This window comes from Streptomyces sp. NPDC002958, assembly GCF_055563255.1.
Genome location: NZ_JBVHDS010000019.1, coordinates 56,085 through 106,967, shown reverse-complemented (window position 1 = coordinate 106,967; position 50,883 = coordinate 56,085). Strand labels below are relative to the sequence as shown.

The 50,883-nt window shown below is 69.9% G+C and carries 46 protein-coding genes (1 of these 46 cut by a window edge); 12 read left to right on the top strand and 34 right to left on the bottom strand.

Features of this window, described 5'->3' with window-relative positions; genetic code table 11:
- The 9 genes from ACZ3IC_RS26340 to ACZ3IC_RS26300 all read left to right on the top strand — a co-directional run.
- Positions 1-1,619: peptidase C14 (locus ACZ3IC_RS26340; protein WP_467419880.1), on the top strand; the 1,619-nt coding region annotated here is incomplete at its 5' end.
- A 32-nt stretch (positions 1,620-1,651) separates the two neighbouring features.
- Positions 1,652-2,908: a Gfo/Idh/MocA family protein gene (locus ACZ3IC_RS26335; protein WP_467419878.1), complete on the top strand. Its 1,257-nt coding sequence runs from the start codon at positions 1,652-1,654 to the stop codon at positions 2,906-2,908.
- A gap of 47 nt (positions 2,909-2,955) precedes the next feature.
- Positions 2,956-4,212: an extracellular solute-binding protein gene (locus ACZ3IC_RS26330; RefSeq protein WP_467419876.1), complete on the top strand. Its 1,257-nt coding sequence runs from the start codon at positions 2,956-2,958 to the stop codon at positions 4,210-4,212.
- Positions 4,213-4,295: 83 nt separating this feature from the next.
- On the top strand, positions 4,296-5,201 hold the full coding sequence (locus ACZ3IC_RS26325) for a carbohydrate ABC transporter permease (protein ID WP_467419873.1): 906 nt from the start codon (positions 4,296-4,298) through the stop codon (positions 5,199-5,201).
- Positions 5,202-5,203: 2 nt separating this feature from the next.
- On the top strand, positions 5,204-6,151 hold the full coding sequence (locus ACZ3IC_RS26320) for a carbohydrate ABC transporter permease (RefSeq protein WP_467419871.1): 948 nt from the start codon (positions 5,204-5,206) through the stop codon (positions 6,149-6,151).
- Positions 6,152-6,157: 6 nt separating this feature from the next.
- A complete protein-coding gene (locus ACZ3IC_RS26315) occupies positions 6,158-7,186 on the top strand; it encodes an NAD-dependent epimerase/dehydratase family protein (RefSeq protein WP_467419870.1) in 1,029 nt (342 codons plus the stop codon).
- 8 nt (positions 7,187-7,194) lie between these two features.
- On the top strand, positions 7,195-8,250 hold the full coding sequence (locus ACZ3IC_RS26310) for a dihydrodipicolinate synthase family protein (RefSeq protein ID WP_467419868.1): 1,056 nt from the start codon (positions 7,195-7,197) through the stop codon (positions 8,248-8,250).
- Positions 8,234-9,256, top strand: coding sequence for a hydroxyacid dehydrogenase (locus ACZ3IC_RS26305; RefSeq protein ID WP_467419866.1), 1,023 nt, complete (start codon positions 8,234-8,236; stop codon positions 9,254-9,256). The genes ACZ3IC_RS26310 and ACZ3IC_RS26305 overlap by 17 nt, the downstream gene beginning before the upstream one ends.
- 74 nt (positions 9,257-9,330) lie before the next feature.
- Positions 9,331-10,179, top strand: a complete 849-nt coding sequence (locus ACZ3IC_RS26300; protein WP_467419864.1) for a fumarylacetoacetate hydrolase family protein — start codon at positions 9,331-9,333, stop codon at positions 10,177-10,179.
- 45 nt (positions 10,180-10,224) lie between these two features.
- Here the strand turns inward: ACZ3IC_RS26300 and ACZ3IC_RS26295 are convergent, their stop codons facing one another.
- From ACZ3IC_RS26295 to ACZ3IC_RS26275, 5 genes are all read right to left on the bottom strand, one after another.
- Positions 10,225-11,931, bottom strand: a complete 1,707-nt coding sequence (locus ACZ3IC_RS26295) for a flavin monoamine oxidase family protein (protein WP_467419861.1) — start codon at positions 11,929-11,931, stop codon at positions 10,225-10,227.
- A 56-nt stretch (positions 11,932-11,987) separates the two neighbouring features.
- Positions 11,988-12,785 (bottom strand): carbon-nitrogen hydrolase family protein, encoded by a 798-nt coding sequence (locus ACZ3IC_RS26290; RefSeq protein ID WP_467419859.1) that lies wholly within the window; start codon positions 12,783-12,785, stop codon positions 11,988-11,990.
- A 456-nt stretch (positions 12,786-13,241) separates the two neighbouring features.
- The gene (locus ACZ3IC_RS26285; RefSeq protein ID WP_351083545.1) at positions 13,242-13,697 is read right to left on the bottom strand and encodes an Lrp/AsnC family transcriptional regulator; all 456 of its coding nucleotides are present in this window, start codon (positions 13,695-13,697) and stop codon (positions 13,242-13,244) included.
- A gap of 111 nt (positions 13,698-13,808) precedes the next feature.
- Complete coding sequence (locus ACZ3IC_RS26280) at positions 13,809-15,266, bottom strand: aldehyde dehydrogenase family protein (RefSeq protein ID WP_467419854.1); 1,458 nt, start codon at positions 15,264-15,266, stop codon at positions 13,809-13,811.
- 200 nt (positions 15,267-15,466) lie between these two features.
- A complete protein-coding gene (locus ACZ3IC_RS26275) occupies positions 15,467-16,933 on the bottom strand; it encodes a GuaB1 family IMP dehydrogenase-related protein (RefSeq protein ID WP_467419851.1) in 1,467 nt (488 codons plus the stop codon).
- A gap of 305 nt (positions 16,934-17,238) precedes the next feature.
- Between ACZ3IC_RS26275 and ACZ3IC_RS26270 the strand changes: the two genes are divergently transcribed.
- Positions 17,239-18,261 carry a terpene synthase family protein gene (locus ACZ3IC_RS26270; RefSeq protein WP_467419848.1) on the top strand — a complete coding sequence of 341 codons (1,023 nt, stop codon included), beginning with the start codon at positions 17,239-17,241 and terminating at the stop codon, positions 18,259-18,261.
- A gap of 126 nt (positions 18,262-18,387) precedes the next feature.
- Here the strand turns inward: ACZ3IC_RS26270 and ACZ3IC_RS26265 are convergent, their stop codons facing one another.
- From ACZ3IC_RS26265 to fmt, 4 genes are all read right to left on the bottom strand, one after another.
- On the bottom strand, positions 18,388-19,404 hold the full coding sequence (locus tag ACZ3IC_RS26265; protein WP_189276421.1) for a sugar-binding transcriptional regulator: 1,017 nt from the start codon (positions 19,402-19,404) through the stop codon (positions 18,388-18,390).
- A 152-nt stretch (positions 19,405-19,556) separates the two neighbouring features.
- On the bottom strand, positions 19,557-20,240 hold the full coding sequence (gene rpe, locus ACZ3IC_RS26260; RefSeq protein ID WP_467419846.1) for a ribulose-phosphate 3-epimerase: 684 nt from the start codon (positions 20,238-20,240) through the stop codon (positions 19,557-19,559).
- A 221-nt stretch (positions 20,241-20,461) separates the two neighbouring features.
- Positions 20,462-21,895 carry an RsmB/NOP family class I SAM-dependent RNA methyltransferase gene (locus tag ACZ3IC_RS26255; protein ID WP_467419844.1) on the bottom strand — a complete coding sequence of 478 codons (1,434 nt, stop codon included), beginning with the start codon at positions 21,893-21,895 and terminating at the stop codon, positions 20,462-20,464.
- 124 nt (positions 21,896-22,019) lie between these two features.
- Positions 22,020-22,952, bottom strand: a complete 933-nt coding sequence (fmt, locus tag ACZ3IC_RS26250; RefSeq protein ID WP_467419842.1) for a methionyl-tRNA formyltransferase — start codon at positions 22,950-22,952, stop codon at positions 22,020-22,022.
- Positions 22,953-23,181: 229 nt separating this feature from the next.
- On the opposite strand from fmt, the gene ACZ3IC_RS26245 reads away from it, so the two are divergent.
- The gene (locus ACZ3IC_RS26245; protein WP_467419840.1) at positions 23,182-23,730 is read left to right on the top strand and encodes a hypothetical protein; all 549 of its coding nucleotides are present in this window, start codon (positions 23,182-23,184) and stop codon (positions 23,728-23,730) included.
- Positions 23,731-23,815: 85 nt separating this feature from the next.
- Here ACZ3IC_RS26245 and ACZ3IC_RS26240 read toward each other — a convergent pair whose 3' ends face one another.
- The 14 genes from ACZ3IC_RS26240 to pyrR all read right to left on the bottom strand — a co-directional run bounded on the left by ACZ3IC_RS26240 (position 23,816) and on the right by pyrR (position 40,465).
- The gene (locus tag ACZ3IC_RS26240; RefSeq protein ID WP_467419837.1) at positions 23,816-25,960 is read right to left on the bottom strand and encodes a primosomal protein N'; all 2,145 of its coding nucleotides are present in this window, start codon (positions 25,958-25,960) and stop codon (positions 23,816-23,818) included.
- 125 nt (positions 25,961-26,085) lie between these two features.
- Complete coding sequence (gene metK / locus ACZ3IC_RS26235) at positions 26,086-27,294, bottom strand: methionine adenosyltransferase (RefSeq protein ID WP_467419835.1); 1,209 nt, start codon at positions 27,292-27,294, stop codon at positions 26,086-26,088.
- Between the two features lie 243 nt (positions 27,295-27,537).
- Positions 27,538-28,740: a bifunctional phosphopantothenoylcysteine decarboxylase/phosphopantothenate--cysteine ligase CoaBC gene (coaBC, locus tag ACZ3IC_RS26230; protein ID WP_467419834.1), complete on the bottom strand. Its 1,203-nt coding sequence runs from the start codon at positions 28,738-28,740 to the stop codon at positions 27,538-27,540.
- Positions 28,741-28,872: 132 nt separating this feature from the next.
- On the bottom strand, positions 28,873-29,145 hold the full coding sequence (rpoZ, locus tag ACZ3IC_RS26225) for a DNA-directed RNA polymerase subunit omega (RefSeq protein ID WP_037695306.1): 273 nt from the start codon (positions 29,143-29,145) through the stop codon (positions 28,873-28,875).
- An 84-nt stretch (positions 29,146-29,229) separates the two neighbouring features.
- Complete coding sequence (gmk, locus tag ACZ3IC_RS26220) at positions 29,230-29,847, bottom strand: guanylate kinase (RefSeq protein ID WP_467419831.1); 618 nt, start codon at positions 29,845-29,847, stop codon at positions 29,230-29,232.
- A 38-nt stretch (positions 29,848-29,885) separates the two neighbouring features.
- The gene (locus ACZ3IC_RS26215) at positions 29,886-30,209 is read right to left on the bottom strand and encodes an integration host factor (RefSeq protein WP_014157387.1); all 324 of its coding nucleotides are present in this window, start codon (positions 30,207-30,209) and stop codon (positions 29,886-29,888) included.
- A 244-nt stretch (positions 30,210-30,453) separates the two neighbouring features.
- Positions 30,454-31,293 (bottom strand): orotidine-5'-phosphate decarboxylase, encoded by an 840-nt coding sequence (pyrF, locus tag ACZ3IC_RS26210; RefSeq protein ID WP_467419828.1) that lies wholly within the window; start codon positions 31,291-31,293, stop codon positions 30,454-30,456.
- Positions 31,290-32,399, bottom strand: coding sequence for a quinone-dependent dihydroorotate dehydrogenase (locus ACZ3IC_RS26205; RefSeq protein WP_467419825.1), 1,110 nt, complete (start codon positions 32,397-32,399; stop codon positions 31,290-31,292). Before ACZ3IC_RS26205 ends, pyrF begins: the two co-directional genes overlap by 4 nt.
- Before the next feature lie 80 nt (positions 32,400-32,479).
- The gene (gene carB, locus ACZ3IC_RS26200; RefSeq protein ID WP_467419823.1) at positions 32,480-35,788 is read right to left on the bottom strand and encodes a carbamoyl-phosphate synthase large subunit; all 3,309 of its coding nucleotides are present in this window, start codon (positions 35,786-35,788) and stop codon (positions 32,480-32,482) included.
- Complete coding sequence (gene carA / locus ACZ3IC_RS26195) at positions 35,781-36,923, bottom strand: glutamine-hydrolyzing carbamoyl-phosphate synthase small subunit (RefSeq protein WP_467419820.1); 1,143 nt, start codon at positions 36,921-36,923, stop codon at positions 35,781-35,783. Before carA ends, carB begins: the two co-directional genes overlap by 8 nt.
- Positions 36,920-37,501 (bottom strand): PH-like domain-containing protein, encoded by a 582-nt coding sequence (locus ACZ3IC_RS26190; protein WP_467419818.1) that lies wholly within the window; start codon positions 37,499-37,501, stop codon positions 36,920-36,922. Before ACZ3IC_RS26190 ends, carA begins: the two co-directional genes overlap by 4 nt.
- Complete coding sequence (locus ACZ3IC_RS26185) at positions 37,498-38,784, bottom strand: dihydroorotase (protein WP_467419816.1); 1,287 nt, start codon at positions 38,782-38,784, stop codon at positions 37,498-37,500. The genes ACZ3IC_RS26190 and ACZ3IC_RS26185 overlap by 4 nt, the downstream gene beginning before the upstream one ends.
- Before the next feature lie 2 nt (positions 38,785-38,786).
- The gene (locus ACZ3IC_RS26180; protein ID WP_467419813.1) at positions 38,787-39,788 is read right to left on the bottom strand and encodes an aspartate carbamoyltransferase catalytic subunit; all 1,002 of its coding nucleotides are present in this window, start codon (positions 39,786-39,788) and stop codon (positions 38,787-38,789) included.
- 92 nt (positions 39,789-39,880) lie between these two features.
- Positions 39,881-40,465 carry a bifunctional pyr operon transcriptional regulator/uracil phosphoribosyltransferase PyrR gene (gene pyrR, locus ACZ3IC_RS26175; protein ID WP_467419812.1) on the bottom strand — a complete coding sequence of 195 codons (585 nt, stop codon included), beginning with the start codon at positions 40,463-40,465 and terminating at the stop codon, positions 39,881-39,883.
- Between the two features lie 221 nt (positions 40,466-40,686).
- Here pyrR and bldD point away from each other — a divergent pair, with 221 nt between their 5' ends.
- On the top strand, positions 40,687-41,187 hold the full coding sequence (gene bldD / locus ACZ3IC_RS26170) for a transcriptional regulator BldD (protein WP_014157378.1): 501 nt from the start codon (positions 40,687-40,689) through the stop codon (positions 41,185-41,187).
- A gap of 201 nt (positions 41,188-41,388) precedes the next feature.
- On the opposite strand, the gene nusB is transcribed toward bldD, so the two are convergent.
- From nusB to ruvX, 11 genes are all read right to left on the bottom strand, one after another.
- The gene (gene nusB / locus ACZ3IC_RS26165; protein WP_467419809.1) at positions 41,389-41,820 is read right to left on the bottom strand and encodes a transcription antitermination factor NusB; all 432 of its coding nucleotides are present in this window, start codon (positions 41,818-41,820) and stop codon (positions 41,389-41,391) included.
- Positions 41,821-41,822: 2 nt separating this feature from the next.
- Entirely contained in the window at positions 41,823-42,389 is a 567-nt protein-coding gene (efp, locus tag ACZ3IC_RS26160; RefSeq protein ID WP_361443928.1) for an elongation factor P, read from the bottom strand.
- Positions 42,390-42,439: 50 nt separating this feature from the next.
- On the bottom strand, positions 42,440-43,546 hold the full coding sequence (locus tag ACZ3IC_RS26155) for an aminopeptidase P family protein (protein ID WP_467419807.1): 1,107 nt from the start codon (positions 43,544-43,546) through the stop codon (positions 42,440-42,442).
- A 92-nt stretch (positions 43,547-43,638) separates the two neighbouring features.
- A complete protein-coding gene (locus tag ACZ3IC_RS26150) occupies positions 43,639-44,445 on the bottom strand; it encodes a Pro-rich N-terminal domain-containing protein (RefSeq protein WP_467419806.1) in 807 nt (268 codons plus the stop codon).
- Positions 44,446-44,581: 136 nt separating this feature from the next.
- Complete coding sequence (aroQ, locus tag ACZ3IC_RS26145; protein ID WP_467419804.1) at positions 44,582-45,022, bottom strand: type II 3-dehydroquinate dehydratase; 441 nt, start codon at positions 45,020-45,022, stop codon at positions 44,582-44,584.
- Positions 45,019-46,113 (bottom strand): 3-dehydroquinate synthase, encoded by a 1,095-nt coding sequence (aroB, locus tag ACZ3IC_RS26140; protein WP_467419803.1) that lies wholly within the window; start codon positions 46,111-46,113, stop codon positions 45,019-45,021. Before aroB ends, aroQ begins: the two co-directional genes overlap by 4 nt.
- The gene (locus ACZ3IC_RS26135) at positions 46,110-46,661 is read right to left on the bottom strand and encodes a shikimate kinase (RefSeq protein ID WP_467419801.1); all 552 of its coding nucleotides are present in this window, start codon (positions 46,659-46,661) and stop codon (positions 46,110-46,112) included. Before ACZ3IC_RS26135 ends, aroB begins: the two co-directional genes overlap by 4 nt.
- Positions 46,658-47,842 carry a chorismate synthase gene (gene aroC, locus ACZ3IC_RS26130; protein WP_467419799.1) on the bottom strand — a complete coding sequence of 395 codons (1,185 nt, stop codon included), beginning with the start codon at positions 47,840-47,842 and terminating at the stop codon, positions 46,658-46,660. Before aroC ends, ACZ3IC_RS26135 begins: the two co-directional genes overlap by 4 nt.
- Positions 47,843-47,989: 147 nt before the next feature.
- Entirely contained in the window at positions 47,990-48,817 is an 828-nt protein-coding gene (locus ACZ3IC_RS26125; RefSeq protein ID WP_467419796.1) for a shikimate dehydrogenase, read from the bottom strand.
- Positions 48,814-50,556: an endolytic transglycosylase MltG gene (gene mltG / locus ACZ3IC_RS26120; RefSeq protein ID WP_467419795.1), complete on the bottom strand. Its 1,743-nt coding sequence runs from the start codon at positions 50,554-50,556 to the stop codon at positions 48,814-48,816. The genes ACZ3IC_RS26125 and mltG overlap by 4 nt, the downstream gene beginning before the upstream one ends.
- A gap of 95 nt (positions 50,557-50,651) precedes the next feature.
- Positions 50,652-50,883 carry the final stretch of a Holliday junction resolvase RuvX gene (ruvX, locus tag ACZ3IC_RS26115; RefSeq protein ID WP_329202825.1) on the bottom strand. Its footprint extends 242 nt past the window's final position, so only the last 232 of its 474 coding nucleotides appear in the window; the start codon falls outside the window, past its right edge; its stop codon occupies positions 50,652-50,654.

Sequence of the window (50,883 nt, the reverse complement as noted above, 5' to 3'; positions counted from 1 at the left end):
TGCGCACCGAAGGCATCGAGAAGAACACCCACGACAACCCCTTCGGCGCCGTCCTCTCCTTCCGCGGCACCGTCACCGACACCACGGTCAAGCACACCCTGAGTGCCGCGATGCCGGACCTCTCGGACCTCTTCGAGGTCGGCGACTCGGCGAAATTCTCCGTCGGCCAGTGGTGGGCCGTGGAGATCAACGCCCTGTCGGGGAAGTACGAGAAGGAGATCCAGCGCCTCGTCCAGGTCACCGAGGTCGTCGACCCGACGCACATCCGGGTCAACTACCAGATCGGCTGGGACCTGGCCGCCGGCCGCACCCTCACCTGGACCCGGATCGAGCCCGTCGACCGCGCCCACGTCCGCAACCTCGTCTTCGAGGGCTGGGGCGAGGACGAGATGACCGGCTCGCACCCGGTCGCGTACGAGTACGCGGTGCGCTGCGACGTCTCCGGGATCGAGGCCGTCGGCACCTTCTGGCCGGTGGTGATGCGCCGCTGGTGCACGTACTACCGCACCGAGCAGTGCTCGCTGACCAATCCCAAGTCCGTCACGTACGGCGGCGCGGGCTATCTCACCCAGCAGATCTACTGTCTGTACGGGCATGTCGAGGACTGTCACACCTCCAACGCCCGTCATCTCAACGACTTCACCGCCTCCGCCTACTGCTACGTCACCAACTGCCACGGCGACGGTGACGACGAAGGCCCGTTCGTGACGCACGGGCAGTTCGAGCACGACCTCGTCTACACCGGCAACTCCGGTCTGATGACCTTCGCCAACTCCGGTGCCGCCTGGGGCGGCAGGGCCAAGCGCATCACCGTACGCCGGCACGCCTGCTCCTGGTTCGTGGCCCGCGTCAAGATCACCGATCTGACGCTGGAGGACGTACTGGTCATCGGCAAGAAGTCCCTGGCCGGCTCCGGGATGCTCTGGGTCAACGCCGACGGCGTGCAGATGCGCGGCTGTACGGCCTCCGGCCCGCTGATCGTCTCCCGGGCCTCCGACCTGTCCGCCCGCCCCAATGTGGTCGCCGACTCCTCGTTCGCCTTCGCGGCGGGCGCGGAGATCACCCAGGCCAATGTCACCGTCCCGCTCACCCTGCAGCGCAGCACGCTGAAGGGCGTCGACGGCGCGGTCTTCAACGGCACCGGTCCGCTCGTCCTGGACCAGTGCACCGTGACCGGATCCAAGGACACCGCCCCGGTATCGCTCGCGCACGCCGACGTCACCGTCCTTGGCGGCGAACTCCGCGACACCGGCCTCAAGTTGACCTCGGCGAAGGACCAGCGCCTGCGCATCGACGGAACGCGTCTGAGCGGCACCAACAAGGACGGCGCCCTGCTGGCCCGTACCGGCTCCGGACGGACCGTCGACTGGCAGCTGACCGGCCTCGACTCGACCGCACCCAAGGGCACCGCCCATGTGCTGGTCACCGAGGGCCCCAACCGCTACCGGGCCACCGGCTCCACCTTCACCGGCGGCCGGCTCGAGCTGCGGCCCGCGGCGTTCGGCGGCACCTCCAGCCATCTGCTGCACACCGGCTGCGTCGAGGACGGCACCGAGCGCACCGCGCTGCCGGACGAGGGCGACCGCGTCGCCCACACCGCGGCCACGCTGCGCTTCTGACCTCCACGTCCATCAAGTACCAGGGATTCCCCGTGTCCACGCATACCCCGATCACCGGCCGGCCCGTACGGGTCGCGCTCGTCGGCGCCGGCAACCGCGGTCTGACGTACGCCGAGTGGATCAAGGCGCACCCCGAGCGCGCCGAACTCGTCGCCGTTGCCGATCCACGCCCCGCGGCGCGGGCCGCCGCCGGCGCACCCGTCGAGTTCGACGACTGGCGGCCGCTGGCCGACAGCCGCATCGCCGACGCCGTCATCGTCGCCACCCAGGACCGTTTCCATGTGGAGCCGGTACTGGCCCTGGCCGAGGCCGGATACGCGATCCTCGCCGAGAAGCCGCTCGCCCCGACCGAGGACGAGACCAGGCGGATCGTCGAGGGCGTGGAGCGGGCCGGGGTCCTCTTCGCGGTGTGCCATGTCATGCGGTACACCCCCTACACCGACCTGGTGAAGGAGGTCGTGGACTCCGGCGTGCTCGGGCAGCTGGTCTCCATCGACCATCTGGAGCCGGTGGGCTGGTGGCACTACGCCCACAGCTATGTGCGCGGGCCGTGGCGCAGCGAGAAGGACTCCTCCCCGATGCTGCTCGCCAAGTCCTGCCACGACCTGGACTGGATCGCGTATGTCATGGGCGGCCGGATCGAACAGGTCACGAGCTTCGGCGGGCTGAAGCACTTCCGGCCGAAGAACGCTCCACCCGGGTCCGCCGGCCGCTGTCTCGACTGTGCGGTCGAGTCCGGCTGCCCGTACAGCGCGTTGAAGCTGTACATGCCGACGCTGCGCGAGAAGGGCCCGGTCTGGCCGGTCACCCATGTCACCGAGGCGACCGACGAGGCAGGTCTCGTGCAGGCGCTGCGCGAGGGGCCGTACGGCGTCTGCGTGTACCGGAGCGACAACGACGTGGTCGACCACCAGGTGCTGGCGATGCAGCTGACGGACGGGGTGACCGCGACCTTCCAGATGGTGGCGTTCACCGAGCAGACGCATCGGCAGACCCGGATCTTCGGCTCGCACGGCTGGCTGATCGGTGACGGTGAGCGCGTCACCGTGCAGGACTTCCGGACCGGCGAAAGCACCGTCCACGAACTCGGCGCGTCCGGGTCGAACGCTGCCGACGGGCACGGTGGCGGGGACGCCGCGCTCGTCAAGGCGTTCGTCACCGCCGTCGCCACGGGCGACGCCGGGGCCGTCCGCTCCGGTCCTGCCACCTCGCTCGGCAGCCATCTCGCGGCGTTCGCCGCCGAACGCGCCCGGCACACCGGCACCGTCCAGCCGGTGCCGACCAAGTGACACCCCCTTTCCCCCGCCCCACCCTCACGTCCTTGGAGGACCACCTCATGTCCCGTCTCCTCACCCGCCGTTCCAGAGTGCGCGCAGTCGCCGCCCCCGTCCTGGCCACCGCGCTCGCCGCCGGTGTGCTGGCCGGCTGTTCCGGCAGCGGCAGCGACGGCAACACGGTCACCATGTGGACCTACCCGGTCATCTTCGACGAGGCCAAGAACAAGGCGTACTGGGACGGCCTGGTCAAGGCGTTCGAGAAGGAGCACTCGGGCGTCGAGGTGAAGGTGGAGACCTTCCCGTGGGCCAACCGCGACACCGCGCTGGCCACGGCGATCGCCTCCGGCAAGGGGCCGGACGCGGTCTACCTGATCCCGGACCAGTTGCCGAAGTACGCCAAGAGCATCATCCCGGCCGACGAGTACATGCCGGCCGACGCCAAGTCGGACTACACGGACTTCGCGCTGAAGTCCGTCACGGTCGACGGCAAGGCGCTCGCCACCCCGATCCTGACCAGCGCCAACCCGCTGATCTGCGACAAGCGGGTGTTCGCCGCGATCGGCGAGAAGAACTACCCGACGAGCTGGGCGGAGCTGGAGGCGCTGGCCCCGAAGCTGAAGAGGAAGGGCTACTACGCCACCAGCTACAGCGGCGACACCCAGCAGACGCTGAACATGACCTTCTACCCGCTGCTGTGGCAGGCCGGCGGCGACGTCTTCTCCGAGGACGGCAAGAACGTCACCTTCAACGACGCGGCCGGTGTCAAGGCGCTGACGTACCTGAAGAAGCTCGTCGACGGCGGCTACACGGACAAGGACCTGGTCACGACCACGCCCAAGCTGGAGCAGACCCCGACTGCCAAGGGCAAGGTGGCCTGCACCTGGCAGAACACCCCGGCGGATGTGGAGCCTTTCTGGGGCAAGGAGAACATCGTCGTCCAGCCGCCGCTGAAGGACGCCGAGTCGGTCGGTTACGGCACCGTGGGCGCCCTGTCGATGCTGAAGGGCGCCGACAAGAAGAACACCGGCGACTGGCTGAACTTCGTCGCCGAGTCGAAGAACGCGGCAGATCTGCAGAAGGCCGCGGGCTACTTCCCGGCCCGCACGTCCGGTGGCGACCTGTACCCGGACGACGCGCTGCAGACGGCGGTCGGCGCCACGCTGCCGACCATGACCGTGGGCCCGCTGCAGGACAAGGCCCGTGAGGTCCAGGGCGTGCTGGCACCGGAGATCCAGGCGGCGCTGCTGGGCAAGAAGAGCCCGCAGGACGCGCTGGACGCCGCGCAGAAGGCCGCGCAGGCGATGCTCGGCCGCTGATCGTCGCGGGCCGGGGTCCGGCCGCACCCGGACCCCGGCCCCGCACCCTCTCCCGCAATCCCCCGTACCGCAAGGAGATCCCCGTGGCAGTCGTCGCGGAACCCACCCGCCGGGGCCGTCGCAGCGGGCCGCAGGCGCGCCGCGAGGCCCGGATCGGCCTGCTCTTCGTCCTTCCGTGTTTCCTGCTCTTCCTCGCCTTCCGCTTCGGTCCGGGCGTCGCCGGTGTGCTGATGAGCTTCACCGACTACACCCTGACCGGCGGCGGCAGCTTCATCGGGCTGGACAACTTCACCCGCCTGTGGGACGACCCGCTGTTCTGGCAGGCGCTGAAGGTCACGGTCCTCTACACCGTGCTCGCCGTGCCGGGCACCCTCATCGCGTCGGTGTCCCTGGCGCTGATCACCCGCCGCGCGTTCCGCGGCGCCAAGTTCTTCCGTTCGGTGTTCTTCCTGCCGGTCGTCACCTCGCTGGTGCTGGCCGCCACCGTCTTCGTCTGGATCTTCTCGACCGGCGGCCCCTGGTCCACGCTGATGGGCTGGTTCGGGATGTCGGAGGGTTCCTGGCTCTCCGACGACGTGCTGGTGCTGCCCGCACTCGCGATCGTCGGCGTCTGGTCCCGTTTCGGCTACGGCATGCTGATCCTGCTGGCCCGGATGCAGGACATCCCGCGGGAGCTGGAGGAGGCCGCGCTCACCGACGGCGCGGGCCCCTGGCAGCGGTTCCGGTACATCGTGCTGCCGCAGCTCAAGCCCGCCCTGTTCTTCCTCGCCGTGATCGAGACGACGGCCTCGTTCCAGGTCTTCGACGCGGTCTACACGATGACCGGGGGCGGCCCCGCCAACGCCAGTTACACGCTCGTCTTCCAGCTCTACGACGCGGGCTTCAAGTACTTCGACCTGGGTTACGCCTCCGCCGTCGGCGTCGCGCTCTTCGTGCTGACCGTGGTGGTCGCGATGATCCAGCGGCTCGCGATCGGGAAGGACCAGTGACCATGACCACAGCACCCACCAAGACCGGGACCCCGCCCGCGGGCGAGGCGCCCGCGGCCCCCGACCGGGCCGCCCGCCGCACCGAACGCAAGCTGCGCAAGCTCTCCGAGCAGGACACCGTCCCGCACGGCATGCGGCCCACCTCGGCCGGCCGGATCGCGCGCGCGGCACTGCTGACGGTCGCCGCGATCGTGACGGTCTTCCCGTTCTACGCGATGGTCGTGCTCTCCCTGAAGCCTTCCGCGGCGGTCGAGTTCCCCGGCAGTCTGCTGCCGTGGCCGCTCACCGGCGAGGCGTACGACACCGTCATGAACGCCCAGGACGTGCCTCGCTGGCTGTTCAACACGCTCATCTACTCGGTCGTCTCGGTCGTCGGTGTGCTGTTGCTCGCCTCGCTCGCCGGGTACGCCTTCGCCAAGAAGCGCTTCCCGGGCCGGGAGACGATGTTCTGGTCGTTCCTGTCGATGGTGATGGTCCCGTACCACGTCACGATGATCCCGACGTTCGCGATGATCGCGAAGCTGGGCGGCGTGGACACGTACTGGGGTCTGATCGTGCCGACTCTGGCCAACGCCCAGGCGGTGTTCCTGATGCGCCAGTTCATCCAGGGGCTGCCGGACGAACTCTTCGAGGCGGCCCGGCTCGACGGCTGCAACGAGTGGCAGATCTTCTACCGGATCGTGCTGCCGCTGCTGAAGCCGATCCTCGCCACGCTCGGCGTCTTCGTCTTCCTGTGGCACTGGAACGACTTCCTGTGGCCGCTGATCATCGGCCAGTCCACCGACATGCGCACCCTCACCGTCGGCATCGCCTCGCTCCAGCAGCAGAACGTGCCGCTCAATGTGGTGCTCTCCGGCTCCGTCATCGCGTTCGTGCCCATCTTCGCCGCCTACATGGTGGGCCAGCGCTACTTCACCGAGGGCGTCACCGCGTCCGGAATCAAGGGATAGCTACGCATGTTCACCGATGAGGCCGCTCTCGAAGAGCGGCTCGCCACACCCTCCCCCGCGCTCGTCGCCGACCTCGGCCGCCTCGACGGCGATCTGCTGGTGCTCGGCGCCGGTGGCAAGATGGGCCCCAGCCTGTGCCGGCTGGCCCGTCGGGCGCTGGATGCCGCGGGCCGTACGGAGGTGACCGTGTACGCGGTCTCCCGCTGGTCCGACAGGTCCGCAGCCGACGAGCTGGAGGCCGCCGGCGTCTCCACCGTCGCCTTCGACCTGATGGACCCGGCCGCCGATCCGACCGAGCTGCCGGACGCCGGGAACGTCGTCTTCATGGTCGGCGCCAAGTTCGGCTCCGCCGGGGCGCCTTCGCACGCCTGGGCGGTGAACGCGGCGATGCCGGACCGGGTGGCGCGCCGCTGGTCGGGTTCGCGGATCGCCGCGTTCTCCACAGGCAATGTGTATCCGCTGGTGCCGGTCTCCTCCGGTGGCTGCACCGAGACCGACCCGGTCGGCCCGGTCGGCGAGTACGCCATGTCGTGCCTGGGCCGTGAGCGGATCTTCGGCCACGCGGCGCTGACCCGCGGCACCAGGGTCGCCAACATCCGCCTCAACTACGCGGTGGATCTGCGCTACGGCGTCCTCGCCGACATCGCGTATCGCGTACAGGCGGGCGAGCCCGTCGATGTGACGACCGGTCACGCCAATGTCGTGTGGCAGGGGTACGCCAACGAGGTCGCCCTGCGCTCCCTGCTGCACGCCACCGACGGCGAGGCGTTCACGCTCAACCTCACCGGCCCGGAGACCGCGTCGGTGCGCCGCATCGCCCAGTGGTTCGGCGAGGAGTTCGACCGGGAGCCGGTCTTCGCGGGCGAGGAGGCGCCCACGGCGCTGCTCTCCGACGCGAGCCGCTGCCACGCTCTCTTCGGCTACCCGGATGTCGCCCTGCGCACCCTCGTCGAGTGGCAGGCCGACTGGCTGCGCCGCGGGCTGCCGCTGTCGGGCAAGCCCACCAAGTTCCAGGTCCGTGACGGAAGGTTCTGATCCACTCCATGTCCACTCCCTCCCTCCTGTCCACCCCCGCCCTGGACGCGCTCGCCCACGGTGCCGTGATCCCCGCCCATCCGCTCGCCCTGCACGCCGACGGCTCCTTCGACGAACGCCGGCAGCGTGCGCTGACCCGCTACTACCTCGCCTCGGGCGCGGGCGGCGTCGCCGTCGCCGTACACACCACCCAGTTCGAGATCCGTGAACCGGAGGTCGGCCTGTTCCGGCCGGTCCTGGAGCTCGCCGCCGAGACGATCGACGCCGAGGCCGGCCGTCCGTTCATCAAGGTCGCCGGGGCCTGTGGATACACGGCGCAGGCCGTCGCCGAGGCCGAGACCGCCGCCGGGCTCGGCTACGACGCGGTGCTGCTCAGCCCCGCCGTGCCCGGAGCGGACGAGAAGGGTCTGCTGGAGCGGGCCCGGGCGGTGGGCGAGGTGTTGCCGGTGATCGGTTTCTATCTCCAGGAGGCCGTCGGAGGACGGTACTTGTCGCCGGGCTTCTGGTCCGCGTTCACCGATCTGCCGAACACGGTCGCCGTGAAGATCGCCCCGTTCGACCGGTACCGCACCGCCGACGTCGTACGGGCGGTGGCCGCCGCGGACCGTGCCGACGAGGTGGCGCTGTACACCGGCAACGACGACGACATCATCGGAGATCTGCTCACCCCGTACGAGACGGCGGGCGGCACACCGCGCTGGTTCGCGGGCGGCCTCCTCGGCCAGTGGGCGGTGTGGACGAGTTCCGCGGTGACGCTCCTCGACGACGTCCGCAAGGCGCGCGGCGGGGACCACGAGGCGATGGTGCGCTGCCTGGCCCGGCGCTCCGAGCTGACCGACGCCAACAGCGCGGTCTTCGATGTGCGCGGCGCGTTCCGCGGCTGCATCGCCGGGGTGCACGAAGTGCTGCACCGTCAGGGCCTGTTGGCGAACATCCGGTGCCTGGATCCGGCCGAGACGCTCTCCCCCGGGCAGGCGGAGGAGATCAGCCGGGTGGCCGCGGCCTACCCTTGGCTGACCGATGACGCCTTCGTTGCGGAGCATCTCGATGACTGGCTCTCCTGATCCTGCCGACCGCCCGCGAGTGGTTGTCGCCGTACCCCTGGGCCTGCGGGCCCAGCTCTTCACCGCCGACGTGTGGCGGGAGCTGGAACGCGCCGCAGAGCTGACGGTCCTGGACGACCACTCCGACCGGGCAGCGGTGGCCGCGGCGCTGCCCGGCGCCCGCGCGCTGATCACCTCGTGGCGGGCCCCGAAGGTGGACGCAGAACTCCTCGCATCGGCAGACCGGTTGGAACTGGTGGCGCACACCGGTTCGGCGGTCGCGCCCTATGTCACCGAGGAGGTGTTCCGGCGGGGCATCCTGGTCACCCAGGCCGGTGACGAGATGGCCCGCCCGGTCGCCGAGGTGGCGCTCGCGTTCACGCTCTCGCTGCTCCACCGCATCCAGCGCTTCGACCACGCCCTGCGCGGCGGGCTGGAGTGGGCGGCGGCGAGCGAGGCACCGCCGCGCCATGAGATCCACGGCAGCGACATCGGCGTGATCGGCGCCTCCCGCACCGGGCGGGCCTACATCGCGCTGGTTCGGGCGATGGGGGCGCGGGTGAGCGTCACCGACCCGTACCTCTGCGATGCGGACGCCGAGGCGCTCGGTGTGACGCCCGTACCGCTGGAGACGCTTCTGTCGCGGAGCAGGATCGTGGCCGTGCACGCGCCGGTCACCGAAGAGACCCACCGGATGATCGGCGCCGAACAGCTTGCGCTGATGCCGGACGGGGCGGGACTGGTGAACACCGCCAGGTCGTGGCTGGTCGACGAGGACGCGCTCCTCGCCGAACTGGCCTCGGGCCGGCTGGACGCGGCGATCGATGTCTTCGACGCCGAGCCGCTGCCCGCCGGCCACCCCTTCCGCTCCCTGCCGAATGTGCTGCTCACTCCGCACCAGGCGGCCGGCAGTGTCGAGTGCCGGCAGCGCCTCGGCATGAGCGCTGTCAACGAAGTGCTGCGGCTGCTCGCCGGACGTCCTCCGGTCCACGCCGTCACCGCCGACGCCCTCACCCGTCTGCACTAGGGCACGTTTCGAAAGTCCCGCCTACCCCTGCCTTCCCTGCCCAACCCCCGTACCTGTCAGGAGAATTCACCGTCATGCGACTGATGCGCATCGGCGAGCCGGGCCATGAGCGCCCTGTTGCCATCTGCTCCGAGGGCCGTCACCACGACCTGTCCGGCATCACGGACGACATCGACGGCGCGTTCCTCGCCGTGCTCACCGACAATCCGCACCTGGTCCCCGCCGAACCGGCGCTCCCGGAGATCGACATCACGGGTCAGCGAATCGGCGCCCCGGTGGCCCGCCCCTCCGCACTGCTCTGCATCGGCCAGAACTACGCGGCCCACGCGGCGGAGTCGGGTGACGAGCCGCCCGAGCAGCCGATCCTCTTCTACAAGTCGCCGAACACGGTCGTCGGACCGTACGACGACGTGCTGATTCCGCGCGGCTCGAAGAAGACCGACTGGGAGGTGGAGCTGGCGGTCGTCATCGGCCGTCGCGCTTCCTACCTGGACTCCCCCGCGGAAGCCGCCACACACATCGCGGGCTACGCCGTCAGCAACGATGTCTCCGAGCGCGCCTTCCAGCTGGAGGAGTCGGGCGGCCAGTGGTCCAAGGGCAAGAGCTGCGCCACGTTCAACCCGCTGGGCCCGGTGCTGGTGACGGCCGACGAGGTCGGCGACCCGCAGCAGCTGCGGCTGCGCAGCTATGTGAACGGGGAACCGCGGCAGGACTCCACCACCGCGGACATGATCTTCAGCGTGGCGCATCTGGTGCACCATCTGTCGCAGTACCTGGTACTGGAGCCCGGCGACGTCATCAACACCGGAACCCCGCAGGGTGTGGCGCTGTCCGGCCGCTTCCCCTACCTGGGGCCGGACGATGTGATGGAGGTCGAGATCTCGGGCCTGGGCCGGCAGCGCAGCGTCTGCCGGCCCGCGTAACACCGAACGGGTCTCAAAGCCTGTCGGGTGACCTCCGACAGGCTCTCAGTCCTCCGGCAGTTCGACCGGGGCGATGTCGTCGAAGACATCGCCGGGGCCGGGGTTCGTCGCATCGGTCGCGCCACCGAACCGGGTCATCACGCCCCACACGGCGTTGAGCGCGGTCTGTACGGCGCCCTCGGCCCATCCGGCCGTCCAGGAGATGTCGTCGCCCGCCAGGAACAGACCCCGCCGGTCGGCGGGCAGCCGGTCCTGCATGAAGTGGGTGAACAGCCGCCGCTGGTAACGGTAGTGGCCCGGCAGATTGGCCTTGAACGCCCCCATGAAGTAGGGCTCGTTCTCCCACGAGACCGTCACCGGGTTACCGATGATGTGCTTCCTGATGTCGACGTTCGGATAGATCTCGCCGAGCGACTTGAGCATGACGTCCATGCGCTCGTTCGGGGAGAGCGGCAGCCACTTCAGGCTGTCGTCGCACCAGGTGTACGAGAGACAGATGACGGCGGGCCTGTCGGGGCCGTTGTCCAGGAGGTACGTCCCCCGGGTCATCCGGTCGGTGAGCGTCATCGACATGGTGTCCCGCCCGGTCACTTCGTCCTTGTCCAGCCAGAACGGCCGGTCGACGGGGACGAACAGCTTGGACGACTCCATGTAGTGGGTGCGCTCCATCGCCGTCCAGTGGTCGATCGGGAAGAGCGCGTCGTCGCAGTCGATCTTCGAGAGCAGCAGCCAGGACTGCCCGGTGAAGATGGCGGCCGGGTAGGTGCGGATGTCACCGGTGGCGTCGGTGACGGTGATCCGGTTTCCGGCGGTGCGGTTCAGCCGGGTCACGGCGGGGCGCGGCTCGCCGTCGTGCAGCGAGGACAGTGACGTGCCGAGCGGCCAGTGGACGATCTTCTGCGGTTCGCGGTCCCAGAGCCGCAGCGGGAGCTGCTGGCTGCCGCCGACGATGCCCCGGTGGTGGTCGTCCGCCTCGGTGTAGACGACGCGCAGGATCTCCAGGATGGAGTTGGGGAAGTCGGTGTCCCAGCCGCCGGTGCCGAAACCGACCTGGCCGAAGATCTCACGGTGCCGGAACGACGTGAAGGCGTCGGAGTCGCAGAGGAATCCGTAGAAGGTCTGGTTGTCGAGCTTCTGGACGAGCTTCGCCCAGATCTCCCGGATGCGGGGCACATCGCGTTCGCGCATCGCGCGGTTCATGTCGGAGAAGTCCGCGCCCTCCTCCAGACACCGGTTCCAGGCGTCCATCACATCGCGGTAGACCTGCGGCAGATCGGCGATGGTCCGCGCGTAGTGCGACTCGCCCTTGAGGTCGACGACGGTCGACGGGGTGGCCGGGGAGAGTGGGTTGGGGAACGGCTTCGTCTCCAGACCGACCAGATCGATGTAGTGCTGGAGCGCGGTGGAGGACGGTGGGAAGCGCATCGCGCCCATCTCCGCGGTGAGCTCCCCGTCCTCACCTGCGGCGGAGCAGCCCTCGAAGCCGACGGTACGCAGCCGGCCGCCGATCTCGTCCGCTTCGTAGACGACGGGCTTGAGCCCCATCTTCATCAGCTCGTACGCGGCGACGATGCCGGAGAGCCCGCCACCGATGACGGCGACCTCGGTGCCGTGCTCGGTCGCCGGTATCTGCCCGATCCCCGCGGGGTGCGCCAGGAAGTCGTCGTACGCGTAGGGGAAGTCCGGCCCGAACATGGTGATCGGCTCGGCCGCGTCGGTGTGCTGGACAGCGGTGGGCACCGTGGACGTCATGGGGTACGGACTCCTTGCACGAAAAAGGGTGGAACAGTGGAACAGGGGTGGCGGGCTCAGACGAGGGAGCCGTACAGACCGGGGCGGCGGTCGTGCAGATACGGGTTGGCGGCGCGTGACGCGGTCAGGAACGCGGGGTCCACCTCACCGATGACCAGCTCCTCGCCACGTCCGGCGCGGGTGCGGACGGTGCCGTCGGGACCGGCCAGGCAGCTCAGCCCGACGAACTCGAACTCGCCTTCGGGGCCGGTCCTGTTGACGTACGCCACATACATCTGACTCTCGAAGGCGCGGACCGGTACGAGGGACTCGGCGACGAACTGGAAGGGGTGCATCTGCGCGGTGGGCACCAACAGCAGATCGGTGCCCGCGAGGGCGTGCGAGCGGACGTTCTCGGGGAACTCGACGTCGTAGCAGATCATGATCCCGATGCGTACGCCGTCCAGCTCGGCCTGGACGACGGGCTGCTCGCCCGGGGTGAACCACTCCTGTTCGAAGCAGCCGAAGAGATGGGTCTTGCGGTAGTTCGCGAGCGCAGCCCCGTCCGGCCCGATGAGCTGCGCGGCATTGAAGATCTTCTCGCCCGCACGCTCCGGGTAGCCGTAGAGGACCGCGAGCCCGTGCCGTGCGGCGATCTCGGCGACGACCCCGGCGGAGGGTCCGTCGGCCGGCTCGGCCAGCCGGGGCACATCGGTGCCGATCGCGTACCCCGTCAGGAAGAGTTCGGGGCAGACCAGCAGCCGAACCCCGGCATCCGCCGCCCGCCGCGCGGCTTCGTCGAGCACCTTGATGTTCTCGTCCACATACCCGGGTCGTCCGGAACTCTGGAGCAGGGCGGTGCGCAACGGCGGCATGGCTGAACCTCGGGCGGTGCGGGCGGGGCGGAGACGTATTGACGGTACGGTCCGCCGCTCGGGCCGGACAAGGCGCGACTGTTGCGCATACACCGTCGATCCATTGCGCGCCGACGGCCTGTCGCGGCGATTCATTGCACTCGACGTCTTCGCAGGTCAAAGGGTGACCTGGGTCTCGTGCGACACGACTGCCCCGCCCAAGGGACTTCCCGGGCCCGCCCGGTACCCATCAAGCCGATCCGGTTTTTAAAGCCTGCCCGGTATCCATCGAGCCGATCCGGCCCTTCAAGCCGGCCCGGCGCCCGTCAAGCCCGTCCGGCGCCCATCCAGCCCGGCCGGCGATTGAGAACAAAACCCTCACCTCACCAGTCCGGCACCTCCACGAAGGCCCCGCACCCCGGCGCCTCGAGCCCGTTCGGCGATTGCGAGGCGACCGCCGGACACCGCCCGACGCCCCTACCCCGGCGACCCCGACGAATACCGCCGCAGCAACGGCGACAGCACCAGCACGGACTTCGTCCGCTCCACATACGGCTCGCCCGCGATCCGCTCGAGCACCTGCTCGAAGTGACGCATGTCGGCAGCGAAGACCTGCACGATCGCGTCGGCCTCCCCCGTCACCGTGGAGGCCGACGCGATCTCCGGATACCGCGCGAGCCCCTGCTTGATCGCCTCCGGCGACGTATTGCGGCTGCAGTAGATCTCGATGAACCCCTCGGTCTCCCACCCCAGCGCCGCCGGGTCCACCCGCACCGTGAAGCCCGTGATCGCGCCCTCGGCGCGCAGCCGGTCCACGCGGCGCTTCACGGCGGGCGCGGACAGGCCGATGATCGCGCCGATGTCCGCATAGGAGCGCCGGGCGTCTTCGGCGAGGGCGTGGACAATGCGTTCGTCGAGGTCGTTCAGGCGCACTTCGGGCGGTTCACTTCTCTGCGATGGCCGGTGTCGGGGGCGGCATGGGCCGCCCCCGAAGTAGACCACGCCCCCGCCCCACCGGGCGCGCTCACCGCAGCCGGTGACGGGTCAGAACGGGAACTGCGAGCGACCGTGCTGCACCGAGATCCACTTCTGGGTGGTGAAGGCCTCGACCATCGACTCACCGTTCAGCCGGCCGAGGCCCGAGCTCTTCTCGCCGCCGAACGGCACGATGGGCTCGTCGTGGACCGTGCCGTCGTTGATGTGGATCATGCCGGTGTGGATGCGCTGCCCGACCCGCACACCGCGCTCGATGTTGCCGGTGTGCACCGCGCCGCTCAGACCGTACGGGGTGTCGTTGGCGATGCGTACCGCCTCGTCCTCACCGTCGAACGGCACGAGGAGCGCGACCGGCCCGAAGATCTCCTGGGACAGGACGGGAGAATCGGCGGCCAGACCGGTCAGCACGGACGGGCTCACCAGGTTGCCGTCGGCCCGGCCGTGCAGCAGAGCCGTCGCACCGGCCTCGACGGTCTGTTCCACGAGCGAGGAAATGGCCTCTGCCTGCGAGGAGTTGATCAGTGGGCCGATCTGGGTCTCCGGGTCGGCCGGGTCACCCACCCGCAGCGACGCGACCTTGGCGACGAACTTCTCGGTGAACTCCTTCTCCACCGCACGGTCGACCAGGATGCGGTTCGCGGCCATGCAGACCTGACCCTGGTGCACGTACCGGCTGAAAACGGCCGCGTCCACGGCATAGTCCAGATCGGCGTCGTCGAGGACGATGAGCGCGCTGTTGCCGCCGAGTTCGAGTACGGCGCGCTTGAGGTTCGCCGCGCACACCGTGGCGACGTGCCGCCCCACCCTGTCCGAGCCGGTGAAGGAGATGACCTGCGGAATGGGGTGCTCCAGCAGTGCGTCACCGATCTCGGCGATGTCGGTGACCACGACGTTCAGGAGCCCGGCCGGCAGTCCCGCCTCCTCGAACACCTTTGCCACCAGCGTGCCGCCGCAGACCGGGGTGTTCTGGTGCGGCTTGAGCACCACGGCGTTGCCGAGCGCCAGGGCGGGGGCGACCGACTTCAGCGACAGCAGGAACGGGAAGTTGAAGGGGCTGATCACACCCACGACGCCGACGGGCACCCGGTAGACGCGGTTCTCCTTGCCCTCGGTCGGCGAGGGCAGTATCTGCCCGGAGGGCCGCAGCGCGAGCTGGATCGACTCCCGCAGGAACTCCTTGGCGAGATGCAGCTCGAAGGCCGCCTTCAGCCGGGTACCACCCAGTTCCGCGACGATCGCGTCGCTGATCTCGGGCTCGCGTTCCTCGACGACGCGCAGCGCCCGCTCCAGTACCAGCCGACGGGCGTACGGGTTCGTGTCGCCCCACGCCTGCTGGGCGACCTCGGCCAGCCGGTACGCCTGGTCCACCTCGTCGGCCGTGGCGACCGTGATCGAGGCGAGCTTCTCCCCGTTGTACGGATTGAAGTCGATGATGTCCCAGGACCCCTTGCCCGGCCTCCACTCACCGTCGATGTACTGATGGGCCAGGTCGGTGAAGAAGGACATGAGATCCCTTACCGCAGAGGAGGCAGGCAGCTGATTGCGCTTCATATTACTTACATTTCAATGGGGTTGAAGAGGATCACAGCGGTATCCGAAAACCGGAGTCGTACATCCCCGCCGCCCCCACCAGGACACCCGAAAACCCCGTTGCCCCTCACGGCACGAACAGCCGTGAGGGGCAACGGGGTTATGGGACTGCCAGATCAACTCCAGCTGGCATGCAGCGGCTTGCCCTCGGCGTAACCGGCGGCGCTCTGCACCCCGACGACCGCCTTCTCGGCGAACTCCTCCAGGGAGGCCGCACCGGCGTAGGTGCAGGAGGAACGGACGCCCGCGATGATCGAGTCGATCAGGTCCTCGACGCCGGGCCTGGCCGGGTCGAGGAACATCCGCGAGGTGGAGATGCCCTCCTCGAAGAGCGCCTTGCGGGCCCGGTCGTACGCCGACTCGTCCGACGTGCGGTTCTTCACGGCACGGGCGGACGCCATGCCGAAGGACTCCTTGTAGAAGCGGCCGTCGGCGGACTGCTGGAGGTCGCCGGGCGACTCGTACGTACCGGCGAACCAGGAGCCGATCATCACGTTGGACGCGCCCGCGGCAAGTGCCATCGCGACATCGCGCGGGTGCCGGACACCACCGTCGGCCCAGACGTGCTTGCCGTACTTCTTCGCCTCGGCGGCACACTCCAGAACGGCGGAGAACTGCGGCCGGCCCACGCCCGTCATCATCCGGGTGGTGCACATGGCACCGGGGCCGACACCGACCTTGATGATGTCCGCGCCCGCCTCGACGAGGTCGCGCACGCCCTCGGCGGCGACGACGTTGCCCGCGACGATCGGCACCTGCGGGTCGAGTGCCCGGACGGCCCGGACCGCGTTGATCATGGATTCCTGGTGGCCGTGGGCGGTGTCCACGACGAGTGTGTCGACGCCCGCGTCGAGGAGTTGCTTGGCCTTGCCCGCGACATCGCCGTTGATCCCGACGGCGGCGGCGATCCGCAGCTTGCCGGCGGCATCGGTGGCGGGCGTGTACAGAGTGGCGCGCAGCGCGGCCTTACGGGTGAGGATGCCGACGAGCCGTCCGTCCGCGTCGACCGCGGGGGCGAGCTTGCGGTGGGCGCCGTCGAGCTTGTTGAACGCGTCGCACGGGTCGATCTCTGCGTCGAGCAGCACCAGGTCCTTGGACATGACCTCGGAGAGCTGGGTGAAGCGGTCGACACCGGTCAGGTCGTGGTCGGTGACAACACCGATGGGCCGCTGCTCCTCGTCGACGACGACGCCCGCGCCGTGCGCGCGCTTCGGCAGCAGGGACAGGGCATCGGCAACCGTCTGGCCCGGCGCCAGCACGATCGGCGTATCGAGTACCAGGTGGCGCGTCTTCACCCAGGAGATGACATCGGTGACGACATCGATCGGGATGTCCTGAGGGATGACGACGAGCCCGCCGCGGCGGGCAATCGTTTCAGCCATCCGGCGGCCCGCGATGGCCGTCATGTTCGCGACGACGAGCGGGATGGTGGTGCCGCTGCCGTCGGGCGAGGAGAGATCGACACCCTGGCGGGATCCGACCGCCGAACGGCCCGGAACCATGAAGACATCGTCGTACGTGAGGTCGTACGGGACCGAGGGGGACTCTGTGTAGCAACCGGTGCCGGGCTCAAGAAAACGCATAGGGCTCATGTTTTCATACGAAATGGAGCAGGTCGCCTCCACGAAGACACAGCAAACCGCCCCCGCGTTCGTATGTTCCTCCAAGGGAACGGGGCGGGAGTCCCGGGCAAGTGGAACCTGCCTTGCATATGGACCCTACCCACACGGGATTCAATCATTCGCGATCATCTTCCCTGGACCTGGCGACGAGGGGTCCGGTAGCTTCAAATCCGCAGGTCCCGTGGGTCACGACTAGGCCCGGAGGAACAGGCGGGAGGGTCACAACTTCCGTCACCCGTACGACCGGAGAGGATTACGGCCCACCCGTGGACAGCGAACTGCCGGACATCTACTGCCCGTTCCCCCAGCGGACGAATCCGCACGTAGGGCACACCAGAGCCCACCTCGACACCTGGACCCGCAACACCGGTCTGGTACACCGTAATTCAGCCAGGGAGCGCTTCGAGCAGGCGGACTTCGGAGCCTTCGTCGGCATGGTCTATCCGACCGCCGACGGCAAGAATCTCGACCTCGTCGCCGACTGGTTCGTGTGGCTGTTTCTCGTCGACGACCAGCTCGACGACGGCCAGCTCGGCCGCAGCCCGGAGCGGGTGCGGGATGTGGTCGCCGTGATGCGCTCCGTGATCGAGGGCAACGGTACGGGCGCCCTTCCGGACGAGGACCTGCCCGCCGCCGTGGTGGCCCTGGTCGATCTGTGGGAACGGACGGCGCCGACCGCGGCCGCTCACTGGCGCACCCGGTTCGGCTGGCACCTCACCACGTATCTCACGACGACCACCACCTGGGAGGCCGGCAACCGGGCCGCAGGTGTGGTGCCGTCCGAGGAGACGTACATCGCCAAGCGTCGCCACACCGGCGCGATACACGTCTGCATGGACCTGATAGAGATCGTGGCCGGGATCGAGGCTCCCGAGTCGATCCACAACGATTCCCGGTTCATCACCGCGCTGGAAGCGTCGTGCAATGTCGTGTGCTGGGCCAACGACGTGTACTCGTACGAGAAGGAACAGAAGCTCGGCGAGATCCACAATCTCGTCCATCTCGTCCGGCACCACCGCGGCTACGACGGGCGGAAGGCGCTCGAACACGTCTGTGCTGAGATCGCCACGGAGACGGAGCGGTTCCTCGCCGCCGAGGCCGAGTTGCTGGCCGCGTACCCGCAGCTGTCCTGGATGCTCGCGCCGTACCTGGACGGGATGCGGAGCTGGATGCGCGGCAACCTGGACTGGTCGCGGCAGACCCCCCGTTACAACCCGGCCGATGTGAGCCAGTACGAGGAGCCGGAGGAGTACCTGGAGGCCGCGGTCCTGGGCATGGCCCAGGGCTGAACACCACACTCGTCGGTCAGGACCCCTTCAATCGCAGGGCGGCACATTCCAGCTCGTCCGGCGAGTGAGGACAAAACGACCACCGGGCGGCCCCGTATCGATCACGCCGCCCGCCACCGGCCCCGCTCAGGCCCCGTCCGGATCCGCCCGCTCCAGCGCCGGCCGCCGCGGCGCCGCCGACTCGGTCAGCAGATAGTCGGCCGCCGCCGTATCCGTCACCAGGCTGGTGACGAGCCCGGACCGCAGCACCGCCCCGATCGCCGCAGCCTTCCGCTGACCGCCCGCGATCGCCACGACCTCGGGGATCCGGCGCAGCCGGTCGGCCTCGACCGTGATGCACCGCTCCCCCAGGTCCCGGCCGACCCGCCGCCCCTCCGTGTCGAAGAGGTGCGCGGACATCTCGGCGGCGACGCCGAGCGAGGCGTAGTGCGCCCGCTCCTCGTCCGTGAGCATGTCGTGGACGGTGGAGATGCCCGGCTCCCAGGAGCCGATGGACACCGCGGCGACCGTCACCTTGTCGAAGTACTCGAAGGCACGGGCGATACCGGTCTGATGGCGCAGCGCGGCGGCCGTGGCCGGGTCGGGCAGCAGCATCGGCGCGTAGATCGGGTGAGCCTCGCCGCCGGCCACCTGGGCGGCCCGCCGGACCGCCTCGACCGAGCCGCGCTCGGCCGTACCCGCGTCGTACACCCCGGTGAGCTGCACGACCGTGCACGGCGGCAGCCGGTCGAGCGCCGCCGCCATGTGGATCGTGGACCGGCCCCAGGCCAGACCGAGCACATCGCCCTCGTTCACCAGTTCGCCGAGAAGATCCGCCGCGACCTCGCCCAGGTTCTCCGGGTCGGGTGCGTCGTCCTGCTCCTCCGCGGGAGATTCGACGACGACCGCGTGACGCAGCCCGTAGCGGGCCCGGAGCGCGTCGGAGCGCTCGGCGTCCAGCTCGGCGGGAACGCGGATCTCGATCCGTACGAGGTCGCGCTCAAGAGCCGTCTCCAGGACCCGGGCCACCTTGAAGCGGCTGACGCCGAACTCCTCGGCGATCTGGATCTTCGACTTTCCTTCGAGGTAGAAGCGGCGGGCCATGGCCGCCGCCTGCACCAGCTCCGCGGGCCCCATCCGCAGGGCGGACCGGCCCGCCGACATTGCAGACACCGCGCTCTCCTCACTGCTGTTCACACTCTCGGTACGCCGTTCATCCTGTCAGATCCGGCGATCCCTGATCGGTCCCCTCGGACCACGTTCATCTGCCCTTGGCCGGGCCGGCCCGCAATCGGGGGCCGGAGCCGGTTCCCGTGTCAGTGGCCGCACGCCCAGGCCGCCGAGGCGGTGGCCTCCTCGGCCTTGGCCCGCAGGGCGCGCACCGCTTCGGCCGGGTCCTTTGCCCCGTACACCGCCGAACCCGCGACGAACACGTCCGCACCGGCCGCGGCGCACCGCTCGATGGTGGACTCGGAGACGCCGCCGTCGATCTGGAGCCACATCTCGAGGCCGTGCTTGGAGATCAGCTCACGGGTGCGGCGGATCTTCGGCAGCATGATGTCCAAGAAGGCCTGGCCGCCGAAGCCCGGCTCCACCGTCATGATCAGCAGCATGTCGAGCTCGGGGAGCAGGTCCTCGTACGGCTCGATGGGCGTCGCGGGCTTGAGCGCCATGGAGGCGCGCGCACCCTTGGCCCGGATCTCCCGCGCCAGCCGTACGGGGGCTGCCGCGGCCTCCACATGGAAGGTGACCGAACCGGCGCCCGCCTCGACGTACTGCGGCGCCCACCGGTCCGGATCCTCGATCATCAGATGGCAGTCCAGCGGAGTGTCCGTGGCCCGGCTGAGCGATTCCACGATCGGCACGCCGAGGGTCAGATTGGGCACAAAGTGGTTGTCCATGACATCGACATGGAGCCAGTCGGCGCCTTCGACTGCCTTCGCCTCCTCGGCGAGACGGGCGAAGTCTGCGGACAGGATGCTGGGGTTGATCTGGGCCATGTGCCAAGCCTGCCATGTTCCGCGCCACTTCCCCGCCGCGGTGCGGGCCAAAGCCTCACGGGATCATCACAGTTCGCGCGATCCGGGCGTCCGGGCACGCGATCCGGGCGCTTCAGCCCGCGTCGGGCCCTTACGGGACGGTACAGGCCCTGCGGCTGCTTCGCCTGCCGGCGGCAGGCGAAGCAGCCGCGGAGTAGGGCCGCGCGCGGCCCCGGCCCGCCTCAGGCCGTACGCCGCAGCAGTGCCAGGTACATCGCGTCCGTGCCGTGCAGATGCGGCCACAGCTGGACGTCCGGACCGTCGCCCAGCGCGGGCACTCCCGGCATCAGCGGGCGGGCGTCGACCCACTCCGCCTCGACCGGCCGACCGCCGCGCCCCTTGAGCACGTCCTCGACGACGACCCGGGTCTCCGCGAGATGCGGCGAGCAGGTCGCGTAACCGACGATGCCGCCGACCCGTACCGCCTTCAATGCCTCGCGCAGCAGACCGCGTTGCAGCGGTGCGAAGCTCTCCAGGTCCTCCGGGCGCCGCCGCCAGCGCGCCTCCGGGCGGCGGCGCAGCGCGCCGAGGCCCGAGCACGGCACATCCATCAGGACCCTGTCGAAGGTGCCGGGCTGCCACGGCGGTCGGGTTCCATCGGCGGTGATCACCTGGTACGGGCCGGGGTTGCCGGCCAGAGCGCGCTCGACGAGGCGGGCCCGGTGCGGCTGCTTCTCGGCGGCGAGCAGGGCGGCGCCGCGTTCGGCGGCGAGCGCACCGAGCAGGGCGGCCTTGCCGCCGGGCCCCGCACAGCCGTCGAGCCACCGGGTGTCACCGCCCTCCAGCGGTGCGTCGGCGAGAGCGGCGGCCACCAGCTGGCTGCCCTCGTCCTGGACCCCGGCGCGGCCCTCCTGCACGACGGTCAGTGCACCGGGCTCACCGCCCTCCGCCATCCGTACGGCATAGGGCGACCAGCGGCCGGGGAGGCCGTTCTCGTCGCCGAGGGCAGCGAGCAGCTCTTCGGTGGTGGAGCGGCCGGGGCGGGCGACCAGAGTGACCTCGGGCCGTTCGTTGTCCGCTTCGAGCAGGTCCTCGATCCCGGCGCGGCCGCCGCCCAGCGCGTCCCAGAGGGCGGACACGATCCACCGCGGATGCGAGTGCACGACCGCGAGGTGGTCCTCGGCGTCCTCGTCGTACGAGGGAGCGACGCGCGCCACCCAGCCGTCGAGGTCGTCCGCGGAAACCTTCCGAAGGACGGCGTTGACGAACTTGGCCCGCCCCTCGCCGAGCACCACCCGGGCCAGTTCCACGCTGGCGGAAACCGCCGCATGGGTGGGGATACGGGTGCCGAGCAGTTGGTGCACGCCCATGTTGAGCACGTCCAGGACCGGCGGGTCGACCTCACGCAGCGGCCGGTCGATGCACGCCGCGACGATGGCGTCGTACGTCCCCTGACGGCGCAGCGTCCCATAGACCAGCTCGGTCGCCAGCGCCGCGTCCCGGTTGTCGAAGTCGCCCTTGGCGCGGGCCTTCTTCAGCAGCGGAGGCAGGACGAGGTTGGCGTAGGCATCGCGTTCGTCGACGGCCCTGAGCGCTTCGAAGGCGAGGAACCGGACAGGGTCCTTCTTGGGACGGCGATGCGGCTTGGCGGGACGGCGACGCTGCTGGTCGTTCACGTGAAAGGTGCTCCGCTGAAGGTGAGAGGGCGAACCCCGCCAGCCTACGTCGCCGCCCCGGCCCCGGGATCCGCGAGCGTGCGTGGCAGACGCCGCGGGGCAGGCGGGACTTTCGAAAAACGCGCTAGATCCCCAGCAGCTCGCCGTGGACGATCCGCACCCCGCGGGCCCAGTCCGCGGCCCGCATCGGCTTCTTGCCCTGCGGCTGGACCCAGAGCAGCTCGACGGCGTGCGATCCGGTGCCCACGTACACATTGTTCTTGGCTGCCGACAGCTCGCCGGGCGCGAGATCGGCACGGTCCAGCACGGGCATCGCCTGGATGAGCTTCAGCCGCTCCCCGCGGAACAGCGTCCATGCCCCGGGAGCGGGGGTGCAGCCGCGCACCACCCGGTCGACCCGCAGGGCGGGGGCGGACCACTGCACCTGGGCGTCCTCGACGGTGATCTTCGGTGCGAGGGTGACCCCCTCGGCGGGCTGCGGCACGGCGTTCAGCGTGCCGTCCTCGATGCCGTCCATGGTCGCGACGAGCAGCCCCGCACCGGCGAACGCCAGCCGGGTGAGCAGGTCACCGTTCGTGTCGGTGGGCCGTACCTCTTCGGTGAGGACTCCGTACACCGGGCCGGAGTCGAGCCCCTCCTCGATCAGGAAGGTCGACGCACCGGTCACCTCGTCCCCGGCCATGATCGCGTGCTGCACGGGGGCCGCGCCGCGCCAGGCGGGCAGCAGCGAGAAGTGGAGGTTGACCCAGCCGCGGGCGGGCACGTCGAGCGCGGTCCTGGGCAGCAGCGCCCCGTAGGCGACGACCGGACAGCAGTCCGGGGCGATCTCCCGCAGCCGCGCCAGGAAGTCCTCGTCGCGCGGCCGGACGGGCTTGAGCACCTCGATCCCTGCCTCCTCCGCGCGTTCGGCGACGGGGCTGGCGACGAGCCGGCGGCCTCGTCCGGCGGGAGCGTCGGGCCGGGTGACGACGGCGGCCACCTCGTGCCGGTCGGAGGCGATCAGGGCGTCCAGGGCGGGTACGGCTACCTCGGGGGTGCCTGCGAAGACGAGCTTCATGGGTGGCTGACTGCCTCTCAGGCCGAAACGTACGGTGACGATCAACGCACAAGTCTAGGGGCCGCGCGACCGGGGGGCGTACGCATGACTGCGCGCCCCCTGGGCAAGCGCACGCGCCCCTGCAGCGTGACCAGATCCCCGGCTGACGCGTTGGTCAAGAGAGATTGACCGAAGCGAGCCGCCACGGTGCGGCCCGATCCCTTTCAACGCCGGTTCGAGAGGCTTCTTCATGGCCGACCACGCAACCCACGACGCCCAAGCGCGGGCCAGCCTGCATCTTTTGGTGCGGGACATCGAGCGGGTCCGGCGGCAGGTGGACGCGCTGCGCACGCTCACCGCCCAACTGGGCAACGTCTACCGTCCGCGCCGCTCCGGCCCGTCCACGGGCTTCGTCGTCTACGGCAGGGCCCCGGCCCCCACCGTCAGGCTGGCCCAGGAGCTCCGCGACAGCGTCGAGACCCTGGTCACCGCGGCAGTGGACTTCGACCGCTCGCTGGGCTTCTCCTGGGACGCGGTGGGCTCCGCGCTCGGGGTCACCAAGCAGGCGGTGCACCGCCGCTACGGCGCACGGCGCAATGCCCGGCAGCCGGGAGCGGCCGAGGCCGCCGCGGAGGCCGCCGCGCCGCGCCCCCTGCCCATGGCGCCCGGCTCCGCCACTGCGCCGACACTGCCCGCTGTACCCGCCGCACGCTCCATGCCCCCGCAGCCGTCGGCGGACCGCCCGTCACTGCGCGAGGACCTGCGCCCCGGCGTCTTCCCCGGCCCACGCAACGGCTGACCACCCCGCTCACTCCCCCACTGCCCCGCCGCGCCCGACGCACGGCGGGGCAAGCCACGTCACGACGACTCCCGCCCGGCGACCATCACCCGATGTCCGGCGGATCCACCCTGATCCGGACCTGCTCACCGCTCCCCCGGGACATCCGCGCAGCCTGCGCCGCCTTCAACGCGGCCGCGAGCGCCGCCCCGTTCCCCGGCGGCACCCTGAGCAGCGCCCGCTCCCAGGACTCGCCCGGCGGTGCGTCCCAGGGTCTTCGGGGCCTGCCCGGTGCGGCGCCCGGCACCGGGACCGGGCCGAGCACCTCGGCCTCCGGCGGCAGCTCGGCGGCTGTGAGAAACGCGGCGAGCGCCTCCGGCGAGCCGGTCACCGAGGCCATCCGCGACACCGGCGGGAAGCCGAGCTCGGCCCGTTCCGCCAGCTCACGGCGGGCGTGTCCGACCGGGTCCCAGCGCACCAGGGCCTGCACCGGCCGCAGTGTCGGCTCGGCGACGATCACCACCGTGCCGCCCTCCGGCTGCCCCCGTACCAGCGAGGCCGCGGCCGTCCAGCGGCGCAGCGCCTCCTCGCCGGCCCGCAGATCGGGGCGGCCGACCATCGCCCAGCCGTCCAGCAGCAGCGCCGCCGCGTAGCCACCCTCGGCCACGGGTTCGGCGCCGGGGGTAGTGACGACCAGTGCCGGCACGTCCGGCACCGAGTCCAGGATGTGGTCGCGGCCCGATGTCCGTACCGGCACGGCCGGGAACGCCCGGCCGAGCTCCTCGGCGGTGCGGCGGGCGCCGACGATCTGGGCCCGCAGCCGGTTGGAGCCGCATGCGCCACAGTGCCAGGCGGTCTCGGCCCGCCCGCACCAGGCACAGTCGAGATCCCGCTGATCCGGTGCCTGGAGCGGTCCGGCGCAGTGCCGGCACCGAGCGGGTTCACGGCAGCGCTCGCAGGCCAGCCGCGGCGCGTATCCACGGCGCGGCACCTGGATCAGGACCGGGCCGCTGCGCAACCCGTCCCGTACCGTTTGCCAGGCCAGGCTGGGCAGCCGAGCCGCCCTCGCGGCCCCGTCCCGTGCCAGCTCCCCGTCGCCGACCGTACGCACCAGGGGCGCCGCGATCCGCAGCTGCTCCCGGTCCGCGCGCAGCGGCAGCGCCCAGCCGCTCTCCACCAGCTGGGCGGCCTCCACGGTGCAGTTCATACCGCCGAGCAGGAATGCGCACCGGCCGTGCGCGGCCCGTAGTTCAAGCACCTCGCGTACGTGCGGGAAGGGGGCGTTGTCGTCGCTGTGGCTGGAGTCCCCGTCGTCCCAGACGGCGACCAGGCCGAGGTCGGCCACGGGTGCGAACATCGCGGCCCTCGTCCCGACGACCGCCCGCACGGAGCCGCGCCGTACGGCGAGCCACTGCCGGTACCGCTTCTCCGGTCCGGAGTCGGCGGTCAGCAGCGCGTGGCGTCCCTGGCCGAGCAGTCGGGTGAGCGCGGCATCCACCCGCCCCGCGGTCCGGCCGTCCGGCACGACGACGAGTGCGCCGCGCCCGGAGGCGAGGGTCGCGGCCATGGCCCTGGCGATCTCCTCGGGCCAGTGCGGTCCGGGCAGCGCGGTCCACACGGCCCGGGGCGCACCGCCCTCGGCCAGCGCCCGCAGGAACGCGGGCCCTTGTGCGTATCGCTCCCAGGTCCCGGCCGACGGCGCGGGCGGCGGTGGCAGGGGCTCGGGCGAGGGCTTGGACTCGGCCCGTCCGTTCCTGGGCGGCACGGCGAGCTGCAGCACATCGGCGAGGCTGCCCGCGTAACGGTCGGCGACGGCCCGCGAGAGGGCGAGCAGCTCCGGTCCCAGCACCGGTTCGGGCGACACGACATAGGCGAGCGCGGCAAGGGCCCCCGTGTAGTCCGATTCGGCGAGCCGCTCGACGAGGAACCCGTCGATCAGCCCGCCCCCTTCGCGTCGCCCGCCGCGGACGTTGCGCGCCCCGGCCCCGAATCGCACCCGCACCCGCACTCCGGGCTGTGCGTCGGCGTCGAGCTCCTCGGGCACGGCGTAGTCGAAGTACTGGTCGAGATGGAGCACGCCCTTGTTGACCAGCACGCGGGCGACGGGCAGCTCCTTGGCAAGCGCGGCGCCGCGCCAGGTCCGCGGCTTGGCCCGCGGCACTTTCGCCTTCCGTACCGTCTCCCGAATGAGCGCAAGCTGCTCCGGGGCCCCGCCCCCGGGGTCCTCGGATCGCTTGTTGTCGCTGCTCACAGCCAAATTCCTACCAGACGGCACTGACAGCGGCCTCGCGGGACTTTACCGGCGGCCGTACGCACCGGGGCCCGGACACCCTGTGCGGCGTCCGGGCCCCGGCGTACAGACGGAGGGCGGCAGGCTTACAGCCCGGCCGCCGCGCGCAGCGCGTCCACGCGGTCCGTGCGCTCCCACGTGAAGTCGGGAAGCTCACGGCCGAAGTGGCCGTACGCCGCGGTTTGGGCGTAGATCGGGCGGAGCAGGTCGAGGTCGCGGATGATCGCGGCCGGGCGGAGGTCAAAGACCTCGCCGATGGCGTGCTCGATCTTGTCGGTCTCGATCGCGGCGGTGCCGAACGTCTCGACGAACAGACCGACGGGCTCGGCCTTGCCGATCGCGTAGGCGACCTGTACCTCGCAACGGGCGGCGAGGCCCGCGGCGACGACGTTCTTCGCGACCCAGCGCATGGCGTACGCGGCCGAGCGGTCGACCTTCGACGGGTCCTTGCCCGAGAAGGCACCACCGCCGTGACGGGCCATGCCGCCGTAGGTGTCGATGATGATCTTGCGACCGGTGAGACCGGCGTCGCCCATCGGGCCACCGATCTCGAACCGCCCGGTCGGGTTGACCAGCAGCCGGTAACCGTCGGTGTCCAGCTTGATGCCGTCCTCGATCAGCTGCGCGAGCACGTGCTCGACGACGAACTCGCGGATGTCGGGCGCGAGCAGCGAGTCGAGGTCGATGTCGCTGGCGTGCTGCGAGGAGACGACGACCGTGTCGAGGCGGACGGCCTTGTCGCCGTCGTACTCGATGGTGACCTGGGTCTTGCCGTCCGGGCGCAGGTAAGGGATGGTCCCGTTCTTGCGGACCTCGGAGAGCCGGCGCGAGAGACGGTGCGCCAGGTGGATCGGGAGCGGCATCAGCTCGGGCGTCTCGTCGCAGGCATAGCCGAACATCAGGCCCTGGTCGCCGGCACCCTGCTTGTCGAGCTCGTCCTCATCGCCCTCGACCCGCTGCTCGTACGCGGTGTCGACGCCCTGCGCGATGTCGGGCGACTGCGCACCGATGGACACCGAGACACCACAGGAAGCTCCGTCGAAACCCTTCTTGGAGGAGTCGTAGCCGATCTCGAGGACCTTGTTGCGTACGAGGGTCGGAATGTCGGCGTAGGCCTTGGTCGTGACCTCACCCGCAACATGCACCAGACCGGTGGTGATCAAGGTCTCGACGGCGACACGGGACCGGGGGTCCTCACGGAGCAGCGCGTCGAGGATGGTGTCACTGATCTGGTCAGCGATCTTGTCGGGGTGACCCTCGGTGACGGACTCCGAGGTGAAGAGACGGCGGGACACATCGCTCCCTGGGGTTGCAGCGGCTGCTGGCTGATCATTTGGCGGACGGCCGGGAGCTGCGCCCGGCACGGTCCGGGGGTCAGTTTATCGGTCACTACCGCTCGGCGGACCACGTGTCTCGCTCTTTGGGGGTTCTGTGACCTGTGGCACGGCCCGTCGCAGCGCGGAAATCGCCTCCCTCCAAAGCCGTTTACACCCTTATTTAAGGGGTTTTGGGCTGTTCGACGACGTAGAGCGAGAATTTCATCGCAGACGCGACGACACGAGATCCCAGACCGTGTCGGCGAGCGCCTCCTTGGGGCCGTACGGCACCGGGGTCTCCGTGCCGTCGGCCGCGAGGACCACCGCTTCGTTCTCCTCGGAGCCGAATGTCCTGCGCTCCCCCACCTCATTGACGACGAGGAGATCGCAGCCCTTCCGGCGGAGCTTCTCGCGGCCGTTGGCGAGGACGCTGTCGGTCTCGGCGGCGAAACCGACGACGATCTGGTCCGGCCGGGCGCGTTCGCCGGCGACCTCGGCGAGGATGTCGGGGTTCCGTACGAGCGTGATGGGCGCGGGCTCCTGGCCGTCCTTCTTCTTGATCTTCCCCGTTGCGTACTCGGCGGGGCGGAAATCGGCGACCGCCGCCGCCATCACGACCACATCGGCGTCCGCGGCGGCCTTCAGCACCGCCTCGCGCAGTTGTATGGCGGTCCCGGCGTGCAGGACGTCTGCGCCTGCCGGGTCGGGCAGGCCGGTGTTGGCCTCGATGAGGGTGACCCGGGCGCCGCGGGCGACCGCGGTGCGGGCCAGGGCGTAGCCCTGCTTGCCGGAGGAGCGGTTGCCGAGGTAGCGCACCGGGTCGAGCGGCTCTCGCGTGCCGCCCGCGCTGATCACCACGTGACGGCCGGCCAGGTCGGCTTCGACGGGGCCGCGGGCCAGTACCCGGCGGCAGACCTCAAAGATCTCCCCCGGGTCGGGCAGCCGGCCCTTGCCGGTGTCGACGCCGGTGAGACGGCCGACGGCGGGCTCGATGACGACGGCGCCGCGGCGGCGCAGCGTGGCGACGTTCTCCTGGGTGGCGGGGTGCTCCCACATCTCGGTGTGCATGGCGGGCGCGAAGACGACCGGACAGCGGGCGGTGAGGAGCGTGTTGGTGAGCAGGTCGTCGGCGAGACCGTGGGCGGCCTTGGCGAGCATGTCGGCGGTGGCGGGGGCGACGACGACCAGGTCGGCGTCCTGTCCGATCCTGACGTGCGGCACCTCGTGGACGTCGTTCCAGACCTCTGTCGACACCGGGTGGCCCGAGAGCGCCGACCAGGTGGCCGCCCCCACGAAGTGCAGCGACGACTCGGTCGGGACGACCCTCACATCGTGACCGGACTCGGTCAGCCGGCGCAGCAGCTCGCACGCCTTGTACGCGGCGATGCCCCCGCTGACCCCAAGAACGACCTTCGGCTTGTCCACTGCGTCTCCCCGCACTCGGATACGAACACCCCCATGCTGCCTCACCGCACCCGGTCCGATGCTGTCGGCCCGGACACACCACAGGCCCGGCGGTCACTGCCGCCGGGCCTGTGGTGAAGGTGCAATTCCTGCCTACTGCGCGGGGCCCTCGATGGCCTCGGAGGTGAGCAGGCCCGCGTTGATCTCGCGAAGCGAGATCGAGAGCGGCTTCTCGTGCACGTGGGTGTCGACGAGCGGACCGACGTACTCCAGGAGACCCTCACCGAGCTGCGAGTAGTACGCGTTGATCTGGCGCGCGCGCTTGGCGGCGTAGATCACGAGGCTGTACTTCGAGTCGGTGGCCTCAAGGAGCTCATCAATCGGCGGGTTGATGATGCCCTCGGGCGTGGTGATGGAAGAGGACACTCTCTGCCTTCCGAAGGGGGTAAAGATCAAAGAAATCTTTGACAGTGCGGAGTTCAGTTCCGTGGTGCGCGTGTGTCGGCTGCGTCAGTCGCTGCTGTCACGTTGGCCGGATGTCTCCAGCATCAAGGCTAGCAGCTCACGCGCCACATCCTCGACGGAGGTGTTGACCAGCGTCGTATCGAACTCGGACTCGGCGGCCAGTTCGATCCTGGCGGCGGCGAGCCGGCGCTCGATCACCTCGGCGGACTCGGTCCCGCGGCCGGTGAGCCGGCGGACCAGCTCCTCCCAGCTCGGCGGGGCCAGGAAGACGAGCTGGGCGTCCGGCATCGACTGTCGGACCAGCCGGGCCCCCTGGAGGTCGATCTCCAGCAGCACCGGCTCGCCCGCCTCCAGGCGGTCGAGCACGGCACGGCGGGGTGTGCCGTACCGGTTACCGGCGAACTCGGCCCACTCCAGCAGCTCGCCATTGGCGATCAGCTTGTCGAACTCGTCGCTGTCCACGAAGAAGTAGTGGACACCGTTGCGCTCGCCGGGTCGCGGCTTGCGGGTCGTCGCCGACACCGAGAGCCACACCTCGGGGTGAGCCTTGCGCATATGGGCGACGACCGTGCTCTTACCGACCCCCGAGGGGCCGGAGAGCACGGTCAGCCGCGGACGTACGTCCGGGGGTACGGGGGACGTCCCCCGGGATGTTGCAGCCATGAAGCGATTATCCAGGTTCTCAGGGGTGCCTGAGAACGTCAGGCGGCGCTGCCGCCGAACTCACGCTCAAGGGATGCGATCTGGTTGGAGCCGAGACCCCGGACCCGGCGGCTCTCGGAGATGCCGAGCCGCTCCATGATCTGCTTGGCGCGGACCTTGCCCACGCCCGGCAGGGACTCCAAAAGGGCGGAGACCTTCATCTTCCCGATGACGTCGTTCTCCTGACCCTGCTTGATGACCTCGTGGAGGGAGGCGCCGGAGTGCTTGAGTCGATTCTTGACCTCGGCCCGCTCCCGGCGAGCCGCGGCGGCCTTTTCGAGCGCGGCTGCGCGCTGTTCAGGGGTAAGGGGCGGAAGAGCCACGCCTACGTCACCTCGGATGTCGATCTGTCGGATACGGACCGGTGAGGAAGCTGGACGCTCCGCACCAGGTGAGCGACGGACAGCTTGTGCACGTCGGCTCTCGACGGAGACTAGCGGCCAAGACGGCTCGAGTCAGCGAGAACCAACGAAAAGTCCTGGTCAGCCTCAGCCGACCAGGACATTTCAGGCATAACAACCGAGTTTTTTGGTCAGGATTCGGTCAACACCCTGTTACGTGGCATAGTCACTTGTCTGCGACGGCCGCCCGAACCTCGTCCGTGAGTCGATCTGCGGCTTCGCGCAGCCTTGCCGCGTCCGGCCCCTGACTCAGTACGCCCCGGCTCACACTGGGCAGCACATTGCCCACCGCGTCACCGAAGACGCCGGGCAGATCCGCGGGCGTCGCACCCTGGGCCCCGATCCCGGGGGCGAGCAGCGGGCCGTTGATGGCGAGATTCACGCCCGCGTCCCCGAGTGTGGCACCGACCACCGCGCCGACCGAGCCGAGTGGGGTCGCCCCCTCGTTCTCGGCGGCCATGTGGTCGAGCATCAGCTGGGCCAGCGAACGGCCGTCGGCGGCGGTGGCGCGCTGAACCTCCGCTCCCTGGGGGTTGGAGGTGAGGGCGAGCACGAAGACGCCCGCGCCGGAAAGGACGGCCGCGTCGAGCGCGGGGCGCAGCGAACCGAAGCCGAGGTACGGCGAGACGGTGACCGCGTCCGAGAACAGCGGCGAGTCCTTGTCCAGATAGGTCGCCGCGTAGGCGCCCATGGTGGAGCCGATGTCGCCGCGCTTGGCGTCCATCAGGACGAGCGCACCGGCTTCGCGCGCCTCCTCGACGGCCTTCTCCAGGACGGCGATGCCGCGTGAGCCGAAGCGCTCGAAGAACGCGGACTGCGGCTTGAGCACGGCGACCCGGTCCGCCAATGCCTCGACGACCGTACGAGTGAAGTGCTCCAGACCCGCTACGTCGTCGTTCAGGCCCCAGGAGGTGAGCAGCGAGGCGTGCGGGTCGATGCCGACACAGAGCGGCCCGCGGGTGTCCATGGCGCGGCGCAAACGTGCGCCGAACGGTTCCGGGATCATGCGGTGGCCTTCCTGGTTTCGGCGCCGACGGCTTCGGCGAGGGTGGCGTACGGGGAGGCGGCCAGGCGCGCTGCCAGGCCCTTGTGGATCTCCCGGGCGTAGAACGGGCCCTCATAGATGAAGGCGCTGTAGCCCTGGACGAGCGTGGCACCGGCGAGAATGCGTTGCCAGGCGTCCTCGGCGTTCTCGACGCCCCCGACACCCACCAGGGTGATCCGGTCGCCCACCCGCGCGTACAGGCGGCTGAGGACCTCCAGGGAGCGTGCCTTGAGGGGCGCACCGGACAGCCCGCCGGTCTCCTCGACCAGGGACGGCGAGGACTTCAGGCCGAGGCCGTCCCGGGCGATGGTGGTGTTGGTGGCGATGATGCCGTCCAGGCCCAGCTCGACCGCGAGATCGGCGACCGCGTCGACGTCCTCGTCCGCGAGGTCCGGGGCGATCTTGACGAGCAGGGGGACCCGCCGGACGGTGACGGTCCGGTCGGCTGCTTCGCGTACGGCGCTCAGCAGCGGCCGGAGCGCCTCGGTGGCCTGGAGGTTGCGCAGGCCGGGCGTGTTGGGCGAGGAGACGTTCACGACGAGGTAGTCGGCGTGGCGGGCGAGACGTTCGGTGGACTTCACGTAGTCGCCGACCGCTTCGGCCTCCGGCACAACCTTCGTCTTGCCGATGTTGACGCCGACCGTGGTCCTGAAGACGGGATTACGGGCGGCCAGGCGCGCGGCCACGGCGGCCGAGCCCTCGTTGTTGAAGCCCATGCGGTTGATCAGCGCGCGGTCCGCGACGAGGCGGAAAAGGCGCTTCTTGGGGTTGCCGGGCTGCGGCTCGCCGGTGACCGTACCGATCTCGATGTGGTCGAAGCCGAGCATCGACATGCCGTCGATCGCGACGGCGTTCTTGTCGAAGCCCGCGGCGAGGCCGAAGGGGCCGTGCATCCGCAGGCCGAGGGCCTCGGTGCGCAGCTCCTTGTAGCGGGGCGCGAGCGCGGCGGCGACGAAGATGCGCAGTACGGGGATGCGCGCGGTGAGGCGGATCCAGCGGAAGGCCAGGTGGTGGGCCTGCTCCGGATCCATCCGCTTGAAGACCAGCTGGAAGAAGAATTTGTACATCGGGGTGTCCTCGGTGTCCTGGGGTCCTCGGTGTCCTCACAGAGAGGGGGACACCGTTTCCGGTGTCCCCCTCTCGGCTGCTAGTCGCGGGCCGCGGTCAGATGCTCCGCGTGTTCCTGGAGGGACCGGACGCCGACGCCTCCGTGGGTGAGTGCGTCGATGCCCTGGACGGCGGCGGCGAGCGCCTGGACCGTCGTCAGGCACGGCACGGACCGGGCCACGGCGGCGGTACGGATCTCGTAGCCGTCGAGGCGGCCACCCGTGCCGTACGGCGTGTTGACGATCAGGTCGACCTCGCCGTCGTGGATCAGCTGGACGATGGTCCTCTCGCCCTGCGGGCCCACACCCTCGGACTGCTTGCGCACGACCGTGGCGTTGATGCCGTTGCGCTTGAGGACCTCGGCGGTGCCGGAGGTGGCGAGCAGCTCGAAACCGTGGGCGACGAGTTCACGCGCCGGGAAGATCATCGAGCGCTTGTCACGGTTGGCGACCGAGATGAAGGCGCGGCCCTTGGTGGGCAGCGGGCCGTAGGCACCGGCCTGCGACTTGGCGTACGCCGTGCCGAAGACCGAGTCGATGCCCATGACCTCACCGGTGGAGCGCATCTCCGGGCCCAGGACGGTGTCGACACCGCGGCCGTGGATGTCGCGGAAGCGCGACCACGGCATGACGGCTTCCTTAACGGAGATCGGCGCGTCGAGCGGCAGGGTGCCGCCGTCGCCGTTCGCTGGCAGCAGGCCCTCCTCGCGCAGCTCGGCGATGGTCGCGCCCAGCGAGATCCGGGCGGCGGCCTTGGCGAGCGGGACCGCGGTCGCCTTCGAGGTGAAGGGGACGGTGCGCGAGGCGCGCGGGTTGGCCTCCAGGACGTACAGGATGTCGCCGGAGAGCGCGAACTGGATGTTGATCAGGCCGCGTACGCCGACGCCCTTGGCGATGCCCTCGGTGGAGGTGCGCAGCCGCTTGATGTCGTAGCCGCCGAGCGTGATCGGGGGCAGTGCGCAGGCGGAGTCGCCGGAGTGGATACCGGCCTCCTCGATGTGCTCCATGACGCCGCCGAGGTAGAGCTCGGTGCCGTCGTAGAGCGCGTCGACGTCGATCTCGATCGCGTCGTCGAGGAAGCGGTCGACCAGGACCGGTCGGGTGGGGCTGATCTCGGTGGACTCGGCGATGTACGAGGAGAGCCGCGTCTCGTCGTACACGATCTCCATGCCCCGGCCGCCGAGCACGTAACTGGGGCGTACGAGGACGGGGTAGCCGATCTCGTCGGCGATGGCCTTGGCCTCGTCGAACGTGGTGGCGGTGCCGTGCTTCGGGGCCGGGAGTCCGGCCTCGGCCAGAACGCGGCCGAAGGCGCCGCGGTCCTCGGCGGCGTGGATCGCCTCCGGGGAGGTACCGACGACCGGCACACCGTTGTCCTTGAGCGCCTGCGACAGACCCAGCGGGGTCTGGCCGCCGAGCTGGACGATGACACCGGCGACCGGTCCCGCGAGGGACTCGGCGTGCACGATCTCCAGCACGTCCTCGAGCGTCAGGGGCTCGAAGTACAGGCGGTCGGAGGTGTCGTAGTCGGTGGAGACGGTCTCCGGGTTGCAGTTGACCATCACGGTCTCGTAGCCCGCGTCGCTCAGGGCGAAGGAGGCGTGGACGCAGGAGTAGTCGAATTCGATGCCCTGGCCGATGCGGTTGGGGCCGGAGCCGAGGATGATCACCGCCGGCTTGGTGCGGGACGCGACCTCGCTCTCCTCGTCGTAACTGGAATAGAAGTACGGCGTCTTCGCGGCGAACTCGGCGGCACAGGTGTCGACCGTCTTGTAGACCGGGCGGATACCGAGGGCGTGTCGCACCTCGCGCACGACGTCCTCGCGCAGGCTGCGGATGTCGGCGATCTGGACATCGGAGAAGCCGTGACGCTTGGCCTCTGCCAGCAGCTCGGGGCCGAGCTCGTCCGCGGCGGCCAGCTCGTCGGCGATCTCCTTGATCAGGAAGAGCTGGTCGACGAACCAGGGGTCGATCTTCGTGGCGTCGAAGACTTCTTCCTGGGTGGCGCCGGCCCGGATCGCCTGCATGACGGTGTTGATCCGGCCGTCGGTCGGGCGGACCGCCTCGGCCAGCAGCTCGGCCTTGTCGCCGGTCTCCCCGGTGAAGGAGAACTGCGAGCCCTTCTTCTCCAGGGAGCGCAGTGCCTTCTGGAGCGCCTCGGTGAAGTTCCGGCCGATCGCCATGGCCTCGCCCACCGACTTCATGGTGGTGGTGAGGGTGGAGTCGGCGGAAGGGAACTTCTCGAAGGCGAACCGCGGGGCCTTGACGACGACATAGTCCAGGGTCGGCTCGAAGGAAGCCGGGGTCTTCTCGGTGATGTCGTTCGGGATCTCGTCGAGCGTGTAGCCGACGGCCAGCTTGGCGGCGATCTTGGCGATCGGGAAGCCGGTGGCCTTCGAGGCGAGCGCCGAGGAGCGGGAGACGCGCGGGTTCATCTCGATCACGATGACGCGGCCGTCGGTCGGGTCGATGGCGAACTGGATGTTGCAGCCGCCGGTGTCGACGCCGACCTCGCGGATGATCGCGATGCCGATGTCGCGCAGCCGCTGGTACTCGCGGTCGGTGAGCGTCATCGCCGGGGCGACGGTGATCGAGTCACCGGTGTGGACGCCCATCGGGTCGAAGTTCTCGATGGAGCAGACGACCACGACGTTGTCGTGCTTGTCGCGCATCAACTCCAGCTCGTACTCCTTCCAGCCGAGGATGGACTCCTCCAGGAGCACCTCGGTGGTCGGGGAGAGCGTGAGGCCCTGGCCGGCGATCCGGCGCAGCTCCCCCTCGTCGTGGGCGAAACCTGAGCCGGCGCCGCCCATGGTGAAGGAGGGCCGGACGACCACGGGGTAGCCGCCGAGCGTCTCGACGCCCGCCAGGACGTCGTCCATGGAGTGGCAGATGACCGAGCGGGCGGACTCGCCGTGGCCGATCTTGGCGTTGACGGCTTCGACGACGCCCTTGAAGAGGTCGCGGTCCTCGCCCTTGTTGATGGCCTCGACGTTGGCGCCGATGAGCTCGACGCCGTACTTCTCGAGGACACCGTTCTCGTGCATGGAGATCGCGGTGTTGAGCGCGGTCTGGCCGCCCAGTGTGGGGAGCAGCGCGTCGGGGCGCTCCTTGGCGATGATCTTCTCGACGAACTCGGGGGTGATCGGCTCGACGTAGGTGGCGTCGGCGATCTCCGGGTCGGTCATGATCGTCGCCGGGTTGGAGTTGACCAGGATGACGCGCAGGCCCTCGGCCTTGAGGACACGGCAGGCCTGGGTTCCGGAGTAGTCGAACTCGGCGGCCTGGCCGATGACGATCGGGCCGGAGCCGATGACCAGGACGGACTGGATATCGGAGCGCTTAGGCACGCTGGCCCTCCATCAGGGAAACGAAGCGGTCGAAGAGGTACGCGGCGTCGTGGGGGCCCGCGGCGGCCTCGGGGTGGTACTGGACGCTGAAGGCCGGCCGGTCGAGGAGTTGCAGCCCCTCGACGACCTGGTCGTTCAGACAGACATGGGAGACCTCGGCGCGGCCGAACTCCGTGTCGGACACCTTGTCGAGCGGGGCGTCGACGGCGAAGCCGTGGTTGTGCGCGGTGACCTCGACCTTGCCGGTCGTACGGTCCTGCACGGGTTGATTGATGCCGCGGTGGCCGTACTTCAGCTTGTACGTGCCGAAGCCGAGGGCGCGGCCCAGGATCTGGTTGCCGAAGCAGATGCCGAAGAGCGGGGTCTTCCGCTCCAGGACGCCCTGCATGACGGAGACGGGGTGGTCGGCGGTGGCGGGGTCGCCGGGGCCGTTGGAGAAGAAGACGCCGTCGGGCTCGACCGCGTACACCTCCTCCAGCGTGGCGGTGGCGGGCAGCACGTGCACCTCGATACCGCGCTCGGCCATCCGGTGCGGGGTCATGCCCTTGATGCCCAGGTCGATCGCGGCGACGGTGAACTTCTTGGTGCCGATCGCGGGGACGACATACGTCTCCTTGGTCGCGACCTCGGCGGAGAGGTCGGCGCCCACCATCTCGGGGGCTTCCTTGACGCGGGCCAGCAGCGTGGCCTCGTCGGCGATGGCGTCACCGGAGAAGATGCCGACGCGCATGGCGCCACGCTCGCGCAGGTGGCGGGTGAGGGCCCGGGTGTCGATGCCGCTGATCCCGACGACGCCCTGACGCTCCAGCTCCTCGTCGAGCGAGCGCTGCGAGCGCCAGTTCGACGGCACCCGGGCGGGGTCGCGGACGACGTATCCGGCGACCCAGATCTGTCCGGACTCGGGGTCCTCGTCGTTCACACCGGTGTTGCCGACGTGCGGGGCGGTCATCACGACGACCTGGCGGTGGTACGAGGGGTCGGTCAGCGTCTCCTGGTAGCCGGTCATGCCGGTGGAGAACACCGCCTCGCCGAAGGTCTCCCCCACGGCCCCGTAGGCGCGGCCGCGGAAGGCGCGGCCGTCCTCCAGGACGAGTACGGCGGGAGCCTTGGCGGCTCCCCGGGTGGAGATCGTCATCGTGCGGTGCCTTCCGTAGTGCTGTTGAGATGGTTGATGGCCTCGACCCAGGCCGGGTGCTCGGCCGAGCGGTCGGAGCGGAACCCGGAGTCGATCAGCTTGTCGCCGTGCGCCCAGGTGATGATCAGCAGGCCGCCCTCGGGGAGGACCTTGCCTGCGATGCCCTTGTCGAGCCGGGCCTCACGCAGTGCGGCGGCCGGGACGAAGAAGTCGGCTGCCCCGGGTCGTACGACGTCGAGGCCCTGGTCGGTCAGGGTGAGCTCGACGCGGCTGCGGGTACCGAGGCCATGGGCGACGATCCGGTCGAGCCACTGCCCGGCGGTGGTCGAGGCGTGGTACCGGCCGGTCAACGTCAGCAGCTTCTCGCCGTCCGCGAACCCCTCCGGGGTGGAGCTCAGTTCCGGCAGGCCGGACTGGAGACTTCCCCGCCACTTCCATCCCTGGCGCATCAGCCAGTAGACGAAGGCGGTGAAGACCAACAGTCCGATGACCCAGCTGATGCGAGCGGGCCAGTCGGTCACTTCGGCCGACTTCTGCTCGGCGGCGAGCTGGAGGTACAGGGGGGTGAGTGATGTCACGCGAGCTTCCCGTCGACGACCGTGGCACGGCCCCGCAGGAAGGTGTGGGTGACACGCCCGGGCAGCTCACGACCCTCGTACGGAGTGTTGCGGCTGCGGGAGGCGAAGCCCGCGGGGTCCACGACACCACGGTAAGCCGGATCGACCAGCGTGAGGTTGGCGGGCTCACCGGCCGAGACGGGCCGGCCGTGTCCGTCGAGACGGCCGATGGCGGCCGGACGGAACGACATCCGGTCGGCGACGCCCGCCCAGTCGATGAGGCCGGTGTCGACCATCGTCTGCTGGACGACGGAGAGCGCGGTCTCCAGGCCGACCATGCCCATGGCGGCGGCGGCCCACTCGCAGTCCTTGTCCTCGTGCGGGTGCGGGGCGTGGTCGGTGGCGACGCAGTCGATGGTGCCGTCGGCGAGCGCCTCGCGCAGGGCCATGACGTCGGCCTCGGTGCGCAGCGGCGGGTTCACCTTGTAGACCGGGTTGTAGGACCGTACGAGTTCGTCGGTGAGGAGCAGGTGGTGCGGGGTGACCTCGGCGGTGACGTTCCAGCCCTTGGACTTGGCCCAGCGGACGATCTCGACGGAGCCGGCGGTCGACAGGTGGCAGATGTGCACCCGGGAGCCGACGTGGGCGGCGAGCAGGACGTCGCGGGCGATGATCGACTCCTCGGCGACGGCGGGCCAGCCGCCGAGACCGAGTTCCGCGGAGACGATGCCCTCATTCATCTGGGCGCCCTCGGTGAGGCGGGGCTCCTGGGCGTGCTGGGCGACGACGCCGTCGAAGGCCTTCACGTACTCCAGCGCGCGCCGCATGATCACCGCGTCGTCGACGCACTTGCCGTCGTCGGAGAAGACCTTCACTCCGGCGGCCGAATCGTGCATGGCGCCGAGCTCGGCGAGCTTCTTGCCCTCCAGGCCGACGGTGACGGCGCCGATCGGCTGCACGTCGCAGTAGCCGGACTCCTTGCCCAGCCGCCAGACCTGCTCGACGACACCGGCGGTGTCGGCGACCGGGAAGGTATTGGCCATGGCATGCACGGCGGTGAAGCCACCGACGGCCGCCGCCTTCGTCCCGGTGAGGACGGTCTCGGAGTCCTCGCGGCCGGGCTCGCGCAGGTGGGTGTGGAGGTCGACCAGGCCGGGCAGCAGGATCTGGCCCTCGGCCTCGACGACGGTCGCGTCACCGGCCTCGATGCCACTACCGACTGCGGCGATGGTCTCGCCGTCGATCAGGACGTCCTGGGGTTCGCCGCCGAGGACCTTCGCGCCGCGGATAAGGATCTTGCTCATGGTTACTTGTTCTCCTCGGTACGGGCAGGGGTGGCGGGCGACGAGTGGGCCGGGGCAGCGGGCTCGGAGCCGCCCAGCAGCAGGTACAGGACGGCCATGCGGATCGAGACGCCGTTGGCGACCTGCTCGACGGCCGTGCACCGGTCGGAATCGGCGACCTCGGCGGTGATCTCCATGCCGCGGACCATCGGACCGGGGTGCATGACGATGGCGTGCCCGGGCATCTTCGCCATGCGGTCGGCGTCCAGTCCGTAGCGGCGGGAGTACTCGCGCTCGGTCGGGAAGTACGCGGCGTTCATCCGTTCGCGCTGCACACGCAGCATCATCACCGCGTCCGACTTCGGCAGCACCTCGTCGAGGCTGTAGCTGATGTCGCACGGCCAGTGCTCGACGCCGACCGGGACGAGGGTCGGCGGGGCCACCAGGGTGACGTGGGCGCCGAGCGTGTTCAGCAGGTGGACGTTGGAGCGGGCCACCCGGCTGTGCAGGATGTCGCCGACGATGGTGATCCGGCGGCCTTCGAGGTCCCGGCCGAGACCACTGTCGGCCCCGACCAGGCGGCGGCGCATGGTGAAGGCGTCCAGGAGGGCCTGGGTGGGGTGCTCGTGGGTGCCGTCACCGGCGTTGACGACGGCGCCGTCGATCCAGCCGGAGGTGGCGAGGCGGTACGGGGCACCGGAGGCACCGTGCCTGATGACGACGGCGTCGGCGCCCATCGCCTCCAGGGTGAGCGCGGTGTCCTTGAGCGATTCGCCCTTGGAGACGGACGAGCCCTTCGCGGAGAAGTTGATGACGTCGGCGGAGAGGCGCTTGGCGGCGGCCTCGAAGGAGATGCGGGTACGCGTCGAGTCCTCGAAGAAGAGGTTGACGACGGTACGGCCGCGCAGGGTCGGGAGCTTCTTGATCGGCCGGTCCGCGACTCGGGCCATCTCCTCGGCGGTGTCGAGGATCAGGACGGCGTCGTCGCGGGTGAGGTCGGCGGCCGAGATGAGGTGGCGCTTCATCTGGGTGTTCTCCGGGTGTGACTGGAGGGTGGCATGCGGGCGCGCTGAAGCGGCCGTACGGGCTCGATCTACGCCGTACGTGTGCAGTGCAGCTACTGCTCGCCCACCGGGGCGGTCTGCTGGACACCGAGCAGCACGGCGTCGCGGCCGTCCTCCTCGGCGAGCTGGACCTTGACCGTCTCCCTCAGCGACGTGGGGAGGTTCTTGCCGACGTAGTCGGCACGGATCGGGAGTTCGCGGTGACCGCGGTCGACGAGGACCGCGAGCTGCACCGCGCGGGGCCGGCCGATGTCGCCCAGTGCGTCGAGCGCGGCGCGGATCGTACGGCCCGAGAAGAGAACATCGTCAACGAGGACGACCAGCCGGCCTTCGATGCCGTCGCCGGGGATCTCGGTGCGGGCCAGGGCGCGCGCGGGGCGCAGCCGCAGGTCGTCGCGGTACATGGTGATGTCGAGGGAGCCGACCGGCATCTTCCGGCCGGTGATCTCTTGCAGCTTTTCGGCCAGCCGGCCGGCGAGGAAGACGCCCCGCGTCGGGATACCGAGGAGCACCACGTCGTCGGCGCCCTTGGCGCGTTCGACGATCTCGTGGGCGATTCGGGTCAGTGCTCGGGCAATGTCGGGAGCCTCGAGAACGGGGCGTGCCGCATTGCCGGTGGCTTCGTGCTGTGCGTCCATAAGAAACGGACCTCCTTCTCCGCCTCACTGGACGGACCTTAAAGGACGTCGAAATTGCGTCATCAACGTTACCAGGGCTTGTTCCAGGCCCTGATCGCACCCCCGGGAGGTGCCGGTCCGGACCATTCGGCTTGACGCATCCAAGTAACGCTGCGTAACCTCACAGTGAGTTACCAGCCACGCGGCGGAGCCGCAAAATGTTCCAGCGTCCGGGGAGCCTTATGTCCAGCGAATACGCAAAACAGCTCGGGGCCAAGCTCCGTGCCATCCGCACTCAGCAGGGCCTCTCCCTCCATGGCGTGGAGGAGAAGTCCCAGGGCCGCTGGAAGGCCGTCGTGGTCGGTTCGTACGAGCGCGGCGACCGTGCCGTGACGGTACAGCGCCTCGCCGAACTCGCGGACTTCTACGGAGTCCCGGTGCAGGAGCTCCTGCCCGGTACGACGCCCGGCGGGGCCGCCGAGCCGCCGCCGAAGCTCGTCCTGGACCTGGAGCGCCTCGCCCACGTCCCGCCGGAGAAGGCCGGACCGCTGCAGCGTTATGCCGCGACGATCCAGAGCCAGCGCGGCGACTACAACGGCAAGGTGCTGTCCATCCGCCAGGACGACCTGCGCACGCTGGCCGTGATCTACGACCAGTCGCCGTCCGTGCTCACGGAGCAGCTGATCAGCTGGGGCGTGCTGGACGCGGACGCGCGCCGCGCCGTCGCCCACGACGAGGGCTGACGCCCCTCCGCAGAAACGTGCCGCCGTGTTGGCGCGGGTTCGCCCTTTCGGGGGCCCGCGCCGACACGGTTTTCCTTTTGCGAGACCACGGTTCCTCGTTGCGCGAGTTCCTCGTTGCGCGACAGCCGGACGCCACACGACGAAGGGCCCACGGTCACAGACATGACCGTGGGCCCTTCGTCGGCTGAACGCCGCCGGCGGCTACAGCTCCCGGCGAAGATTCGGCTTGAGGTCCTTGAACCGGGCCAGCAGCCCGTTCACGAAGGACGGGGACTCATCGGTGGAGAACTCCTTGGCGAGCTGGACCGCCTCGTCGATCACCACGGCGTCCGGGGTCCCGTCCTCCCAGATCAGCTCGTACGCACCGAGCCGCAGGATGTTCCGGTCGACGACCGGCATGCGGTCGATCTCCCAGTCCACGGCGTAGGTCACGATGAGGTCGTCGATCCGGTCCGCGTACTGCGCGTACCCCTCGACGAGCTCCATCGTGTACTCGGTGACCGGCGGCTGACGGGTGTCGGCCCGCGAGTGCCGCACCCAGTCCGCGAGGATCGTCTGCACGGACTCACCGCGCTGGTCGGCCTCGAAGAGGATCTGGAAGGCGCGCTTGCGGGCCTTGTTCCGGGCAGCCACGGTTAGCTGTTCACCCGGCCGAGGTAGTCGCCCGTGCGGGTGTCGACCTTGATCTTCTCACCGGTGGTGATGAAGAGCGGGACGCCGATCTCGTAGCCGGTCTCCAGCGTGGCGGGCTTGGTGCCGCCGGTGGAGCGGTCGCCCTGGACGCCCGGGTCGGTGTGCTGGACGGTCAGCTCGACGGCGGCGGGCAGCTCGACGTAGAGCACCTCGCCCTCGTACTGGGCGACGGAGGCGGTGAAGCCCTCGATCAGGAAGTTGGCGGCGTCACCGACAGCCTTGCGGTCGACCATGAGCTGGTCGTACGTGTCCATGTCCATGAAGACGAAGTACTCGCCGTCCATGTACGAGAACTGCATGTCGCGACGGTCGATGGTGGCCGTTTCGACCTTCACGCCGGCGTTGAACGTCTTGTCGACGACCTTGCCGGAGAGCACGTTCTTGAGCTTGGTGCGCACGAAGGCCGGGCCCTTACCGGGCTTGACGTGCTGGAACTCGACGACGGACCAGAGCTGGCCTCCGTCGAGCTTGAGCACCAGGCCGTTCTTGAGGTCGTTCGTGGAAGCCACGGTTGCGGAATCTCCTGGACTGAAGCTGGTGGAACGACCGAGGATGCGCGCTAGAGCGCGAGCAGCTCCTTGGTCGTAATGGTGAGTAGCTCGGGTCCGCCGTCCGCCTCGGGGCGCACGACGAGCGTGTCATCGATCCGGACCCCGCCCCGGCCCGGGAGGTGGACCCCCGGTTCGACGGTGACCGGCACACAAGCGTCCAGTTTACCCATGGCCGCAGGTGCCAGCTGCGGGTCCTCGTCGATTTCGAGTCCCACCCCGTGCCCGGTCCACGGCGCGAGACCCCCGCCATGGCCCGCGGAGTCCAGGAGGAAGCGGGCCGCGCGGTCCACATCGCGGTAGGCGGCGCCGGGCACGAGAGCCTCGCGCCCGGCCCGCTGAGCGGCGAAAACCAGGTCGTAGAGCTCAATCTGCCAGTCGGCGGGCGTTGTCCCGATGACAAACGTACGGCCGATCTCGCAGCGGTAGCCGCGATAGTTCGCGCCCAGGCAGACGGAGAGGAAATCCCCCTCCTCCACCCGCCGGTCCGAGGGGCGGTGGCGGCCCTGGCCGGAGTTCGGCCCGGTGGCCACCGAAGTGGCGAAGGCAGGGCCGTCGGCGCCGTGGTCCACCAGGCGGCGCTCCAGCTCCAGGGCCAGATGGCGCTCGGTACGGCCCACCAGGATGGATTCGAGGAGTTCACCCAGGGCCTGGTCGGTGATCTCGGCGGCGATCCGCAGGCAGGCGATCTCCTCCTCGTCCTTGACCACCCGCAGCTGCTCGACGGTGGCACCGAGATCGGCAAGCCGGAGCCGTGGGGCGACCGAGCCCATGGCCCGGTGGCGGGCAACCGTCAGATGGTGTTCCTCGACGGCCAGGGACTCCGCACCCGAGGACGTTGCCAGACCGGCGGCCGCGACCACCGGATCGCCGTCGGCGGCCGGCAGCAGGGACACCCGCAGCTGATCGTCGGTGCGCCCGTCGGCGGGATCGGCGGTCGGGGCGCGGGGGCAGATCAGAACGTCCTCGCCGGGGCCGAGCAGCAGCACGGCACCCGGAGGCGCTGCGCCCGCGAGGTAGCGGACGTTGGCGGGGCGGGAGACCAGAGCGGCCGCGGATCCGACGGCGGCGCACCGGTCGCGGAGCAGCCCGCGGCGGACGGCGTACACGTCTGACATGTCACGAGCCTACGAGCGGTGGCGCGGGCCTGCTCGGTCAGCGCACCCGACCGGGGCCGTCATCCGGACGGAGAACACCGCCCGGTCGCGGTTCACCAGGCCGGAGGGCTGGCCAGGGAACGGGCGAGAATGTCGTCCAGGACGCGGGCGGTGGTCTCCACGTCGTACGTCGAGTTGTCGATGATCGGCAGTCCGGAGCCGTACCACCCGGCCATCCGGCCGTGGATCCGGGCGACCTCCTCGTCCGAGAGGCGACGGTTCCCGCTGCGGGCCGCATTGCGCTCCAGCACGATCTCCAGGCCGGGCAGCAGGACGACGGGCAGCAGTCCGGGGCCGACATGACGCTTCCAGCCGCCGAGACCGACGACCGGCCGGTCGGGGAAGACGGCGTCGTCCAGGATGCAGGAGATGCCGTTGGCGAGGAAGTTGCGGGCGGCGAAGCCGCAGGTGCGACGGGCGAGGCGGTACTGGGCCTCGGAGTGGTCGTTCCACCCTGCCTGCGGGTCGGCGAAGCCGGAGCAGACCCATTCACGGACGTCGTCGAGGCTGACGTGGGCCGTGGGAACCCGGCGACGGCTGGCCCAGAGCTTGGCCACGGTCGTCTTGCCGGCACCCGCGGGGCCGATCAGGAGGACGGCGAGGGTCGCGCCGCCGGTGCCGGCACCGGCGGGCGGTGCGGGCAGCGGGACGGGCCCGCCGGGCGGCAGCTGGATGTGCCCCGTGGTCTCCCTGAAGGCAGGCGCCGGGGCCTGCTGCGGGGCGGGTCCGCTCCAGCCCCGGGACGTGGGAGGGGTGGTGGGCGGCGGCCCCGGCGGTCCGGGGGCCTGGTGCGTCCAGCCGACAGGTCCGCTTGCGGGGCCTTGGGGCGGCGGCAGCGGGGCCCCCACTGCGTGCTGCATCCGGTGCCACTCCGTCTCGTACAGGCAACTGGCGCTGGTGGAACCGCAACCGTACCGTCCCCAGCCACCGGTGAGGCAACGGTCGGGGACGGTCCACAGTGCCCGGTCGGTCGGCCGGGCACTGTGGACCGGTCCGTCAGTCGGTCAACTCGGCCGCGAGTGCGCGCAGAGCCAGGCGGTAGGAGCCGATACCGAATCCGGCCACGGTCCCCGTGGCGACCGGCGCGACCACCGAGTTGTGGCGGAATTCCTCCCGTGCGTACGGATTGGAGATGTGCACCTCGATCAGCGGGGCGGTGCGTTGGGCCGCCGCGTCCCGCATTCCGTACGAATAGTGGGTGAAGGCCCCGGGGTTGAGAACAACCGGAATTGAACCGTCCGCGGCCTCGTGGAGCCAGCGGATCAGCTCGCCCTCGTCATTGGTCTCGCGGACGTCGACATCGAAGCCGAGTTCCTTGCCGAGGGCCTGACAGGTCTCGACGAGTCCGGCGTAGGACGTGGCGCCGTACACATCGGGCTCGCGGGATCCGAGTCGGCCGAGGTTCGGCCCGTTGAGGACGAGGACCCGGCGGGTCACGCCGACACCTCCCCGTAGGCGGCGAGCAGCACGGCCGGGTCGGGCCCCTCCAACACGGTGGGCTTGCCGAGGCCGTCGAGGACGATGAAGCGCAGCAGGTCGCCGCGGGACTTCTTGTCGACCTTCATGTTCTCCAGCAGCTTGGGCCACTGGTCGCCGCGGTAGGTGAGCGGCAGTCCGACGGACTCCAGGACGGCTCGGTGCCGGTCGGCGGTGGCGTCGTCGAGGCGTCCGGCCAGCCGCCCCAGCTCGGCGGCGAAGACCATGCCGACCGAGACGGCCGCGCCGTGCCGCCACTTGTAGCGCTCGTTCTTCTCGATGGCGTGAGCCAGGGTGTGGCCGTAGTTGAGGATCTCGCGCAGCCCGGATTCCTTGAGATCGCTGGAGACGACCTCGGCCTTGACCCGGATGGCGCGTTCGATCAGCTCGGCGGTGTGCGGTCCGGTGGGCGTACGGGCGCCTTCCGGGTCCTCCTCGATGAGGTCGAGGATCGCGGGGTCGGCGATGAAGCCGGCCTTGATGATCTCGGCCATGCCGCTGACGTAGTCGTGGACGGGCAGCGAGTCCAGGGCGGCGAGGTCGCAGAGGACCCCGGCGGGCGGGTGGAAGGCGCCGACGAGGTTCTTGCCCTCGGCGGTGTTGATGCCGGTCTTGCCGCCGACGGCCGCGTCGACCATGGCGAGCACGGTCGTGGGTACGGCGATCCAGCGCACCCCGCGCAGCCAGCTCGCCGCGACGAACCCGGCCACATCGGTGGTGGCTCCGCCGCCGACGCCGACGATGACATCGGTGCGGGTGAAGCCGGTCTGCCCGAGCGCCTTCCAGCAGTAGGCCGCGACCTCGACGGTCTTGGCCTCCTCGGCGTTCGGCAGCTGGATCGCGATGGCCTCGTAACCCTGCTCGGCGAGGTCCTGACGGACCGCCTCACCGGTCTCGGCGAGCGCCTCGGGGTGCAGCACGGCAACCCGCTTGGCGCGGTCGCCGATGAGCGTGGGCAGCTCGCCCAGGAGCTGCCGGCCGACCAGCACCTCGTACGGGTCGGTGCCCGCGCTGCCGGCGATCTGGATACGAATGGGGCCCTGCTCGGTCATGTGTTCTCCCGGCCGGGGATGACGGGGTCGTCCGTGTGTTCCGGCAGTTCCAGTGCGTCGAGGACCGCCTGGGCGACCTCTTCGGGGGTACGCGCGTCGGTGGCCACGGTCGCCTGGGCCACGTCGGTGTACAGATGGCGGCGGGCGTCCATCAGCTCGCGCCACTGTCGGCGCGGATTGACGGCGAGCAGCGGGCGGGCGGTGTTCAGGCCGACCCGCTTGACGGCCTCCTCCACGTCCATCGAGAGATAGACGACGGGCTGGTCGGCGAGCAGCGCGCGGGTCGTCTCGTCGAGCACGGCGCCGCCACCGAGGGAGAGGACACCCGTGTGCTCGGCGACGGCGGTGTGCACCGCCTGTCGCTCCAGCTCGCGAAAGTGTTCCTCGCCCTCGTCGTAGAAGATCTCCGAGATCGGCTTGCCGACCGTGGCGACGACGTCCGCGTCGGTGTCGCGGTAGGTGGTGCCGAGCCGGTCGGCGAGCAGCTCACCGACCGTGGACTTGCCGACGCCCATCGGGCCGACGAGGACGATCAGCGGGCCGCTCATCGGATCTGGAGGTGGTCGAGGTACGACTGGACGTTGCGGCGGGTCTCGGGGACGCTGTCCCCGCCGAACTTCTCCGCGACTGCGTCGGCCAGGACCAGCGCGACCATCGCCTCGGCGACGATGCCCGCGGCCGGAACGGCACAGACATCGGAGCGCTGGTGGTGGGCCTTGGCCGGTTCGCCGGTGACGACGTCGACGGTGGCGAGCGCGCGCGGCACGGTCGCGATGGGCTTCATCGCGGCGCGGACCCGCAGCAGCTCTCCGGTGGTCAGACCGCCCTCGGTGCCGCCGGAACGGCCGGAGGCGCGCTTGATGCCGTCCTCGGTGACCAGGATCTCGTCGTGCGCCTTCGAGCCGGGGACCCGGGCCAGGTCGAAGCCGTCGCCGACCTCGACACCCTTGATGGCCTGAATGCCCATGAGGGCCGCGGCGAGGCGGGCGTCGAGACGGCGGTCCCAGTGGACGTGCGAGCCGAGGCCGACGGGCACTCCGTACGCCAGCACCTCGACCACACCACCGAGGGTGTCGCCGTCCTTATGGGCCTGGTCGATCTCGGCGACCATTTCCTTGCTCGCGTCGGCGTCCAGGCAGCGCACCGGGTCGGCGTCGAGCCTCTCGACATCGGCGGGCGTCGGGTAGACGCCGTAGGGCGCCTTGGCCGCGGCCAGCTCGACGACATGGCTGACGATCTCGATGCCCGCGGTCTCCTTGAGGTACGACCGTGCGACGGCACCGAGCGCGACCCTGGCCGCCGTCTCCCGGGCGCTGGCGCGCTCCAGGATCGGCCGGGCCTCGTCGAAGCCGTACTTCTGCATGCCGGCGAGGTCGGCGTGGCCGGGCCTGGGGCGGGTCAGCGGGGCGTTGCGGGCCAGTGCGGCCAGCTCGTCGGGGTCGACCGGGTCGGCCGACATGACCTGCTCCCACTTGGGCCACTCGGTGTTGCCCACCATCACGGCGACCGGGGAGCCCATGGTGAGGCCGTGGCGCACCCCGCCGAGGAAGGTGACCTCGTCCTTCTCGAACTTCATCCGCGCACCGCGGCCATAACCGAGCCGCCGCCGCGCGAGGGCGTCCGCCACCAACTCCGTGGTGACCGGGACACCGGCGGGAAGACCCTCCAGCGTCGCCACGAGTGCGGGGCCGTGCGACTCCCCCGCGGTCAGCCAGCGCAACCTGCTCAACGGTGCTCCTCATGCTCGCGCCTGGAACTGCAACGGCGCGACCGGGTGCGCGGCCCTGGCCCGCCACCTTTGATCCTCCCACGACCGGGGGCGTGAGCCGGTCGTCGGTCCAGCAGACGGACGCTTCCCACCGCCGTGCACGAGGGGTCAGCGGTCGGCGAGCGCCGCTTCCCCGGCCCGCCGCATGGCCGCGAGCGGAGCGGGCGCGCGGCCCGTCATCTGCTCGACCTGGAGGGCTGCCTGGTGCACCAGAAGGTCAAGACCTCCGATGACTGCGCCGTTACGATCCGCCCAGGCGGCCGCGAGTCCGGTCGGCCAGGGCTCGTACAGCACATCGAAGAGTGTGCCGGGCCGGTCCGGTACGGCATCGGCCAGCGCGTCCGTGGCACCGGCCGGAGTGGTGGCGATGACCAGCGGGGCGCACAGCGCCTGCTCGGCCTCCGCCCAGTCGGAGATCCGGACGTCGACGCCGAGGCGTTCGCCCCAGTCGCGCATCTCCTGGCCCCGTTCCCGGCTGCGGACGTACGCCGTGACCGGTCCCGTACAGATCTCGGACAGCGCGGCGAGCGCGGAGGAAGCGGTCGCTCCGGCACCGAGCACGGCGGCGGAGTCGGTCTTCTCCACACCGCGTTCGCGCAGCGCGGCGATCATGCCGGGGATATCGGTGTTGTCGCCGATCCGTCGGCCGTCGTTGGTGAGGACGACTGTGTTGACGGCCTCCACCGAGGACGCGGTCTCGCTGATGGAGTCCAGCAGCGGGATGATCGCGCGCTTGAGCGGCATGGTCAGCGAGAGCCCGGCCCATGTGGAATCGAGCCCCTGGATGAAGCCGGGCAGTGCGGCCTCGTCGATCTCGAAGCGGTCGTACGACCATCCGGTGAGGTCGAGCTCACGGTACGCGGCCCGGTGCAGGACCGGGGAGAGCGAGTGGGCAATGGGCGAGCCGAGGACGGCTGCCCGGTGCAGGGTGCTCACTGGCCCGATTTCTCCTCTACGTACTTCTGCCGGTTCCGCTCGTGCTCGGCGTTGGTCACGGCGAACAGCGTCTTGTCCTCGGTCACCGAAACAAAGTAGTACCAGGGGCCGGGAGTGGGCTTGATCGCCGACTGCAGCGCGGCATCACCGGGGTTGTTGATGGGGCCCGGCGGCAGGCCATGGATGTAGTAGGTGTTGTACGGGTGCTCGAATTCCCGCAGATCCGAAACCGCACCGATATCGAGTGTGCTCTGCTTCTTCGCGTAATTGACGGTGGAGTCGAAATCGAGCAGGCCATTGGTCTCGGTGTTGCTGGGCTCGAGTCGGTTGTAGACGACGCGCGAAACCTTGTCGAAGTCGTGCTTGTACTTGCCCTCGGCCTGGACGAGGCTGGCGACCGTGATCAACTGCCAGGGACTCTCGAGCCCAAGCTTCTCGGCGTTGTCCTCAAGGTCGGCCTTGTCGTACTCCTCGTTGGCGCGGGAGACCATCTGCTTCAGGACGGCCTCCGGCTTCATGCCCTTCGTGACCGAGTACGCCGCGGGGTAGAGGAACCCTTCCAGAGGATCGGCGACGTCCGGGTGGTCTTCGGCCCAGTCGGGCAGGCCCATGCTGTCCGACTGTGTCTTGGCGACATCGCTGGTCGTGCCGCTCTTGACGCCCAGCCTCTTGTCGATCTTCGCGTAGACGGTGCGGTTGGGCGTGCCCTCGGGAATCACGAGGAGATTCTGGCTCTTCGGGTCGACCAACATCTTCACGGCCTCGGCCGCGGACATCTTCTCGTGGAGCAGATAGACGCCTGCCTGGATCGAATTGCCCTTGGGGTTTTCGTTCTGCGCGGCGACGAACGCGTCGACGCTCTTGACGACACCCTTCTGCTTCAGGAGGTTGCCGATGTCGTAGCCGAGGGCGCCCTTTTCGATCTCGACCTCGACCTCGCCGGTGCCCGTTCCGGTGTAGTCGGGTGCCGCGCCGAAATTGTCCTGCCAGTACGAGTAACCGACGTAGCCCAATCCGCCGACGCCGCCGACCAGGACCACCGCGACGACCAGGCAGGCGAAGCCGCTGCGGCTCTTCTTCTTGCCCTTGCCCCGGCGCTCGTTGCGGCCGCGGCCCCCACGGCGTGACTCGCGCGGGTCGTCGTCGTACTCGCCGTCGTTGTCGTCGCGGTCGTCGGCGCCCGTGAAGAAGGGGTGGGTCTCCTCCGGCTGGGCCTCCGGGTCCCGGTCGGGACTCTGCGTGGGGGCCTGCTCGGCAATGGCCTCGCGGCGGCCCGGGGGCTGCGGCGGCGGGTAGGCCTCCGGCGTGCTGTAGTAGTCATGCGTCTCGCCGTAGCCGCCCTGCCGACCGCCGTACGGGGCGACCTGCTGGGCTTCGTACGGGTCGGCCGGCTGAGCGTCGTAAGGCATCTCGGCGGACTGCTGCCCGGTGTCCCAACCGCCGTTGTCGTACTGAGGCTGCTGCGGCTGCGGCTGCTGCGCATACGGGTCCTGCGGAACTCCGTACGCGGGCTGCTGCTGGTAGGACTGCTGCTGCGCGTACGGATCCTGCGGCTGCTGCTGCGTGTACGGGTCCTGCGGCTGCGGCTGCGCGTACGGGTCCTGGGGATAGGGCTGCTGCTGCCCGCCGTACTGGTTCTGGCCGTGGGCAGACTGCTGTCCTCCCCATCCCTGGTCCCCGTACAAGGGGTCCTCGGGATGCCACGGTTCGGAGCCGGGGCCCCGGCCATACTCAGTCATCGATCCCCTAGAGCCGCGAGACGACATTCCGTCTCTTTGCTGTGCGGTGTTTGTTCGAACACCGCCGCATCGCGCGGAACGTTACCGTATCGCGATCAGACAACCACTTCGACGCCTTCGCCGGGAGCTCTACCTGACGCCCGTTCGGACTCCAGAGCGTTCTGGAGGATCACCACAGCGGCAGCCTGATCGATGACGGAACGGCCTTTCTTGGACTTCACGCCCGAAGCGCGCAGCCCTTGACTGGCCGTCACTGTGGTCATCCTCTCGTCCACCAGACGCACCGGAATGGGTGCGACCGAGCGGGCGACCTCCTGCGCGAAAACC

Coding starts and splice junctions, on each gene's coding strand:
- ACZ3IC_RS26330 (WP_467419876.1), top strand. CDS start 2,956: ATGTCCCGTCTCCTCACCCGCCGTTCCAGAGTGCGCGCAGTCGCCGCC.
- ACZ3IC_RS26320 (WP_467419871.1), top strand. CDS start 5,204: ATGACCACAGCACCCACCAAGACCGGGACCCCGCCCGCGGGCGAGGCG.
- ACZ3IC_RS26315 (WP_467419870.1), top strand. CDS start 6,158: ATGTTCACCGATGAGGCCGCTCTCGAAGAGCGGCTCGCCACACCCTCC.
- ACZ3IC_RS26310 (WP_467419868.1), top strand. CDS start 7,195: ATGTCCACTCCCTCCCTCCTGTCCACCCCCGCCCTGGACGCGCTCGCC.
- ACZ3IC_RS26305 (WP_467419866.1), top strand. CDS start 8,234: ATGACTGGCTCTCCTGATCCTGCCGACCGCCCGCGAGTGGTTGTCGCC.
- ACZ3IC_RS26300 (WP_467419864.1), top strand. CDS start 9,331: ATGCGACTGATGCGCATCGGCGAGCCGGGCCATGAGCGCCCTGTTGCC.
- ACZ3IC_RS26295 (WP_467419861.1), bottom strand. CDS start 11,931: ATGACGTCCACGGTGCCCACCGCTGTCCAGCACACCGACGCGGCCGAG.
- ACZ3IC_RS26290 (WP_467419859.1), bottom strand. CDS start 12,785: ATGCCGCCGTTGCGCACCGCCCTGCTCCAGAGTTCCGGACGACCCGGG.
- ACZ3IC_RS26280 (WP_467419854.1), bottom strand. CDS start 15,266: ATGTCCTTCTTCACCGACCTGGCCCATCAGTACATCGACGGTGAGTGG.
- ACZ3IC_RS26275 (WP_467419851.1), bottom strand. CDS start 16,933: ATGCGTTTTCTTGAGCCCGGCACCGGTTGCTACACAGAGTCCCCCTCG.
- ACZ3IC_RS26265 (WP_189276421.1), bottom strand. CDS start 19,404: ATGTCGGCGGGCCGGTCCGCCCTGCGGATGGGGCCCGCGGAGCTGGTG.
- rpe (WP_467419846.1), bottom strand. CDS start 20,240: ATGGCCCAGATCAACCCCAGCATCCTGTCCGCAGACTTCGCCCGTCTC.
- fmt (WP_467419842.1), bottom strand. CDS start 22,952: ATGAAGCTCGTCTTCGCAGGCACCCCCGAGGTAGCCGTACCCGCCCTG.
- ACZ3IC_RS26245 (WP_467419840.1), top strand. CDS start 23,182: ATGGCCGACCACGCAACCCACGACGCCCAAGCGCGGGCCAGCCTGCAT.
- gmk (WP_467419831.1), bottom strand. CDS start 29,847: ATGGCTGCAACATCCCGGGGGACGTCCCCCGTACCCCCGGACGTACGT.
- pyrF (WP_467419828.1), bottom strand. CDS start 31,293: ATGATCCCGGAACCGTTCGGCGCACGTTTGCGCCGCGCCATGGACACC.
- ACZ3IC_RS26205 (WP_467419825.1), bottom strand. CDS start 32,399: ATGTACAAATTCTTCTTCCAGCTGGTCTTCAAGCGGATGGATCCGGAG.
- carA (WP_467419820.1), bottom strand. CDS start 36,923: ATGACGATCTCCACCCGGGGAGCCGCCAAGGCTCCCGCCGTACTCGTC.
- ACZ3IC_RS26185 (WP_467419816.1), bottom strand. CDS start 38,784: ATGAGCAAGATCCTTATCCGCGGCGCGAAGGTCCTCGGCGGCGAACCC.
- ACZ3IC_RS26180 (WP_467419813.1), bottom strand. CDS start 39,788: ATGAAGCGCCACCTCATCTCGGCCGCCGACCTCACCCGCGACGACGCC.
- pyrR (WP_467419812.1), bottom strand. CDS start 40,465: ATGGACGCACAGCACGAAGCCACCGGCAATGCGGCACGCCCCGTTCTC.
- bldD (WP_014157378.1), top strand. CDS start 40,687: ATGTCCAGCGAATACGCAAAACAGCTCGGGGCCAAGCTCCGTGCCATC.
- ACZ3IC_RS26155 (WP_467419807.1), bottom strand. CDS start 43,546: ATGTCAGACGTGTACGCCGTCCGCCGCGGGCTGCTCCGCGACCGGTGC.
- ACZ3IC_RS26150 (WP_467419806.1), bottom strand. CDS start 44,445: ATGCAGCACGCAGTGGGGGCCCCGCTGCCGCCGCCCCAAGGCCCCGCA.
- aroB (WP_467419803.1), bottom strand. CDS start 46,113: ATGACCGAGCAGGGCCCCATTCGTATCCAGATCGCCGGCAGCGCGGGC.
- ACZ3IC_RS26135 (WP_467419801.1), bottom strand. CDS start 46,661: ATGAGCGGCCCGCTGATCGTCCTCGTCGGCCCGATGGGCGTCGGCAAG.
- mltG (WP_467419795.1), bottom strand. CDS start 50,556: ATGACTGAGTATGGCCGGGGCCCCGGCTCCGAACCGTGGCATCCCGAG.